This window comes from Ruegeria sp. SAZD011 (assembly GCF_059612545.1).
The window spans coordinates 108860-165170 of record NZ_JBXWQU010000031.1 but is presented as its reverse complement, the minus strand read 5'-3'; the positions used below and the strand labels follow the sequence as shown (position 1 = coordinate 165170).

The 56311-nt window shown below is 64.8% G+C and carries 51 protein-coding genes and 1 tRNA gene (2 of these 52 cut by a window edge); 23 read left to right on the top strand and 29 right to left on the bottom strand.

Going from position 1 to position 56311, the window contains the following annotated elements; translation table 11 throughout:
* On the bottom strand, window positions 1-860 hold the 5' portion of the coding sequence (rpoH, locus tag AC2FLM_RS16830; RefSeq protein ID WP_234137885.1) for an RNA polymerase sigma factor RpoH. Its footprint begins 37 nt before the window's first position; only the first 860 of its 897 coding nucleotides appear in the window; its start codon is at window positions 858-860; its stop codon lies beyond the left edge, outside the window.
* Between the two features lie 150 nt (window positions 861-1010).
* On the bottom strand, window positions 1011-2039 hold the full coding sequence (locus tag AC2FLM_RS16825) for an RluA family pseudouridine synthase (protein WP_496859220.1): 1029 nt from the start codon (window positions 2037-2039) through the stop codon (window positions 1011-1013).
* Here AC2FLM_RS16825 and AC2FLM_RS16820 point away from each other — a divergent pair.
* A complete protein-coding gene (locus AC2FLM_RS16820; protein ID WP_234137883.1) occupies window positions 2038-2340 on the top strand; it encodes a DUF6476 family protein in 303 nt (100 codons plus the stop codon). The two genes, AC2FLM_RS16825 and AC2FLM_RS16820, sit on opposite strands and share 2 nt — an antisense overlap.
* Window positions 2341-2512: 172 nt before the next feature.
* Here the strand turns inward: AC2FLM_RS16820 and AC2FLM_RS16815 are convergent, their stop codons facing one another.
* Entirely contained in the window at window positions 2513-3274 is a 762-nt protein-coding gene (locus AC2FLM_RS16815; protein WP_496859219.1) for a copper chaperone, read from the bottom strand.
* 5 nt (window positions 3275-3279) lie between these two features.
* On the bottom strand, window positions 3280-4743 hold the full coding sequence (locus AC2FLM_RS16810) for a tyrosinase family protein (RefSeq protein WP_496859218.1): 1464 nt from the start codon (window positions 4741-4743) through the stop codon (window positions 3280-3282).
* 196 nt (window positions 4744-4939) lie between these two features.
* Here AC2FLM_RS16810 and AC2FLM_RS16805 point away from each other — a divergent pair, with 196 nt between their 5' ends.
* The 3 genes from AC2FLM_RS16805 to metG all read left to right on the top strand — a co-directional run bounded on the left by AC2FLM_RS16805 (window position 4940) and on the right by metG (window position 9276).
* Complete coding sequence (locus AC2FLM_RS16805) at window positions 4940-6154, top strand: MFS transporter (RefSeq protein ID WP_496859217.1); 1215 nt, start codon at window positions 4940-4942, stop codon at window positions 6152-6154.
* Between the two features lie 95 nt (window positions 6155-6249).
* Window positions 6250-7482 carry an MFS transporter gene (locus tag AC2FLM_RS16800; RefSeq protein ID WP_234137879.1) on the top strand — a complete coding sequence of 411 codons (1233 nt, stop codon included), beginning with the start codon at window positions 6250-6252 and terminating at the stop codon, window positions 7480-7482.
* 75 nt (window positions 7483-7557) lie between these two features.
* Window positions 7558-9276, top strand: a complete 1719-nt coding sequence (metG, locus tag AC2FLM_RS16795) for a methionine--tRNA ligase (protein ID WP_496859216.1) — start codon at window positions 7558-7560, stop codon at window positions 9274-9276.
* 111 nt (window positions 9277-9387) lie between these two features.
* On the opposite strand, the gene AC2FLM_RS16790 is transcribed toward metG, so the two are convergent.
* From AC2FLM_RS16790 to AC2FLM_RS16775, 4 genes are all read right to left on the bottom strand, one after another.
* On the bottom strand, window positions 9388-9621 hold the full coding sequence (locus tag AC2FLM_RS16790; protein WP_234144887.1) for a hypothetical protein: 234 nt from the start codon (window positions 9619-9621) through the stop codon (window positions 9388-9390).
* 134 nt (window positions 9622-9755) lie between these two features.
* Window positions 9756-11078, bottom strand: a complete 1323-nt coding sequence (locus tag AC2FLM_RS16785) for an aspartate aminotransferase family protein (RefSeq protein ID WP_496859215.1) — start codon at window positions 11076-11078, stop codon at window positions 9756-9758.
* Window positions 11075-11833, bottom strand: a complete 759-nt coding sequence (locus AC2FLM_RS16780) for a beta-keto acid cleavage family enzyme (RefSeq protein WP_496859214.1) — start codon at window positions 11831-11833, stop codon at window positions 11075-11077. The genes AC2FLM_RS16785 and AC2FLM_RS16780 overlap by 4 nt, the downstream gene beginning before the upstream one ends.
* Before the next feature lie 79 nt (window positions 11834-11912).
* Window positions 11913-12875, bottom strand: a complete 963-nt coding sequence (locus AC2FLM_RS16775) for a GlxA family transcriptional regulator (protein ID WP_496859213.1) — start codon at window positions 12873-12875, stop codon at window positions 11913-11915.
* Window positions 12876-13078: 203 nt separating this feature from the next.
* Here AC2FLM_RS16775 and AC2FLM_RS16770 point away from each other — a divergent pair, with 203 nt between their 5' ends.
* The 3 genes from AC2FLM_RS16770 to AC2FLM_RS16760 are packed head-to-tail and all read left to right on the top strand — an operon-like array spanning window position 13079 to window position 18607.
* Window positions 13079-14230, top strand: coding sequence for an efflux RND transporter periplasmic adaptor subunit (locus AC2FLM_RS16770; protein ID WP_496859212.1), 1152 nt, complete (start codon window positions 13079-13081; stop codon window positions 14228-14230).
* A 3-nt stretch (window positions 14231-14233) separates the two neighbouring features.
* The gene (locus AC2FLM_RS16765) at window positions 14234-17362 is read left to right on the top strand and encodes an efflux RND transporter permease subunit (protein WP_496859211.1); all 3129 of its coding nucleotides are present in this window, start codon (window positions 14234-14236) and stop codon (window positions 17360-17362) included.
* A gap of 30 nt (window positions 17363-17392) precedes the next feature.
* Window positions 17393-18607 (top strand): MFS transporter, encoded by a 1215-nt coding sequence (locus AC2FLM_RS16760; protein WP_496859210.1) that lies wholly within the window; start codon window positions 17393-17395, stop codon window positions 18605-18607.
* A 69-nt stretch (window positions 18608-18676) separates the two neighbouring features.
* Here the strand turns inward: AC2FLM_RS16760 and AC2FLM_RS16755 are convergent, their stop codons facing one another.
* Window positions 18677-19171 (bottom strand): RrF2 family transcriptional regulator, encoded by a 495-nt coding sequence (locus tag AC2FLM_RS16755; protein ID WP_234144882.1) that lies wholly within the window; start codon window positions 19169-19171, stop codon window positions 18677-18679.
* A 105-nt stretch (window positions 19172-19276) separates the two neighbouring features.
* Here AC2FLM_RS16755 and AC2FLM_RS16750 point away from each other — a divergent pair, with 105 nt between their 5' ends.
* Window positions 19277-19543 (top strand): carboxymuconolactone decarboxylase family protein, encoded by a 267-nt coding sequence (locus AC2FLM_RS16750; RefSeq protein WP_496859209.1) that lies wholly within the window; start codon window positions 19277-19279, stop codon window positions 19541-19543.
* Between the two features lie 223 nt (window positions 19544-19766).
* Here the strand turns inward: AC2FLM_RS16750 and AC2FLM_RS16745 are convergent.
* Window positions 19767-19853 (bottom strand) — tRNA-Leu (locus AC2FLM_RS16745).
* Between the two features lie 141 nt (window positions 19854-19994).
* Here AC2FLM_RS16745 and AC2FLM_RS16740 point away from each other — a divergent pair.
* Both AC2FLM_RS16740 and lipB read left to right on the top strand, forming a co-directional pair.
* Window positions 19995-20654, top strand: coding sequence for a DsbA family oxidoreductase (locus tag AC2FLM_RS16740; protein ID WP_496859208.1), 660 nt, complete (start codon window positions 19995-19997; stop codon window positions 20652-20654).
* Window positions 20655-20711: 57 nt separating this feature from the next.
* Window positions 20712-21362 carry a lipoyl(octanoyl) transferase LipB gene (gene lipB / locus AC2FLM_RS16735; RefSeq protein ID WP_496859207.1) on the top strand — a complete coding sequence of 217 codons (651 nt, stop codon included), beginning with the start codon at window positions 20712-20714 and terminating at the stop codon, window positions 21360-21362.
* A gap of 5 nt (window positions 21363-21367) precedes the next feature.
* Here the strand turns inward: lipB and AC2FLM_RS16730 are convergent, their stop codons facing one another.
* The 4 genes from AC2FLM_RS16730 to AC2FLM_RS16715 form a co-directional block, all read right to left on the bottom strand.
* Window positions 21368-22996, bottom strand: a complete 1629-nt coding sequence (locus tag AC2FLM_RS16730; protein ID WP_496859206.1) for a bifunctional helix-turn-helix transcriptional regulator/alpha/beta hydrolase — start codon at window positions 22994-22996, stop codon at window positions 21368-21370.
* Between the two features lie 387 nt (window positions 22997-23383).
* On the bottom strand, window positions 23384-24334 hold the full coding sequence (locus tag AC2FLM_RS16725) for a cation diffusion facilitator family transporter (RefSeq protein WP_496859205.1): 951 nt from the start codon (window positions 24332-24334) through the stop codon (window positions 23384-23386).
* A gap of 79 nt (window positions 24335-24413) precedes the next feature.
* The gene (locus tag AC2FLM_RS16720; RefSeq protein WP_496859204.1) at window positions 24414-24836 is read right to left on the bottom strand and encodes an HIT family protein; all 423 of its coding nucleotides are present in this window, start codon (window positions 24834-24836) and stop codon (window positions 24414-24416) included.
* Window positions 24837-24950: 114 nt separating this feature from the next.
* Window positions 24951-25712 (bottom strand): hypothetical protein, encoded by a 762-nt coding sequence (locus tag AC2FLM_RS16715; protein ID WP_496859203.1) that lies wholly within the window; start codon window positions 25710-25712, stop codon window positions 24951-24953.
* Window positions 25713-25801: 89 nt separating this feature from the next.
* On the opposite strand from AC2FLM_RS16715, the gene AC2FLM_RS16710 reads away from it, so the two are divergent.
* The 5 genes from AC2FLM_RS16710 (at window position 25802) to AC2FLM_RS16690 (ending at window position 30775) form a co-directional block, all read left to right on the top strand.
* On the top strand, window positions 25802-26344 hold the full coding sequence (locus tag AC2FLM_RS16710; protein WP_496859202.1) for a MarR family winged helix-turn-helix transcriptional regulator: 543 nt from the start codon (window positions 25802-25804) through the stop codon (window positions 26342-26344).
* 170 nt (window positions 26345-26514) lie between these two features.
* Window positions 26515-28173: a cytochrome c oxidase subunit I gene (ctaD, locus tag AC2FLM_RS16705; RefSeq protein ID WP_234137860.1), complete on the top strand. Its 1659-nt coding sequence runs from the start codon at window positions 26515-26517 to the stop codon at window positions 28171-28173.
* 210 nt (window positions 28174-28383) lie between these two features.
* Window positions 28384-29298, top strand: coding sequence for a glycosyltransferase family protein (locus AC2FLM_RS16700; RefSeq protein WP_496859201.1), 915 nt, complete (start codon window positions 28384-28386; stop codon window positions 29296-29298).
* Window positions 29299-29357: 59 nt separating this feature from the next.
* On the top strand, window positions 29358-29834 hold the full coding sequence (locus AC2FLM_RS16695; protein ID WP_234184042.1) for a DUF2244 domain-containing protein: 477 nt from the start codon (window positions 29358-29360) through the stop codon (window positions 29832-29834).
* A 188-nt stretch (window positions 29835-30022) separates the two neighbouring features.
* Window positions 30023-30775 carry a prephenate dehydrogenase/arogenate dehydrogenase family protein gene (locus AC2FLM_RS16690; protein WP_496859200.1) on the top strand — a complete coding sequence of 251 codons (753 nt, stop codon included), beginning with the start codon at window positions 30023-30025 and terminating at the stop codon, window positions 30773-30775.
* 48 nt (window positions 30776-30823) lie between these two features.
* Here the strand turns inward: AC2FLM_RS16690 and AC2FLM_RS16685 are convergent, their stop codons facing one another.
* On the bottom strand, window positions 30824-31303 hold the full coding sequence (locus AC2FLM_RS16685) for a GatB/YqeY domain-containing protein (RefSeq protein ID WP_234137856.1): 480 nt from the start codon (window positions 31301-31303) through the stop codon (window positions 30824-30826).
* Window positions 31304-31491: 188 nt separating this feature from the next.
* Between AC2FLM_RS16685 and carA the strand changes: the two genes are divergently transcribed.
* Window positions 31492-32658 (top strand): glutamine-hydrolyzing carbamoyl-phosphate synthase small subunit, encoded by a 1167-nt coding sequence (carA, locus tag AC2FLM_RS16680; RefSeq protein WP_234166903.1) that lies wholly within the window; start codon window positions 31492-31494, stop codon window positions 32656-32658.
* 102 nt (window positions 32659-32760) lie between these two features.
* Window positions 32761-34695: a glycosyltransferase family 2 protein gene (locus AC2FLM_RS16675; RefSeq protein WP_496859199.1), complete on the top strand. Its 1935-nt coding sequence runs from the start codon at window positions 32761-32763 to the stop codon at window positions 34693-34695.
* Window positions 34696-34741: 46 nt separating this feature from the next.
* Here the strand turns inward: AC2FLM_RS16675 and AC2FLM_RS16670 are convergent, their stop codons facing one another.
* On the bottom strand, window positions 34742-35392 hold the full coding sequence (locus tag AC2FLM_RS16670; protein ID WP_234137853.1) for a GntR family transcriptional regulator: 651 nt from the start codon (window positions 35390-35392) through the stop codon (window positions 34742-34744).
* Between the two features lie 100 nt (window positions 35393-35492).
* On the opposite strand from AC2FLM_RS16670, the gene AC2FLM_RS16665 reads away from it, so the two are divergent.
* Window positions 35493-36137: a pyrimidine 5'-nucleotidase gene (locus tag AC2FLM_RS16665; protein WP_496859198.1), complete on the top strand. Its 645-nt coding sequence runs from the start codon at window positions 35493-35495 to the stop codon at window positions 36135-36137.
* Window positions 36138-36143: 6 nt separating this feature from the next.
* Here AC2FLM_RS16665 and AC2FLM_RS16660 read toward each other — a convergent pair whose 3' ends face one another.
* Window positions 36144-37712 (bottom strand): ComEC/Rec2 family competence protein, encoded by a 1569-nt coding sequence (locus AC2FLM_RS16660; protein ID WP_496859197.1) that lies wholly within the window; start codon window positions 37710-37712, stop codon window positions 36144-36146.
* Between the two features lie 199 nt (window positions 37713-37911).
* Here AC2FLM_RS16660 and AC2FLM_RS16655 point away from each other — a divergent pair, with 199 nt between their 5' ends.
* Together AC2FLM_RS16655 and AC2FLM_RS16650 are read left to right on the top strand one after the other, a co-directional pair.
* Window positions 37912-38160 (top strand): hypothetical protein, encoded by a 249-nt coding sequence (locus tag AC2FLM_RS16655; RefSeq protein WP_234137850.1) that lies wholly within the window; start codon window positions 37912-37914, stop codon window positions 38158-38160.
* 76 nt (window positions 38161-38236) lie between these two features.
* Window positions 38237-39433 (top strand): UbiH/UbiF family hydroxylase, encoded by a 1197-nt coding sequence (locus tag AC2FLM_RS16650; protein ID WP_496859196.1) that lies wholly within the window; start codon window positions 38237-38239, stop codon window positions 39431-39433.
* 55 nt (window positions 39434-39488) lie between these two features.
* Here the strand turns inward: AC2FLM_RS16650 and AC2FLM_RS16645 are convergent, their stop codons facing one another.
* Complete coding sequence (locus tag AC2FLM_RS16645; RefSeq protein ID WP_234144868.1) at window positions 39489-40616, bottom strand: aminotransferase class V-fold PLP-dependent enzyme; 1128 nt, start codon at window positions 40614-40616, stop codon at window positions 39489-39491.
* A 522-nt stretch (window positions 40617-41138) separates the two neighbouring features.
* Here AC2FLM_RS16645 and hutC point away from each other — a divergent pair.
* Window positions 41139-41840: a histidine utilization transcriptional repressor HutC gene (gene hutC, locus AC2FLM_RS16640; protein ID WP_234144867.1), complete on the top strand. Its 702-nt coding sequence runs from the start codon at window positions 41139-41141 to the stop codon at window positions 41838-41840.
* Here the strand turns inward: hutC and AC2FLM_RS16635 are convergent.
* Together AC2FLM_RS16635 and AC2FLM_RS16630 are read right to left on the bottom strand one after the other, a co-directional pair.
* On the bottom strand, window positions 41837-42295 hold the full coding sequence (locus AC2FLM_RS16635; RefSeq protein ID WP_234144866.1) for an Lrp/AsnC family transcriptional regulator: 459 nt from the start codon (window positions 42293-42295) through the stop codon (window positions 41837-41839). The genes hutC and AC2FLM_RS16635 overlap by 4 nt on opposite strands.
* On the bottom strand, window positions 42292-42747 hold the full coding sequence (locus tag AC2FLM_RS16630; RefSeq protein ID WP_234137845.1) for an Lrp/AsnC family transcriptional regulator: 456 nt from the start codon (window positions 42745-42747) through the stop codon (window positions 42292-42294). Before AC2FLM_RS16630 ends, AC2FLM_RS16635 begins: the two co-directional genes overlap by 4 nt.
* A gap of 131 nt (window positions 42748-42878) precedes the next feature.
* Between AC2FLM_RS16630 and ilvC the strand changes: the two genes are divergently transcribed.
* Together ilvC and AC2FLM_RS16620 are read left to right on the top strand one after the other, a co-directional pair.
* The gene (gene ilvC / locus AC2FLM_RS16625; RefSeq protein ID WP_234137844.1) at window positions 42879-43901 is read left to right on the top strand and encodes a ketol-acid reductoisomerase; all 1023 of its coding nucleotides are present in this window, start codon (window positions 42879-42881) and stop codon (window positions 43899-43901) included.
* Window positions 43902-44027: 126 nt separating this feature from the next.
* A complete protein-coding gene (locus tag AC2FLM_RS16620; protein ID WP_496859195.1) occupies window positions 44028-44948 on the top strand; it encodes a DMT family transporter in 921 nt (306 codons plus the stop codon).
* On the opposite strand, the gene AC2FLM_RS16615 is transcribed toward AC2FLM_RS16620, so the two are convergent.
* The 9 genes from AC2FLM_RS16615 to gltS form a co-directional block, all read right to left on the bottom strand.
* Complete coding sequence (locus AC2FLM_RS16615) at window positions 44942-45433, bottom strand: hypothetical protein (RefSeq protein ID WP_496859194.1); 492 nt, start codon at window positions 45431-45433, stop codon at window positions 44942-44944. The genes AC2FLM_RS16620 and AC2FLM_RS16615 overlap by 7 nt on opposite strands.
* 52 nt (window positions 45434-45485) lie before the next feature.
* Window positions 45486-46832 (bottom strand): phosphoglucosamine mutase, encoded by a 1347-nt coding sequence (gene glmM / locus AC2FLM_RS16610; RefSeq protein ID WP_496859193.1) that lies wholly within the window; start codon window positions 46830-46832, stop codon window positions 45486-45488.
* 38 nt (window positions 46833-46870) lie between these two features.
* On the bottom strand, window positions 46871-47869 hold the full coding sequence (folP, locus tag AC2FLM_RS16605) for a dihydropteroate synthase (RefSeq protein WP_496859192.1): 999 nt from the start codon (window positions 47867-47869) through the stop codon (window positions 46871-46873).
* The gene (locus AC2FLM_RS16600) at window positions 47866-48786 is read right to left on the bottom strand and encodes a dihydroneopterin aldolase (RefSeq protein ID WP_234218974.1); all 921 of its coding nucleotides are present in this window, start codon (window positions 48784-48786) and stop codon (window positions 47866-47868) included. Before AC2FLM_RS16600 ends, folP begins: the two co-directional genes overlap by 4 nt.
* A 99-nt stretch (window positions 48787-48885) precedes the next feature.
* A complete protein-coding gene (locus AC2FLM_RS16595) occupies window positions 48886-50262 on the bottom strand; it encodes a multicopper oxidase family protein (RefSeq protein ID WP_234169672.1) in 1377 nt (458 codons plus the stop codon).
* 77 nt (window positions 50263-50339) lie between these two features.
* Entirely contained in the window at window positions 50340-50984 is a 645-nt protein-coding gene (locus tag AC2FLM_RS16590; protein ID WP_496859191.1) for a cell wall hydrolase, read from the bottom strand.
* 158 nt (window positions 50985-51142) lie between these two features.
* A complete protein-coding gene (gene ppdK, locus AC2FLM_RS16585; protein WP_234184066.1) occupies window positions 51143-53800 on the bottom strand; it encodes a pyruvate, phosphate dikinase in 2658 nt (885 codons plus the stop codon).
* A gap of 122 nt (window positions 53801-53922) precedes the next feature.
* Entirely contained in the window at window positions 53923-56130 is a 2208-nt protein-coding gene (glyS, locus tag AC2FLM_RS16580; protein WP_496859190.1) for a glycine--tRNA ligase subunit beta, read from the bottom strand.
* Window positions 56131-56139: 9 nt separating this feature from the next.
* On the bottom strand, window positions 56140-56311 hold the 3' end of the coding sequence (gene gltS, locus AC2FLM_RS16575) for a sodium/glutamate symporter (RefSeq protein WP_496859189.1). The gene runs 1040 nt beyond the window's last position; 172 of the gene's 1212 nt are visible here — the last part of the coding sequence; the start codon falls outside the window, past its right edge; it ends in the stop codon at window positions 56140-56142.

Below are 56311 nucleotides of genomic sequence, written 5' to 3'. Positions count from 1 at the left end.
TCGCGCATGCGCTTTTGCAGCTTTTCAAAGGCGCGCACCTCGATCTGACGGATACGTTCGCGGCTGACATTGTATTGCGCGCTCAGATCCTCCAGCGTCACGGTCTGGTCCATCAGCCGACGCTGGGTCAGCACGTCCTTTTCGCGCTCGTTCAGCACATCCAGGGCCGAGGCCAGCAATTCGCGCCGCGCCTCCAGCTCGTCGCGCGCCTCGTAATCGGCGGCTTGGTCGGCATCCTCGTCCTCCAGCCAGTCCTGCCATTGCATCGTGCCCTCGCCTTCGGAGCCGACAGTGGCATTCAGCGAGGCATCGCCACCCGACATGCGCCGGTTCATGCTGATCACGTCATCCTCGCTCACACCCAGGTCATGGGCGATGCGGGCGACGTTCTCGGGGCGCAGATCGCCCTCTTCCAGCGCGCCGATACGGGCCTTGGCCTTGCGCAGGTTGAAGAACAGCTTTTTCTGGGCGCTGGTGGTGCCCAGTTTCACCAGCGACCACGAGCGCAGGATATACTCCTGGATCGCGGCGCGGATCCACCACATGGCATAGGTCGCCAGACGGAACCCCTTTTCGGGGTCGAACCGTTTCACCGCCTGCATCAGGCCTACGTTCGCCTCGGAAATCACCTCGGCCTGCGGCAGGCCATAGCCGCGATAGCCCATGGCGATCTTGGCGGCCAGACGCAGGTGACTGGTGACCATCTTGTGGGCCGACTCGGCATCCTGTTCCTCGACCCAGCGCTTGGCCAGCATGTATTCCTCTTCCGGTTCCAGCAGCGGGAACTTGCGGATTTCCTGCATATAGCGGTTCAGACCGCCTTCGGGCGTGGGGGCCGGCAGGGTGGTGTAATTCGCCATGATCAATGTCCCTCCCAAATGTTTAAGGACTTAACATAGGATATGGGTCGCCTATTTTGCCCATTCAAGGGTCAAGGGCTACGATACCGAAATTAAGCTTCGATTAAGAAAATGTGAGACCTCGCCCATCACCTTGCCGTGCGAAGTGTTTCAGGCCCGGCGCAGCACGTCGATCAGCTTTTCAAGATCCTCCGGCAAAGGCACGGAAAAGCTCAATGTTTCACCGCTTATCGGATGTTCGAACCCCAGGACAGCCGCATGCAGCGCCTGGCGCGGAAAGGCGCCGATGGCCTCGACCGCTTCGGGTGACAGGGCGCGCGGCGACAGTTTGCGCCGCCCGCCATAGTCCGGATCGCCCAGCAGCCCGTGTCCGGCATGGGCCATATGGACCCGAATCTGATGGGTCCGCCCGGTCTCCAGCCAGCAGTCGATCAGCGACACGGCAGCGGGCTGCCCAAAGCTCTCGACCACACGCGCCCGCGTCACAGCGTGCCGCCCCCCATGGAACACCACCGCCTGCCTCTGGCGGTCGGTCGGGTGGCGGGTCAGCTGCGTGGTCAGGCGCAGGATGTTGCCCGGTTCGAAGCTGGCGCCCTTGACGCCGCGCAGGCGCGGATCGCTGCCATCGGGCACCCCGTAGCACAGCGCAGTGTAATGCCGCTCGGCACTGTGGGCGGCAAATTGCGCGGCCAGTCCGTGATGGGCGGCATCGCTCTTGGCCACCACCAGAAGGCCGCTCGTGTCCTTGTCGATCCGGTGCACGATACCGGGCCGCTTGACCCCACCCACCCCCGACAGGTTGTCGCCGCAATGGGCCAGCAACGCATTGACCAGCGTGCCCGAAGGCGTGCCCGGCGCCGGGTGCACCACCATGCCGGCGGGCTTGTCGATCACGATCAGGTCGTCATCCTCGTAGACGACCACCAGCGGGATCGCCTCGGGCGCGATATGGCTTTCCTCGGCTTCGGTCAGGGTGATCGCCACCTGCGCGCCCTCGGCGACGCGCGCCTTGGGGTCGGTGACCACCTGCCCGTCGATACTGACCGCACCCTCGGCGATCAGACGCGCCAACCGGGTGCGCGACAGCGCCGCCTCCTCTGGCACATCCCGCGAAAGCGCCTTATCAAGGCGGGGCGGCGGTGCCGCCGAGATGACAAATTCCAGCCTGGCCTTATCCATGACCGCCCCTTCCGATCCCGAGATACCGCAGGAAACCCCGCAACTGAAACTGCTGCGGCGCATGGTCATGGCATTGACCGCGGTGATGATTGGCGGGGTTCTAGTGACATTCGCACTGATTGTCATCCGTCTGAGCGACCGTACCCCCACCCTGCCCGATCAGGTCGAGCTTCCCGACGGCGCCCGCGCCGTGGCGGTCACCATCGGCAGCAACTGGTTCGCCGTGGTCACCGAGGACGAGCGCATCCTGATCTTTGACAAGACTACCGGCAAGCTGCGCCAGACGGTCACGACGAACTGACGCTAGGTCACCTGAAATACCTATACTTTTGTATAAAAGCCTATACCCCTGCACGCCGACACGTGCCGCGGCCTGTGCTAGTGTAAAGCTCAGGTGACATCCACCACTCACTCACGGACGGGTTCGAGGCGGAGGGGGCATCTCTTCGAACCCGCCCGACACAAAGGCCAGGTCAAAACCGGCGCAGACCGGTGAGATGGCGCGATCGAGACGGCGCAAGACCGTACAACGCGACAATGCCGGGCGGCACCCTCCACAGGGCGGGTGCCGCTGGCATGGCCCGCTCGACCAGCAGAAAGACCGCCACCAGCACCATTGCCGCGCCATGTCCGCCCTGCACCGCAAGCGGCACCAGCATCCATGGCCAGCACGCGCCCAGGCAGGCGCCGCCATGCGCCAGCCCGTAATCCAGCGCGGCGCGGGCCGCACGGACTCGCCCCGCGGGCAGCCAACGCATCCGGTGACAACGGTTGCGTGCCGCCTGCGCTGTGGGTGAAGCGCTCCAGATCAGCGCCGCGCCCAGCAAGAGCGGCAAGGCCGCCGGGCCGCTGGCCAGCAGCAGCGCCAGCGGCAACAGCACCAGCCCCGCCAAGCTCCAGACCGCCAGATAGGCCAACGCAAAAGGCGCAACCACAGCCCAGCGCCCGGCATGTGCGGTGGTCTGACACAGATGCGCCAGCGGCGCCGAGACCAGCGGCGGCATCATCGCCAGCACCATCAGAACCCAGCCCCCGGCCAACAGCCCCGGCGCGGGCAGCAGCAACGCCCGCGCCGCGGGATCGGCGAGTTGGGCCAGCGACAGCCGACCACAGAGCTCGACCAGCCCATGCCCGGCGGGCAGCAAGAGCGACATGCCCAGCGCCGTTACGGCCAGAGCCAGCAGCCAGGGCATCGGCCCCAACCGCAGATGCGCCGCGACAGCACGCAATGGCACGGGAATCATCCCATTTCCTGCCTGTAAAGGCTGACCCGCTCGACCGTGATCTCTGTTTCGGGTGCTCCGGGCTGACTCAACTCGACCGACAGCCGCTCCAGCGCGCCGGGGGCCGCCATCTGTATCTCGCGCGCGAGGTCAGTGATGTCGATGGCCAACGACAGGCCGTTGCCCGCATGCACGCCCTCGGTGGAACTGGCCTTGCCCAGCCCGAACAGCGCCACGGTATCGGCCAGCCGCAGCCCGCCCCCCTCGCCCGGCAACCGCAGATGCACTTGCAGCACACCGGCCGCCGCCGCTCCGCGCACGCCTTCGAGGTTCAGGTAGAGCCGCGGTTCCGGGCCCAGGCCCGGAACCGCGGCAAACTCGGTCGCGGCGCTGGCGGGGATCGCGATCTCGGTTGTGGCGGGTGTTGCCGCCACACGAAGCGGCGCAGTGTTCGAGCCAAGCAGCGCCGAGCCGCCCGCCCCTCCGGACGTGATCATCGCTCCCTCCGTCACCGGGCCACCGGCCACCACCTGGGCAATGCCGGTGCCATCATGCAGACTATCATAATCGGGGGCCAGCGGGCCACCGGGCAGGGTCTGGCCGGGCAGGAACACATCGCCGCCGCCTGCCGGGTTCGGCATCAGGAACTGGCGCGGAAACGGCCCGTTCGACCAGGCGCCGCTTGCCTCTTGCTGGTTGGCCGGGTCGCTCATCCACGCCGCCCAGAACCGGTCGATATTGCAGTGATGCATCCAGAAGATCGGGTCGAGCGCGGCATAATCAGGGTCGCTCATCCAACCCGCCACCGGTTGCACCCCGCCCACCATCACGTGGACACGGTTATGCGGATCGCCCTCGACCGCGCCGGTCAAGCTGCCCTGTTGGGCAAAACCGCTAATCGCGCCGCCATAGCCCTCGGTCCCCGGAGCGGCGGTAAAGGGCAGGCTGCGGGTTTGCGCCGACAGGCTGATATCGCCCGGGAACCAGGGCTGCGGCCCCAGCACCTGCATGCCATTGCGGCGCACCTGCGACAGCGGATTGGCGCTGCCATCGGGCAGGGTCGGGTCAAGAAATTCCTGCGGAATCGCCCGGCCGTTCGGATTGCTGTCCGAAAGATAGTTCCAATAGGGCAGCGCCCAATCCTGCGGGCCGCCGGGCTGGGCCGATATCCAGGCATCCAGAATGGCCTCGAACGCGGCCAGATAGCCCCGATGCCAGGGCAGAAAGAACCAGCCCGCATGCTGGCACTGGTTGAAGATCAGGTCCTGCTCGCCCTGCGGCGGCAGCGAGCCGGCCGAAGGCACGATGCCCTGCTGCACCCAGCCGGGAATGTCGATGCCGTGAATGGCGGCCAGATACCACCAGCTGGTGCGGTCGGCGGGTGCCCGCCCCTGCAATGCGCGCACCGCGCGGGCGTACCAGAGCATTTCGTCGGACCAGGGTCCGTTCAGTTTGGCGATGTCCTTGCGCGTTCCGGCCATATCTGTGCCTCCATCTGCTGAAAAGTGAGTATTCAAAGTGCGGCGCTCCGGCGGGATTGAGCCGGGGGCGATATCAATGTCGAAATGCTACCACAGGTTGCCGAGATTCTCACCTGTTGCTTTTCGCCCGGTTGCGACCGTACCGATCCCGATTTTGTCACTGGTCTTGGCGCGCAACTGCCCCTAGCGTGCCGGTATGACTCACCCGGTTCACGACAGCGCCTATTCCTGGTTCCGCCTGCTGATCACCCTGGCCATCGCCACGGTGGCCAATGTGGGCATGTGGGCGGTGATCGTGGTGATGCCCGCGGTCGAAACCGAGTTCGGCGCCGGGCGGGCCGAGGCCTCGATGCCCTATACGCTGACGATGATCGGCTTTGCGCTGGGCAATCTGTGGCTGGGCCGGCTGGTGGACCGGCTGGGCGTGACCTCGGCGCTGATCGGGGCGGCGCTCTTGAGCGCGCTCAGCTATCTGCTGGCCACGCTGGCGCCCACGATCCTGTGGCTCTCGGCGGCGCATCTGTTGCTGGGGCTGGGCACGGCAGTCGGCTTCGGGCCGCTGATCGCCGATATTTCGCACTGGTTCCTGCGCCGGCGCGGCATCGCCGTGGCGCTGGTGGCCAGCGGCAATTACCTGTCGGGCGCGGTCTGGCCCACCCTGCTGGCCGATGTGTTGGCCGAACGGGGCTGGCAGGCGGTCTATCTGACGCTTGCCGTGGTGACGCTGGTCGCTGTGATCCCGCTGTCTCTGGTCCTGCGCCGCCGTCTGCCCGAAGAGGCGCATGGCACCGCCGCCGCCACCGCGCAGCTGAACGCGCGCAGCGCCGGGCTGAGCCCGCGCGCGCTGCAATACCTGCTGGGCATTGCCGGCATCGGCTGTTGCGTGGCGATGTCGATGCCCCAGGTCCATATCGTCGCCTATTGCGTCGGGCTGGGATACGGCCCGGCGGTGGGGGCCGAGATGCTGTCGCTGATGCTCTTGGGTGGTGTGGTCAGCCGGGTGATCTCGGGCATGGTCGCCGACCGGCTTGGCGGGGTGATGACGCTGCTGGCGGGCTCGGTCCTGCAATGCGCGGCATTGTTCCTGTTCCTGCCCTATGACGGGCTGGTGCCGCTCTACGTGGTCAGCACCCTGTTCGGGCTGGCCCAGGGGGGCATCGTACCCAGCTATGCGCTGGTGGTGCGCGAATATCTGCCCCCGCGCGAGGCGGGCGCACGCGTGGGTTTCGTGATGATGATGACCATCCTCGGCATGGCCCTGGGCGGCTGGATGTCGGGCTGGATCTATGACTTGACCAGCAGTTACACGCTGGCTTTCGTCAACGGCATCATCTGGAACGGGCTGAACATCGCGATCATCCTGTGGCTCATGCTCCGCTCGCGGCCCCGCGGTCAGGCGGTTCCGGCCTGAAACCGGAACAGAAGGGGCATTTGCACTCGTATCCGACGGCGAATCGTCGGTAAATCGACGGACCAAGGTCCCCTGCCCGGATATCACCCGATCCCATGCGTACAGTCATTTCCTTTGCCGCCCTGTTTCTCTCGGTCATCCTTTTGCAGCTGTCGACCGGTGGCGTTGGCCCACTGGATGCGATTTCGGGCATCACGCTGGAGTTTTCCAAGGCCCAGATCGGTATGCTGGGCTCGGCGCATTTCTTTGGCTTCTTCATCGGCTGTTGGTGGGCGCCCCGCCTGATGGGGTCGGTCGGGCATTCGCGCGCCTTTGCCGCCTGCACCGCGCTGGGGGCGATGGGCCTGATCGGCCATACCCTGACCGAGGATCCCTATGCCTGGGCGGTGATGCGGATCGCGTCAGGTATCTGTGTCGCGGGCTGCTATACGGTGATCGAGGCCTGGCTGAACGCCAAGCTGACCAACGAGATCCGCGGCCGCGCCATGGGCACCTACCGGATCGCGGATTCCGGCGCCTCGCTCTGTGCGCAGCTGATCATCGCGGTGCTGCCACCGGCCCATTATGTCTCGTACAACCTGCTGGCGGTGCTGTGTTGCGCCGCGCTGTTGCCGCTGACCCTGACCAAGGCCAGCCAGCCCGAGACCCCCGATGCCCCGCGCCTGCGCCCCGGTCTGGCCTGGTTCTGTTCGCCGCTGGCGGTGGCCGGGGTGATCGTGTCGGCGGTCAGCTCGGCCTCGTTCCGCATGGTGGGGCCGCTTTATGGGCAAGAAGTGGGTCTGGCGGTCAACCAGATCGCGTTTTTCCTGGCCGCCTTTGTGCTGGGCGGGGTTGCGGCGCAATATCCAGTCGGCTGGCTGGCCGACAAATACGACCGCCGATGGGTGCTGATCTGGATCTCTGTCGCGGCGATGGGGTCCTGTGCCGTGATTGCGGCGGCGGGCGGTACCGGCACCTTGGGCGTTATGCTGGCGGCGGGACTGTTCGGCTTTACCTCGTTCCCGATCTTCTCGATCTCGGCGGCGCATGCCAACGACTTCGCCACCTCGGAACAACGGGTCGAACTGTCGGCGGCGCTGATGTTCTGGTACGCGCTGGGGGCCATCGCGGCACCCTATCTTGCCTCGACCCTGATCGAAGGCTTCGGCCCGCCCGCCCTGTTCGCCCTGATCGCCATCGCCCATCTTTTCCTGATCGGCTTTGGCCTGACCCGGATGCGGGCCCGCCCGACGCCCGAGGCGCGCACCAATTACGTGTTTGCGCCGCGCACCTCGTTCACGATCGGTCGGCTCCAGAAACGTTCGCGTGAAGAGCGCGAGGAACGGTAAGGGCGAAAAGGGGGATTTCTCCCCCTGCGCGGCTGGGTTAAAGGAACCGCAGACGATTTTCGCGGAAGTGGGACAATGGCACGTATTCTGATCACCTCGGCGATCCCTTATATCAACGGGATCAAGCACCTCGGCAATCTGGTAGGCTCGCAGCTGCCCGCCGATCTCTATGCGCGCTATCAGCGTGGCCGGGGCAACGAGGTGATGTTCCTCTGCGCAACCGACGAGCACGGCACCCCCGCCGAACTGGCCGCCGCCAAGGCGGGCAAGCCGGTGGCCGAATATTGCGCCGAGATGCACGAGGTGCAGGCCGATATCGCCCGGCGCTTTGGCCTGAGCTTCGATCATTTCGGGCGTTCGTCCAGCCCGCAGAACCACAGGCTGACCCAGCATTTCGCGGGCAAACTGGCCGAGAACGACCTGATCCGCGAAGTGAGCGAGCGGCAGGTCTATTCCAATGCCGATGGCCGGTTCCTGCCCGACCGCTATATCGAGGGCACCTGCCCCAATTGCGGTTACGACAAGGCGCGCGGCGACCAGTGCGAGAACTGCACCAAGCAGCTGGACCCCACCGACCTGATCGAGCCTCGCTCGGCCATTTCCGGGTCCACCGATCTGGAGGTGCGCGAGACCAAGCATCTCTACCTGCGGCAATCGGCGCTCAAGGATCAGCTCGACGCCTGGATCGACTCGAAAACCGACTGGCCGGTGCTGACCACCTCGATCGCCAAGAAATGGCTGCATGACGGTGACGGCTTGCAGGATCGCGGCATCACCCGCGATCTGGACTGGGGCATCCCGGTCAAGAAGGGCGAGCAGGACTGGCCGGGGATGGAGGGCAAGGTCTTCTATGTCTGGTTCGACGCGCCCATCGAATACATCGCTTGCGCTGGCGAATGGGCCGAGGCGCATGGCAAGAGCGACGCGGAATGGGAACGCTGGTGGCGCACCGACAAGGGCGCGGATGACGTGCGCTATGTGCAGTTCATGGGCAAGGACAACGTGCCCTTTCACACGCTGAGCTTTCCGGCCACCCTGATCGGCTCGGGCGAGCCGTGGAAGATGGTCGACCACCTGAAATCCTTCAACTACCTGAATTACGATGGCGGCCAGTTCTCGACCTCGCAGGGCCGTGGCGTGTTCATGGATCAGGCGCTGGAGATCCTGCCTGCCGACTATTGGCGCTGGTGGCTCCTGTCCCATGCGCCGGAAAACAGCGACAGCGAATTCACCTGGGAAAACTTCCAGGCCAGCGTGAACAAGGACCTGGCCGATGTGCTGGGCAATTTCGTCAGCCGCATCACCAAGTTCTGCCGCTCGAAATTCAGCGAGGAGGTGCCCGAGGGTGGCGCATACGGCCCGCAGGAAGAGGCGCTGATCGCGGAACTGACAACGCGGGTGCGCGCCTATGAGGGGCATATGGAGGCGATGGAGGTCCGCAAGTCGGCGCAGGAGCTGCGCGCGATCTGGGCCGCAGGTAACGAATACCTGCAAAGTGCGGCGCCCTGGACCCTGTTCAAGACCGATCCGGTGCAGGCGGCCGCGCAAGTGCGGCTGGGTCTCAACCTGATCCGCCTCTATGCGGTGCTCAGCGCGCCCTTTATCCCCGCCGCCTCGGCGCGGATGCTGGAGGCGATGCAGATTGGCGATGACAGCTGGCCCGAGGATATCACAGCCGCGCTGAACGCGCTGGCACCTGGTCACGCTTTCACTGTGCCCGAAGTGCTGTTCGCCAAGATCAGCGATGAGGATCGCGAGAGCTGGCAGACGCGTTTCGCCGGCGTGCGAAGCTGACCACGGGACAAGGTTTCACTGAAACCTTGTCTCCACGATTTGTCCCAAATCGTGGTTCAGCGCCTTTTCAAGGCGCTGAATGCAGGAATTTGCTTAAATTCCTGCGCCCGCTCAATCGATTATAGGCTGCGAGATCACATAGGTTTTGGGCGGCTGGGCGATCGGGTAGGCTTCGGACCCACCGCTCTGATCCCGCACCGCATGGCCGATGTCCGAGCAAGTTGAATAGTCGCCCGAAGCGCAAGCCGGTTTCCGGTCCGCCAACTCTGCCGGTAGCGGTCGGATCGGGTTGTTGCAGGCAGTCAGAAGCCCAAGGACAACAAGGCTGGCAACGGTTTTGATCATCACGAATTCCCCACAGCTTTTGTCCAGTCTTGCGCAATTTGCGACAAAAGCCAAAGCTTCCTTGCCACTGGCTGTCATTCCTCACCGAGATTGTCGCCGAAGCGGCGACAATGTTTTGTTACCTTTGGCATTGGCTACGGCAACACCTGTTCGATCGCCGCCGCCAACCGGTCGGCAATCAGTTCGGCATCCGTCGCATCCATGACGAACGGCGGTGCCAGCAGAACGTGGTCGCCATGGCGCCCGTCGCGGGTACCCGGCATCGGATAGCAGATGAGGCCATTGGCAACTGCGGTCTTCTTGATTTTACCAGCCAGACCCAGGGCCGGATCGAATGGAGTCTTTTCGCCCCGGTCCGACACCAGTTCCACCCCCCAAAACAAGCCCCGTCCACGAATATCCCCCACATGCGGATGCTGGTCGAACCGCGCGCGCAACGCCGCCTCCATCACCCCGCCCAGCGACTGCACCCGCGCGGGCAGGTCGTGTTCCAGCATCTCCCGCACCACCGCCAGACCCGCAGCGGTGGCGACCGGGTGGCCGATATAGGTATGCCCGTGCTGGAAGAAGCCCGAACCGTTCGCAATAGCCTCGTAAATTGCACCTGAGCACAGCATCGCGCCCACCGGCTGATAGCCCGCCCCCAGCCCTTTGGCGATGGTGACGATGTCGGGCCGCACCCCCTCGCCCGTGCAGGCAAAGAGGTGACCGGTGCGCCCCATACCACACATCACCTCGTCCAGGATCAGAAGCACACCATACTTGTCGCAAATCTCGCGGATGCGGGCGAAATAGCCCTCGACCGCTGGCACCGCGCCCAATGTGGCCCCCACCACCGGCTCGGCGATAAACGCCATCACCGTTTCCGGGCCAAGCCGCAGGATCTCGGCCTCCAGCTCATCCGCCGCGCGGCGGCCATAGTCGGCGAGGCTCTCGCCCTCGGCACGTTCGGCATATTCATAGCAGGGCGCGATATGGCTGACCCCGATCAACAGCGGATCGAATTGCGCCCGCCGCCACGCATTGCCTCCCGCCGCCAGCGCCCCCAGCGTGTTGCCGTGATAGCTCTGCCGCCGCGCGATCAGGTGACGCCGTTCGGGCTGACCCACTTCCAGATAGTACTGCCGCGCCAGCTTGATCGCGGCCTCGACTGCCTCGGACCCGCCCGAGACGAAATAGACCCTCTCGATCCCCTCGGGCGCATTGGCGATCAGGAGATCGGCCAGATCCTCGGCCGGGTCCGAGGTGAAGAACCCGGTATGGGCAAAGGCCAGCCGGTCCACCTGATCCTTGATCGCCTGTTTCACGCGGTCGTTGGAATGGCCAAGGCAGGACACCGCCGCGCCGCCCGAGGCGTCGAAATAGCACTTGCCGGTGCTGTCTATGAGGTAACAACCATCGCCGCCCACGGCGGTGGGCAGTTGCGCGTGACAGTGACGGGGGAAGACATGGCTCATGCCGCTTTCCTTTCCAGATGTTGCCGGAGCGATGCCACCGCGGCGGCATTGTCGGGCCAGGGGGTGCCATCGGGCGACTGCAGGTTGTTTTCAAAGCCGACGCGCAGGATCTCGGCACCCGCACGGGCGCCTTCCAGCAGACAGGCCTGTTCCTGCGCGCCAAAGGCGCAGAGGCCCAGCCGCAGGCCGACAAGTGCCGGGGCCAGCGAGGCCAGTTCCTCGGGATGACCCGCGCGCGGTGGCGCATAGGCACCCAGCACACAGATCACCTCGTCCTGCTCGGGGCGGATGATGCCCGCCGCCCGGCTCTGCGCTAACAGGTCCAGATCGGCGCGGTCATAGGCGATGTGTTGCACGCGGATGCCCTGATCGGCTGCCAGTGCATAGAGGCGCGGCGCCAGATCGGCGTCGCGGGCGATCTCGCGCAGCGAGACGCTGGCCCAGGCCGGACGCAGCGCATCAAGGCAGGTATATTGCTCGGTCGGGCTGTAGATACCCGCAGCCTCGGTTGTGATCTGCACCTGCATATCGGGCAGCACGCGCGCCAGTTCGTCCAACGCCTCTCGGTACCGGCCCGCATCCAGCGAATGGGTCCCGTCGGCGTCGCGCACATGCAGGTGCAGCGCATCGGCACCGGCGGCGCGGCAGGCGCGCGCCTCGGTCAGCATCTCGTCCAGCGTGATCGGCAGGCGGGCATGATCAGCCTTGCCGCGCCGGGCGCCATTGGGCGCAACCATGATCAGGGGGGCAGTCATCGGAACTCCTTGGCTCATGAGTGTCAGGATAGAGCGGTTTGCCTGTCTCAAGATGACCTGATCCGACACATCAAGTGACCTAATCCGACATGGCGTTCTGCCGGTCCTCAGAGGGCAACAGGCCAAACAGCCGCCGGTAGCTGCGCGCAAACCCCGCCGGGCTATAGCCGTGATCCAGCGCGATCTCGGTCAGGCTGCGGCGACTGTCGCGCACCTCGGCGCGGGCATCCTGAAACCGTAATTCCAGGTAGAGCGCGCTGGGAGTCTTGCCGAATTCGCGGGCAAAGACGCGCTCCAGCTGACGCGCGGATACGCCCTGCGCGCGGGCGATGGCGGCGATCGGCAAGGGCGGCAGCAGGTTGGCACGCATCAGGCGCAGCGCGGCAAAGGCGACCCGGTTGCGGGTCTCGAACCGCATGTCCAATGCCCGACGCTGACGGGTGCCGCCACCGCGTACCGCGTCGATCACCAACCGGGCGGCGATCTCGTCGGCTATCTCGCCACCCAGGTCGCGGCGCAGAACGCTCAGCATCATGTCGCTCGCCGCCCCGCCACCCGCACAGGTCATCACGTCACCATCACTTACGAAAAGCGAGGCGGTGACCTGAATCCGGGGGTGGCTGTCGCGCAGATAGGCGACGTCCTCCCAATGCGCGGCCACCCGGCGACCGTCGAGCAGCCCCGCCTGTGCCAACCGCACCACGCCCGAGGAGATGCCCCAGACCGGATGCCCCCGCCGCGCCCAGCCGCGCAGCCGCGCGGCCAGCGCCGGTTCTGCGCTGTGCCCGGCCCGGACCCCGGCAACGACCACGATTACCGCGCGGGGTGGAATCGCCTCAACCCCCAGATCGGGGATCAGCCGAAACCCGTTCGAGGCCGCAACCGGCCCGCCCGAGAGGCTGACGGCATTGTAACGATAGCCGGTGCCGGGTCGCACCCGGTCAAGCAGGCGCAACACCTCGACCGCCGACGAGAACGCCTGCATCGTGAACCCCTCGTCGAGGAAAAAGACGAAATGCCGCCCCGCCGTGTACTGACCCATGTAAACCGCTGTTCCCGTGTTGCCCCGTCAGCATAGAAACGCGCGCCGAAGGGGCAAGCGCTACACCGTGACACTTACCGGAAGTTGAGGGATTGCTTGAGAAAAATGGACGAAGCCTGCATTGTCGAGGGTATATCATTCCGACTCGGCCCTGGCCGTTCCGATTATCGAGAGCGCACCGTACCAGACGAAAGAGGTTTTCCATGCAGACCCGCTCCCCTTCACTCCTGATGCGTATGCGCTGGGTGCCCGCCACCCTGACCGGCCTTGCGGTCGGACTGACCGCCCTGCCGATGGACGCGCAAGAAGCGCCCAAGGTGTCAGTTGCTGCTGCCTACACCCAGGAGATTACCGAAGAGGCGGTGTTCATCGGTCGGGGCGATGCCATCGACAAGGTCGACATCGTGGCCCGCGTCAGCGGGTTCCTGGACGAACAACTGGTCGAGGATGGCAGCACGGTGGCCGAGGGCGATCTGCTGTTCCGGATCGAACCCGATCTCTATCAGGCGGTGCTCGAGGCGCGGCGCGCCGATCTGGACAAGGCCGAGGCCAATCTGGAACTGGCGGGCGTGGAACTCGCCCGCAAGGAAGAGCTGTTGCGCCGCGAGGCCACTCCGGCCTCGGAAGTGGACATTGCCCGCGCCAACGAACTGGTGGCCGAAGCGGCGGTGAAATCGGCACAGGCGGCGATCCGTCAGGCCGAGCTTGATTTGAGCTATACCCAGATCGAAGCACCGTTTGCCGGGCGGCTGGGTCGGGTCGCAACCTCGGTCGGCGATGTGGTGGGTCCGACCAACCCGCCACTCGTCACGCTGGTGCGCGAGACGCCGATCCATGTCACCTTTGCGCTCAACGAAAAGCGGATGATCGACGTGCTGCAACAGCTTGGTGAAACAGCCGAGACGCTGGCCGAGAACCAGCGCAGCCCCGACGTTCACGTCACCCTGCCCAATGGCAAACCGCTGGACGAGGTCGGGCGACTGGTCTTTGTCGACAACCAGGTCGATCCGTTGACCGGCGCAATCGTGATGCGGGCCGAGTTCGCAAATACCCAGAGGCTGATCGTGGATGGCGCCTTTGTCCATGTGCGCATCTCGGCGCTGGAGCCGACGTTGCGGGTGCTGATTCCGCAGGCGGCGCTGCAACGCGATCAGCGCGGCGATTTCGTGCTGGTGGTCAATGACAAGCAGATGGTCGAACAGCGCTATGTGACGCTGGGCGACACCGAAGGCACTGCGGCCATCGTGCTCGATGGCCTGCGCGAGGGCGAAAGCGTGATCGTGGAGGGCCTGCAACGGGTGCGCCCCGGCGTTGCCGTCGATGCGGTCGTCGCCGCAGAACAGCCGGGAGAGTAACCCATGTTCTCGGCCCTCTTCATCAGCCGGCCAAAGCTGGCCTTTGTCATTTCGCTGGTCCTGACCATTCTGGGCGGGATCGGCTATCTGGTCCTGCCGGTTGCGCAGTTCCCCGATATCACGCCGCCGGTGGTCAGCGTTTCGGCCAACTATACCGGCGCCAATGCCGAAACGGTGGAAAACGCCGTCGCCGCCCCGATCGAGGCGCAGGTGAACGGCGTCGACGACATGCTCTACATGACGTCGACCTCGGCCGATAACGGGTCCTATTCGCTGAGCGTTACCTTCGAGGTGGGCACCGATCCCGACATTGCCTCGGTCAACGTGCAGAACCGGGTGGCGCAGGCGCTGTCCTCGTTGCCGACCGAGGTGACCAATTCCGGCGTGGTGACACAGAAATCCTCGACCAACATGCTGATGGTGGTCACGCTCACCTCGCCCAACGACACCTATGACAGCGTGTTCCTGTCCAACTATGCCTCGATCAACCTCAAGGACGCGCTGGCGCGGGTACAGGGTGTCGGCAAGGCCGACGTGCTGACCGACCTGCAATATGCCATGCGGATGTGGATGGACCCCGACAAGATGGCGGCCCTGTCGATCACGCCCGGTGACCTGATCGCGGCGGTGCGCGAGCAGAACCTTGAGGTTTCGGCGGGCCAGATCGGTGCGCCCCCCGCGCCCGAGGGACAGACATTCCAGTACACGATCAAGTCCAAGGGCCGGCTGAGCACGGTTGACGAGTTCGAGAATATCGTGATCCGCACCGGCGAGGCCGGCGCCGTCGTGCGGGTGCGCGATATCGCCCGGGTCGAGCTGGGGGCGCAGTTTTACAGCGCTTCGGGCTATTTCCAGGGCAAGCCGGCCACCGTGCTGGGCATCTACCAGGCGCCGGGCGCCAATGCGCTGGCGGTCTCCGAACGGGTCACCGCCGAGTTGGAACGGCTGTCGCGCGGCTTTCCCGAGGATGTGGAATACGAGATTCCCTTCAACACCACCGATTTTGTGGAACAGTCACTGAATGACGTGGTGACGACCCTGATGCTGACCTTTGTGCTGGTGGTCTCGGTGGTCTTTGTGTTCCTGGGAAACTGGCGGGCCACGCTGATCCCGGCGGTGGCAATCCCGGTTTCGCTGATCGGCACCTTCGCCTTTCTGCTGGCATTCGGCATGTCGCTAAACACGATCTCGCTGTTTGCGCTGGTGCTGGCCATCGGCATCGTGGTGGATGATGCCATCGTGGTGGTTGAGAACGTCGAACGCATCATCGCCGAAGAGGGGCTGAGCCCGCCCGAGGCCACCCGCAAGGCGATGGGCCAGATCACCGGGCCGGTGATCGCGACCACGCTGGTGCTGCTGGCGGTGTTCGTGCCGGTCACCTTCATGCCCGGCATCACCGGGCGACTCTATTCGCAATTTGCCGTCACCATCTCGGTCGCGGTCGCGATTTCCTCGATCAACGCGCTGACCCTGTCGCCGGCGCTCTGCGGTCTGGTGCTGCGGGCGCGCTCGGGTCCGCCCAAGGGGGCCCTTGCCCTGTTCGAGCGCGGCATCGGCGGGGTGCGCGACGGTTATGTGGCGCTGGTGCGCAAGCTGTTGATCCTGCCGGTGATCTCGCTGGCTATCGTGGCGGCGATTGGCGCCGGGGCTGGCGGAATCTTCTCCAACACCTCCAAAGGGTTCCTGCCGCTGGAGGATAACGGATACCTGTTTGTCGACGTGCAACTGCCCGACGCGGCCACGCTGGGCCGGACCGAGACGGTCACCGCGCGGCTGAACGACAAGCTGCAGCAGCTTGACGGCGTGGCCAACACGGTTCTGGTGAACGGGTTCTCGATGCTGAACGGGCTGACGCCCAACGGCGCGATGATCATCGTCAACCTGACCAACTGGGAGGAACGGCAAGAGCCGGAGCTGAGCGCCGATGCCATCCTGAAAAAGATCCTGAACATCGCCTATGGTGAAAGCGCGGCCTCGATCGTGGCCTTCAACCCGCCCCCGATCCAGGGTCTGGGCATGTCGGCGGGCGTCGAGATGGAGGTGCAGCAGACCGGCGGCGGCTCGGCCCAGGATCTGGCCGCGGCGGTGGGCTCGCTGGTCTATGCCGCCAACCAGCGGCCCGAGATCGCGCAGAGCTATACCACCTTCCGGGCCAACGTGCCGCAGCTGTTCGTCGATCTGGACCGGGAAAAGGCCAAGACGCTGCAAGTGTCGGTGGCCGAGGTGTTCCAGACCATGCAGGCGCATCTGGGGTCGTATTACATCAACGACTTCAACCTGTTTGGCCGCGTCTACCGGGTGATGATCCAGGCCGAGGGCAGCTATCGCGACAAGGTCGAGGATATCGGCAACCTCTATGTGCGCTCGCAACAGGGCCAGATGGTGCCACTGGGCACGCTGATCGACGTGGAAAACGTGCTGGGGCCCGTGCTGCTGAAACGGCACAATCTGTTCCGCTCGGCCACGGTAACGGCGGTGCCCGCACCGGGCCTGTCCACCGGCGACGCGATTTCGGTGATGACCGAGGAGACCGCGAGTGCGCTACCGCCCGGCTATGCCTTCGAATGGACCGGCAGTGCCCAGCAACAGCTGAGCTCGGGCGGGCTGGTCGCGGTGATCCTGGGGCTGGCGGTGCTGTTCGCCTATCTGTTCCTGGTGGGCCAGTATGAAAGCTGGTCGATGCCGGTCTCGATCCTGCTCTCGGTGATCGTGGCGCTGTTCGGGGCGGTGGCGGCGGTTGCCGTGGTCGGTTCGGACATCAACCTCTATACCCAGATCGGCATGATCATGCTGGTGGGCATGGCGTCCAAGAACGGGATCCTGATCGTGGAATTCGCGATGGAGCAGCGCGCCAAGGGATTGAGCATCCGTGAGGCCGCTGCCGAGGCCGCGCATCAGCGGTTCCGCGCAGTCATGATGACGGCACTGTCCTTCCTCTTGGGCGTGGTGCCGCTGCTGGCCGCCAATGGCGCCGGCGCCGCCAGTCAGAAGGCGATCGGCGTTGCCGTGTTCGGCGGCATGCTGGCGGCCACGGTGATCGGCGTGGTGCTGGTGCCGGTGCTCTATGCGGTGATGCAGGGCGCGCGCGAGCGGATCAAGGGCAGCCCCGACGTCCCGACCCCCGCTGAGTGACCCCGACCGGCTGAGAGAGGAGCGCAGTCCATGTTCAACGTGCTGCGCCACCGCGCCTATCGGCACTTCTTTGCTGCGCAGGTGGTGGCGCTGACCGGGACCGGCCTGGCCACCGTCGCGCTGGGGCTCTTGGCCTATGATCTGGCCGGACCGCGCGCGGGTATGGTGCTGGGCATCGCGCTCACCATAAAGATGCTGGCCTATGTCTTTCTGTCGCCGCTCGCCGCCGCGCTGACCGAAGCCATGGACCGGCGCCGGGTGCTGGTGGCGCTCGACTTGGTGCGCGCGGTAGCGGCGGCCTGTCTGCCGCTGGTCACCGAAATCTGGCAGGTTTACGTGCTGATCTTCGTGCTACAGGCGGCCTCGGCCGGGTTTACCCCGGCCTTTCAGGCCACCATCCCAACCCTGCTGCCTGACGAAGAGGACTATACCAAGGCGCTGTCGCTGAGCCGCCTGACCTATGATCTGGAGAGCCTGGTCAGCCCCGCCTTGGCGGCGCTGTTGCTGGGGCTGGTCAGTTTCAACGCGCTGTTTCTGGGCACCGCGCTGGGTTTTGTCGGTTCGGCACTGCTGGTGGTATCGGTTGCCCTGCCCCGGCCCGGCGCCAGCCGCACCGGCGGGCTGGCAACGCGCAGCCTGCGGGGTCTGCGTCTCTACCTCGCCACCCCACGGCTGCGCGGGCTGCTGGCGCTGAACCTTGCCGTGGCGATGCCCGGTGCGATGGTGCTGGTCAACACGGTGGTTCTGGTCAAGAGCGAGTTGGACGGGTCGGACCGGATGGTGGCGCTGGCGCTGGGGGCCTTTGGCGCCGGCTCTATGCTGGCGGCGCTGGCCCTGCCCCGGCTGCTGGACCGTTTCAGCGACCGGCTCGTCATGCTTGCCGGAGGCGTCGCGATGGCAGTGACCGGGCTGGGTCTGGCGCTCTGGGTGGCGCTTCTCGGTCTGACATCGGGCCCGCTGCTGCTGGCCTGGTTCCTCAACGGCATCGGCTTTGCCTCGGCGCTGACACCGTCGGGCCGCCTGTTGCGCCGCTCGGCGGGACCCGAGGACCTGCCCGCGCTGTTTGCGGCGCAGTTCTCGCTGTCCCATGCCTGCTGGCTGCTGGCCTATCCGCTGGCGGGCTGGCTGGCCACGGTCACGACACCTCAGACCGCCCTGACCGTGCTTGCGCTGATCGGTGCCGCGGGATGCCTGGCTGCGGCCCGTCTCTGGTCCCCTGCTGTCCCTCCCCAACCGCAGGCATGACAGTCAGACTTGCGGGGTCCGGGAGAATGCGCGCCCGGATCACGTCCGAAACCCGATTGGCCCGTCGCCTCAGCGCTGTTTTTCCTCGATAAACCCGCCGACCGCGCGCATGTTCTCGGGCCCGATCTCGGCGCGGGCATCCGCCATCAGATCCGCCAGCGACTGGCCCCGCAACGAGGCACGCCACGCCTGTTCAGCGACCAACATCCGCCGCTTTATGAAACAATCCTTGCGATAGGCGCAGGGGTCATTGCTGGTCACCTCGCCCTTGCGCCGAATCTCGCGACAGACAAAAGCCGGACCGGGACCATCCACCGCCTCGACCACATCGAGCAGCGAGACCTGCTCCGGCGCGCGGGCAAGGCGGAACCCGCCACGCGGTCCCGGCACCGCCTCGGCCACACCGGCGGCTGTCAGCGCGCGCATATGCTTGAGCAGATAGCTTTCCGACAGGCCGTGCAGGGTGGCGAGATCACGCCCGGACAGAACCTTGCCCTCTGGAAGCTCTGCCAGAACCGCAGCACAGTGCAGCGCCGCCTCGACCCCATCCCCCAATCGCCGCATGCCTTCCCCCCGCGCTGGTTTCGCCGATCCCGCTTGCATCGGCTATTCATGGATATAAACTATCTATGATTCGACTGCAACACCCGCATGAAAGGACACGTAACAATGCGCTTCAACTTCACCAGACAAACACCTCAGGTCTTTGACGCGATGCTGGCGCTCAACGACACGATCTCTCAGGCCAATTCCGACAGCCGCCTGGTCCATCTGACCAAGATCAGGGTGTCGCAGATCAATGGCTGCGCCTATTGCGTCAACATGCATGTGAAAGAAGCGCAGCAGGACGGACTGCCCGACACCCTGCTGCATCTGATCGCGGTCTGGCCCGAAACAAGTGTCTTTACCGCCCGAGACCGCGCCGCGCTGGCCTAGGCCGAAACGCTGACCCGGCTTGAAGGCTCCGAGGTTTCGGATTATGCCGCTGTGCGCGCAGAACTGTCTGAACAGGAAGTCGCCGCACTCACCGCCTCGATCGGGATGATCAACCTGTGGAATCGCATGGGCGTCGGCGCCCGCCTGCCGGTCTGAAACGCGACAGGCGGCGTTCGCACGGGTTGGGCGCCGCCACAAAAGACACAGATACCGGATTTGAGATTGGTGCGGTCGAGAAGACTCGAACTTCCACGGGTGTTACCCCACAGCGACCTCAACGCTGCGCGTCTACCAATTCCGCCACGACCGCACTGCCAGTGACTTGGTAGAGCGGCGTATAGACGAGGGTTGTCGGGATGTGAAGAGACAAAAACACATGACTTTGATTTCTTGAACGACGCCCTATGTGCTAGCGGATGGCACGATACGCCTCAGACTCAGGAGCCCGCAGATGACCGGTCAGTCCCCTCGCCCCGAACTTCAGATCGACATCGTCTCGGACGTGGTCTGCCCCTGGTGCATCGTCGGGTTTCGGCAGCTGGATCAGGCGCTTGCGACAACCGGTGTACTGGCGCGGCTGCGCTGGCATCCGTTCGAACTGAACCCGCAGATGGGGCCCGAGGGCCAGAACCTGCGCGAACATATCATGGAGAAATACGGCTCGACGCCAGAGCAGAGCGCCGAGGCGCGCGCCCGGCTGACCGCGATCGGGGCCGAGTTGGGGTTCACGTTCAACTTCACCGATGAAAGCCGCATCGTGAACACCTTTGCGGCGCATCAACTGCTGGACTGGGCCGAGGGTCAGGGCCGCCAGCATCCGCTGAAACTGGTGCTGTTCGCGTCCTATTTCACCCAAGGCCGGGACGTGTCGGACCCTGATGTCCTGCTTGACGCGGTAGAGGCGGCTGGGCTGGACAGGGAGGCCGCGCAAACGGCGCTGACTTCGGGCGCACATCAGGCACCGGTGCGCGAAAAGCAGAGCTTCTGGGCGCAGCATGGCATTTCCGGCGTCCCCTCGATGGTGTTCGGCGGCAAATACCTGCTGACCGGCGCCCAGGGCGCCGAAACCTATGCGCAGGTGATAGAGCGGTGCCTGGCCGAGGCGGCCTGACGGCGCCCCTTCCCCTGCCCCCTTCCCCTGCCCGGGTCCGCGCGATATGACAGCGCCATGGAATGGAAGATCACCGACGGGCTGACCGATTACGACGAGGCCGTGGCCTTTATGGAGGCGCGCGCCGCCGCGATTGCGGCGGGCGAGGCCGAAGAATGCGTCTGGCTGTTGGAACACCCACCGCTTTACACCGCTGGTACCTCGGCCCGGCGCGAAGACCTGACCGATCCGGACCGGTTCCCGGTCTATGACAGCAAGCGGGGCGGGCAATATACCTATCACGGACCCGGACAAAGGGTGGTCTATGTCATGCTCGATGTGGGCAAGCGCGGCCATGACGTGCGCCGCTTTGTCCAGCAACTCGAGGAATGGGTGATCGCCGCATTGGCCGAGTTCAACATTCGCGGTGAAATCCGCGAGGGCCGCGTCGGCGTCTGGGTCAAGCGCGAGGACAAGCCGCTGACGCTCAGTGGTCAGCCCGCCGAGGACAAGATCGCCGCCATCGGCATCCGCCTGCGCAAATGGGTCAGCTTTCACGGTATCTCGATCAACGTGGAACCTGATCTGAGCCATTTTTCGGGCATCGTGCCCTGTGGCATCACCGAATATGGCGTGACTTCGCTGGTCGATCTGGGCTTGCCGGTGACCATGGGCGACGTGGACGTGGCCCTGCGTCAAAGCTTCGAACAGGTGTTCGGTACCGATTGAGCGGTTCAGCGCGGGGGCAGTATCGCCTCGATCGCATCCAGTACCGCATCGGGGCGTTCATAAATCAGGAACTGCCCCACCTCCTCGAACCGGTGGAAACTGGCGCCCGGAATGCTGGCGGCGAAACGGGCCGTCTCGTCCACCGGCACCACGGGATCAAGCGCCCCGTGCAGATGCATCACCGGGCAGGTGCCGCCGTCGCTCAGGCGCTGCCAGGGGGATACCATCGTCAGCGCGTCGGCCTCGAACCCGGCGGTGCCTGACTGCGCCGCGAACCGGTATCCCGCATGCATCAGCGCCGCAAGGTCGAGCCGGTCGACAACCTGGCGTTCGTGACTGCCAGGGGGATAGAGCGCGTCCATGAACCGCTGCACCTCTTCGCTGTCGATCAGGGCAATCCCGGCGCGCACGAAAAACGGCAACAGGGCGGGGGTCCATCTTGCGGTCATCGCCATCATCCGCTGCCGGCGCGCCATGCCGCTGAGCTGTGCCCTCCGCAACAGCGGGCCGCTGGCGGCAACCGCGACCATGCCCGCCAGGCGCGGATCGCCGCCCGCGCGCAGAACATATCCCGTCACAGCCCCGGCCATGTGTCCCAGGATCGCCACCCGCCCCAGCGCAAGACGGTCGATCAACTCCAGTGCATGGTCGGACATGGCGCGCAGCCCGGCCTCGACCCCCTTGACCGGATCGGACAGGCCATAGCCCGGTCGCACCGGCGCCAGCACCCGCAATCCGCGCCGGGCAAAGTCGTGCTTGAGGTATTCCAGCGGCGCCATCCCATCGAGCATGCCGTGCAGGTAGAGGACCGGCCGCCCGCCCGGATCGCCGCATTGATAGAGTTGCATCCTGTAACCGGTGCCCATGTCGAGCACATCGTCGTTCAGATCGACTGCGCCGGGATGCCCACCCAGCCGCAACTGGTTGCCGCGATCAATCAGGAAGGCGACCAGCCGGATCAGATCCACCTGTCCCGGCGCGCCCGTCTTGGCCAGAACCGATTTCGCCTGATTGCGGACCGTATGTTCAGACCGCCCGGATATCTGCGCAATCTCGCGCAGGCTGCGCCCTTCCATCAGGTTGCGCACGATCTCGATCTCGGCGGGTGAAAGTCCGAACGAAACCACCAGCACCCGTTCGGCAGCCGGCGTCCATTGATAATCGAGCCCCTCGATCATCACCTGGCCGTTCCCCTCGGGGCTGCTGATCACCCGCGCGATCAGGTGTCGCGGGCGCAGATCCGTGGTCAGCACCACCGGCGGGATCCTGATATCGCCCGACCGTGCGGCCAGGACCATACGATCCAGCATCTGTTCGCCGCTCGAGGCAAGATGCGCCGCAAGCTGCGTCAGATCCGAAGCCCCGCCCAGCAACACGCGCGCCTGGACACTGGCCGCGCGAATCTTGCGATCGGGGCCGGCCAAAATGATATGGCCCGGCGCCCCCTCGACCCGACGCTCCATCTCGGATTGCGGCGCCTTTCTGCCCAATTGCTCCAGAATGACATGTGCGCGCTGGAAATGCTGTTGCAGCTCGGCATCTACCGCGACCCCGGTCGCCCCAGCTGTGAAACTATCGGCGGCCAGCTCGGCATCGCGGGTCATCCCGCTTATATGCGATTCCCAGATCTCCATGACGTCTTCGTAGAGGTCGGGCCGCAGCACCGTCTCGTAAATCGCCGTTATGACCTGCTCGCGGCTTGGCGGCGTGTGGTATGTGGACTCGTCCCGGATCGCGCTTCTCCCCTGACCTACTATACAGCTAGTACAACCTTGACTGCTGACAATCACCCGAACGGGTCAGGGAGAAAAAACGAAATTCTTCTGCAACCGCGAAAAATAACCCAAATGGGTCATGTGACGAAAAAATCTTCGTGGCAGACAGGTCTTACCGTTCAGTGAGTGAGTGGTGTTTTGATCAAGTCCGGCGTCGTCGCCTGTCCCCATGACGGTATCTGCGCCCATTGTACCGCTTCTGCCGTTCCGCCCCAAGCGGGACGGCAATTTCTTTTCCGGGGCGCGTCAGGCGCTGCCGATCCGCTGCGGGTGCGAACAGGCATGAGCGGCGCATTCCATCTCGAGCGTGACATGGGCGATGTCGTGCCGTTCCTCCAGCAAGGCCTTGACACGCGTCTTGATTGCATCGGCCTGGTCCCAGGCGCCGGGTGCAATCACCAGATGCGCGCTGAGCGCGGCGGTATTCTCTTGCAGGCTCCACAGATGCAGGTGATGCAGCGATTGCACGCCCTCAACGGTCTCGATCTCGCGCGCCACCGCCTCAGGGTCGTGGCCCGGAGGCGTACCCAGCATCAACACCCCGATCGCGGCGCCGATCTCGGCCCGGACATGCCACATGATGTAGGCCGCGATCATCAGCGTCACCAGCGGGTCGACCCAGGTCCAGCCGAACCAGATCACCGCGCTGCCTGCCACGATCACCGCAACCGAGCCCAGCGCATCGGCCAGATTGTGCAGAAAGGCCGCGCGGATATTCATCGAGGACTTGGCCATCGACCAGGTCAGCGCCGCCGTCACCAGATCGATGACCAGCGCCAGCACGGCAATCCAGACCACCAGCCAGCCGTCTATGGGCTGCGGGTCGAGAAAGCGCATGATCCCCTCGTAGACAAGGTAAAGCGCCAGCACGATCAGGGTGGTATAGTTGATCAGTGCCGCGATCACCTCGGCCCGACCATAGCCATAGCTCATCCGCGCATCTGCGGGGCGACGGGCGATGCGGCGGGCGCCAAAGGCGATGATCAGCGCCACCGCGTCCGAGAAATTGTGCAGCGCATCGGCGATCAGCGCCAGCGAGCCCGACAGGATCCCACCCACCACCTGCGCAAGGGTGAGCAGCATGTTGACCGCGATGGCCCAGGTGATGCGCGCATCACCGGCGGATGGGTCGATATGATGGTGGTGGTGCCCGTGGCTGTGGGAATGGGCCGATGCGGCCTCATGGTCATGTGGCATGAGAAAGCGTTCCTGATTCCGGTTCGCTTTCCCACCTAATTGCTACAGCGACTGTAGGTTCAAGAGGCGATCCGTCTTTTCAGCCCAAGGCGGCGCGAATCTTTTCGGCCTGTTCGGCAATTGCCGCCATGTCGCCCATCTGGCCCGGCGGGCGCAGGCGCACCCCTTCGTGACGCGGCAGGACATGGAAATGCAGGTGGAACACCTCTTGCCCGCCCGCCGCTTCGTTGAACTGCTGGATGGTCACACCCTCGGCGCCAAAGGCCGCCATCACCGCATGGCCCAGCTTTTGCACCGTCGCCATCACCGCGGCCAGTTGCGCGGGGCTGGCATCCAGCAGGTTGCGGCAGGGTGTCTTGGGGATCACCAGCAGATGCCCGTCGGCACGCGGCATGATATCCATGAAGGCAAGCGTGTCGTCATCCTCATAGACCCGGGTCGAGGGGATCTCGCCCCTGAGGATCTTGGCAAAGATATTGTCGGGATCATAGGCCATGGTCATCCGTCCTGTTCTGTACGTCGCAAGAGTTGTGAGCGAGCCGCAGGGCGGGGTCAAGGCGCGGTACAGTCTTCTGTCCGGGGATGCGGAGCCACGGCGACGTGGCCCCGCGCCGTGTCACTCGATCCGGCCCGGCAGGCTCAGATCGCCCGAGGCGATGTCGAACACATCGGTCACGCATAGCAGCGGCGCATGGATGTTTGCGTTCACCCGCAAAGCGGCGGTCACCCCGTCATAGGCCGCGCCCGCAACCGCATCGGCATCGGCATCGGCATCGGCAAAGGGCACGGTCAGCGTGACCTCGGACCCGTCAAAGCGCGGCGTATATCCGGGACTGTCGATATATATCGGCAGGCCGGGCCAGGTCAGCGGCATCGCCGGTGTCGCACCCTCGGGGATGTCGCGCACACCAAGCGCCCCGGCTCCGCAGGCCTCCGTCGGGGTCAGCACCACCCAGTGGCTGTGCCAAAGCGTTCCGTCATTGGCCGGGTCGCCGTCGCCATCCTCGTCAAACAGCGGCGTGTCGTCAAAATCCGGGTGGCTGGTGGCGGCCAGCGCCAGAATGCCGGTGCCGCCCTCGAACCCGACCGTCGCGGGGTCCAGCGAGGTGGGCCAGACATAGGACAGCACCGGCGCCGCGCCCAGCGTTCCGACGGGTTCGGGCAGCTCGGCACCGGCGGTGCCGTTGGTGGTCATGTGAAAGGTCACCAGACGGCCCTCGCGATGGGCATGGGCCGCAAGGATGTCAAAGGCGGCCACCCGCGATGCATCGGCGGCAGACAGCACCGCCCCCTCCTTCTCGACGGCATGAGTGCCCCCGGCCAGGCCGGCACCCGCGACGAATGGCAAGACAACGAAAAGAAGCAAGCGTCTGAGCATGTCGGTCTCCTGAATGATATTTAATAGCGATTCGCTATCATATGGCCCACATCATTGCAATACTCATAGCGAGTCGCTACAAACACCTCATGACCGAGACCGAGCAGATCCGCGCGCTTGTCACCCGTCTCGCCCGTCTTGATGCGGCCGAGACCTGGGAGGACGACCTCAACCCCGTGCAACTGGCCGCGCTGGACTATCTGTCGCGCGCCAACCGTTTCTCGCGCGCGCCCTCCCATGTGGCCGCCTATCTGGGCACCACGCGGGGTACCATGTCGCAAACGCTCAAGGTCTTGCTGCGCAAGGGGTATCTGGAGGAGAGCCGGTCCGAGGCCGACAAGCGTTCGATCAGCTACACCCCGACCCCCAAGGGGCAAGAGGCAGCGGGCCGGGACACTGCGCTGACCCGTGCCATCGAAAGGCTCGACAAGGATGACACGTCGGTGTTGCGACACCGGTTGAGCGCCGTCTTGTCGGCCATGCTGGTGGCCAACCAGGGGCGGTCCTTTGGGGTTTGCCAGAGCTGCACCCATTACCGAGCCACCGGTTCCAGCGGCTTCTGCAACCTTCTGAAGGCGCCGCTTCTGCCTGACGAAGCGCAGCAAATCTGCCACGAGCAGGTGCCTGCCTGAGCCGCATCCTCGGTTTTTGCCGCCCCGGTTCAAGAGGGGTGCGGCCATTTATCTTGATCCAGATCAAACTCCGCCATTGATGCGGCCTGCCTCACATTCTAAAACCGCAAGGAATCCGCGCGGCCCGGAGCGTTTCGGCTGTGCGTAGAAATCTGCAAGGAGGCACCTAAATGGCAGACGCAGCCATTCATGGTCACGGGCATGAGGACAATCGCGGCTTCTTTACCCGCTGGTTCATGTCGACCAACCACAAGGATATCGGGATCCTGTACCTGATCTTTTCGGCGCTGGCCGGTCTGATCTCGGTGCTGATGACCGTCTACATGCGGCTCGAACTGATGGAGCCGGGCGTTCAGTACATGTGTCTGGAAGGCTTCATGGCCGATCCCTGCACGCCGAACGGCCATCTGTGGAACGTGATGATCACCTATCACGGCGTCCTGATGATGTTCTTTGTCGTCATTCCGGCCCTGTTCGGCGGTTTCGGCAACTTCTTCATGCCGCTGCAGATCGGTGCGCCGGACATGGCGTTCCCGCGTATGAACAACCTCAGCTTCTGGCTCTATGTCGCCGGTACCTCGCTGGGTGTGGCCTCGATGCTGACGCCGGGTGGCAACGACCAGCTGGGCTCGGGCGTGGGCTGGGTTCTGTACCCGCCGCTGTCGACCACCGAAGGCGGCATGTCGATGGATCTGGCGATTTTCGCCGTGCACCTGTCGGGCGCCTCCTCGATCCTGGGTGCGATCAACATGATCACCACCTTCCTGAACATGCGCGCCCCGGGCATGACGCTCTTCAAGGTGCCGCTGTTCTCGTGGTCGATCTTCGTGACCTCGTGGCTGATCCTGCTGTCGCTGCCGGTTCTGGCCGGCGCCATCACCATGCTGCTGATGGACCGCAACTTCGGCTTCACCTTCTTTGATCCGGCAGGTGGCGGCGACCCGATCCTGTACCAGCACATCCTGTGGTTCTTCGGCCACCCGGAAGTGTACATCGTGATCCTGCCCGGCTTCGGCATCATCAGCCACGTGATCGCCACCTTCGCGCGCAAGCCCGTCTTCGGCTATCTGCCGATGGTCTGGGCGATCATCGCGATCGGTGTTCTGGGTTTTGTCGTCTGGGCGCACCACATGTACACCGTCGGCATGAGCCTCAACCAGCAGGCCTATTTCATGCTGGCCACCATGGTCATCGCGGTGCCCACCGGTGTGAAGGTGTTCAGCTGGATCGCCACCATGTGGGGCGGCTCGATCGAGTTCAAGACGCCGATGCTGTTCGCCTTCGGCTTCCTGTTCCTGTTCACCGTCGGCGGTGTGACCGGCGTGGTGCTCAGCCAGGCCTCGGTCGACCGGGCCTATCACGACACCTATTACGTGGTTGCCCACTTCCACTATGTGATGAGCCTGGGGGCCGTGTTCGCCATCTTTGCCGGCATGTATTTCTACTTTGCCAAGATGACGGGCCGCCAATATTCCGAGTTCTGGGGCAAGATCCACTTCTGGATGTTCTTCATCGGCGCCAACCTGACCTTCTTCCCCCAGCACTTCCTGGGCCGTCAGGGCATGCCGCGTCGCTACATCGACTATCCGGAAGCCTTTGCCTATTGGAACAAGATCTCGTCCTATGGCGCGTTCATCTCGTTCGCCTCGTTCCTGCTGTTCTTCGGCATCGTGTTCTATGCGCTGTTCCGCGGCGCCCGCGAAAGCCGCAACAACTACTGGAACGAATATGCCGATACGCTGGAGTGGACCCTGCCCACCCCGCCGCCGGAACATACGTTCGAGACCCTGCCCAAGCAGGAAGACTGGGACAAGGGCCACGCGCACTAAGCGCCTGAGCCAGAGACTCCAGAAAGGCCCCCGGCGCATCCGCCCGGGGGCCTTTTCATTTTCTCTCCCCCTCCCATCGCCCTTGCCGGCAGGCGTTGCAAAATCTCAACGCCGAGCACGGCACCGACGCCGGTCTAAAACCGCAAGCTGTACATGCAGCAGGATTTGTGGAGACTTTGTCGAAAAATAGAACAAGTTTTGAGGCAGAACATGAAAGCGACCTGGAGCGTCTTCTCCATGGTCAGGGAACCCGTTCACATCCTGCGCCGGTTTGTCGATCACAATCTGGGCGCGGGCGCCAGTTATGTGCATCTCTTCTTTGACGATCCCGACGATCCCGCCTTTGATACCTTCGCCAACCAGCCCGGAGTAATTGCCCAGCGCTGCGGCCCCGACTATTGGAAGGGCTTGAACCGCCGGCGCCCGCCCTATGTCGAGCGGCGGCAATTGCTCAACGGTCGCGTCGCCTATGACCGCTGCCTCACCGACTGGCAGGCCCATTTCGATGCCGACGAGTTGATGGTGACGCGGGGGGGGCCGCTTGGCACGCTACTGGCTGCGGTCCCGCCCTGCCACCAGACTGCACATCTGGGCACGCTGGAACCGATGACCCCGCCCGAGGAACATGACGGGCCGATGCCCTTTCGCCGCTCGGTCCGTCATCTGAAATTCCGCGCCCGGCTGCATGTCTATGGCGAAGACCTCCAGGTTTTTCGCAACGGGTTGTTCGGACATTACCAGGGCAAGTCGATCCTGCGCGCGGGGCTGGAGGGCTGGGGCCATGGCATCCACTTTCCCCGCCCCCCGTCGCCCGAGATCGAAAACGCGATCTTCGAGATGGACAACGCCTGGATCGCGCATATGCATTGCGAGAACCGCGAGCTTTGGGTGAACCGGACCCTGAACAAGATGCGCGACAGCTCTTACAACCTGCGCACCGGCAATTACGACATCCTGCCCTATGTGGCACCCGAGGCGGCGGCGCTGGAGAATCCCAGCGAACAGGACCTGCTGGAACTGCTATCGGGCTTCTACGACCGGGTCAGCGTGCTGTCCGAGGACCTGCGTGCGCGTATGGAGGCATTGGACCTGCTGCAATATCATCAGGTCGAACTCCTCGATTGAACCGTAGCTGCGGCAACGCGGGCTATGGACGGCGGCGGCGGTCGTGATACCTAAGCGCCATGCCCTATGACTGGAAACGCACCGATACCCTGCAAGAGCTGCATCTGTGGCCGCACAACTCGTTGCCGCCGCGCGGGGCGGCCGCCTTGGTGCTGTCGATCTTTGCGCTTGGGGCGCTTCCGCTGATCGCGGTACTGGGGTCGCCACTGTTGTGGGGGTTGTTGCCGTTTCTTTTGCTGGCGGTTGCCGGGCTGTGGCTGGCCATCGAGATGAACTATCGCCAGCGCCGCATCCTCGAGATACTGACGCTCGACCCCGAACGCGCGCATCTGGTTCGCCACAACCCGCGCGGGGCGGTGCAGGAATGGGACTGCAACCGCTATTGGGCCCGCGCCACCATGCATGCTCATGGCGGACCGGTGCCCCATTACGTGACCCTTCAGGGTGGCGGGCGCGAGGTCGAGATCGGGGCGTTTCTGTCCGAGGATGAACGCATCGCGCTTTACGACGATCTGCGGGACATGCTGGCGCGGTGATTGACAGGTCCGCCGCAGCAAGCTAGGCAAACGACATGCAACGGACACGCGCCTTTATCAGCACCGTCTATTATCCGCCGTTCACATAACGGCGGCTGCATTTCCTGTTCAACCGCCGCGATCCGGCGGTCCGAACATCCTCTTCCATGACCTTACGACCCGGCATCGCGGCCCCTTCGGAGCCTGTCATGTCCTGTCACCTTACCTTCACCTCGGTCGGCCTCTTCGGCTTCGGCGCCTTTGGGCGGCTGATCGTTCAGCACCTGACACCGCATCTGCCCTGCCTGATCCACGATCCCGCCCTGCCCCATGGCGTCAACCTGCCCAACGGTTCGCAGGCCGCATCATTGATCGAGACGGCAGGGTGCGACTTGGTGATCCTGGCGATGCCCGTCGCGGGCATGGCCGAGGCCTGCCGCGCCATCACCCCGCATCTGCGTCCCGGCGCGGTGGTGGCCGATGTGGGCTCGGTCAAGATGACCCCGGCGGAGATCATGCAGGCGCATTTGCCCGGCCATGTTGCGCTGATCGGCACCCATCCCCTGTTCGGCCCGCAAAGCGCGCGGCACGGCATCGCCGGGCACAAGATCGCGCTTTGTCCCTTGCGGGGGCAGGCGCATCTGCCGGTGGCTGCCTTTCTGCGGGCACGGCTGGGGCTGCGGGTGATCCTGACCACGCCCGAGGCACATGACCGCGAGGCCGCCACTGTACAGGGGTTGACCCATCTGATTGCCCAGACACTGAACCGGATGGGACCCTTGCCCGACCGCATGACCACCGCCAGCTTCGACCTGCTGAAACAGGCGGTCGAGATGGTGCGCCACGACCCGCCCGGCGTTCTGGACGCCATCGAAAGCGCCAATCCCTTTGCCTCCGGCGTGCGCCAGGAGTTTCTGAACCTTATCGCAGGGCTGGACCGCGCCTATGCCGGTCGAAACTAGAAAAGGCCCGCACATGCGGCCCTTTCAATCGGTCGTCTCAGGGTCGGATCAGCAATTGCCGGCGGCGCAGAGCTGATCCTTGACCATCGGGCCGACCTTGCCGAAATCCATCTGGCCGGTATAGCGCGCCTTCAACTCGCCCATCACCTTGCCCATGTCACGGATCGACCCGGCACCGGTGGCCGTGATCGCCGCGCGCACGGCGTTCTCGACCTCGTCCTCGTCCAGCTGCTTGGGCAGGAACTCCTCGATCACCGCGATTTCCTGACGCTCGCGCTCGGCCAGGTCCAGTCGCCCGCCCTCTTCATAGGCGCGCGCGCTTTCCTGGCGCTGCTTGGTCATCTTGCCCAGAATGGCCAGAACCTCGGCATCGCCGCAACAGGCGGCCTCTTCATCGCCGCTGCCACGCACCGCGATATCACGATCCTTGATCGCCGCATTGATCAGGCGCAGGGTCGACAGCCGTTCGGCGGCCTTGTCCTTCATCGCCTGTTTCAGCGCGGTATTCACACGTGCCCGCATATCCATCAGAACTGCCCATCCCCTGACATTGTTCAAGTTCCCGAACATAGCGAAAGAAAAAGCACGGCACAACCGGGGTGATATAAAGCTAACCCATTGAAAAACAACAAAAGCGTAAAAATTGATCAGGGTTGACCCAGGGCCACAAGACCCTTAGGTATGCGCCGATTTACCCAGAGATAGAGAGTCGCGCCATGGCCCAGAACCCCCTGTCCAAGCCCACCGCATGCCTGGTTCTGGCCGATGGAACAGTGTTTTACGGCACAGGCTTCGGCGCCACCGGCCAGACCGTGGCCGAGTTGTGTTTTAACACCGCGATGACCGGCTATCAGGAAATCATGACCGACCCGTCCTATGCGGGTCAGATCGTGACCTTCACCTTTCCCCATATCGGCAATGTGGGTGTCACCCCCGAGGATGACGAGACCGCCGACCCGGTGGCCGCCGGCATGGTGGTGAAATGGGACCCGACGCAACCGTCCAACTGGCGCGCTGCCGAAGAGCTCAAGGGCTGGCTGGCCCGGCGCGGCCGGATCGCCATCGGCGGTGTCGATACCCGTCGCCTGACCCGCGCCATTCGCCAGCAGGGCGCACCGCATGTGGCCTTGGCCCATGACCCCGATGGCAAGTTCGACCTTGCGGCGCTGGTCGCCGCCGCGCGCGGCTTTGCCGGACTCGAAGGCATGGACCTGGCCAAGGACGTGACCTGCGCGCAATCCTATCGCTGGGACGAGATGCGCTGGGCCTGGCCCGAGGGTTATGTCCGGCAGGAGGCGCCCAAGCACAAGGTGGTTGCCATTGACTATGGTGCCAAGCGCAACATCCTGCGCTGCCTCGCCTCGGCAGGCTGTGACGTGACCGTGCTGCCCGCCACCGCCACCGCGGCCGAGGTGCTGGCGCATGCGCCCGACGGCGTGTTCCTGTCGAACGGCCCCGGCGACCCGGCGGCGACCGGTGAATATGCGGTGCCGATGATCCGCGAGATTCTCGACACCACCGCCCTGCCCGTCTTTGGCATCTGCCTGGGCCACCAGATGCTGGCGCTGGCGCTTGGCGGCCGCACCGTCAAGATGAACCACGGCCATCACGGCGCCAACCACCCGGTCAAGGACCTGGAAACCGGCAAGGTCGAGATCACCTCGATGAACCACGGCTTTGCCGTCGATGCGCAGAGCCTGCCCGAGGGCGTGGTGGAAACCCATCGCTCGCTGTTCGATGGTTCCAACTGCGGCATCCGCATGACCGAGCGGCCCGTCTTCTCGGTGCAGTATCACCCCGAGGCCAGCCCCGGCCCGCAGGACAGTTTCTATCTGTTCGAACGCTTTGCCGAAGCGATGGACGCACAAAAGGCCGATGCCTGACAAAAAAACCTGCAATCTCAGCCGGTTTTGTCTGCCATTAACGCTCTATTAACCTGAATTGCGCAACCCTGACTCCCGGAACGGTTGTCGGGGCTGCGCATTATGAGCGACCTACATCTCAGGCTAAGCTCTGCCAGCCTTGCGCATCCCGCGCCAGAACCGCACCTGCCGCTTGGGCGATACCTGGTGCGCAGCGGGGTGATCAGCCAGGCCCAGCTGGTGCAGGCCCTGCAAATGCAACTCTGGCTTGATGCGCCGATCGGTGAGATCCTGATCGCCGAGGGCTGGGCCGAACCCAATGACATCCTGCGCGCGCTGGCGCTTCAGAACGGGGTGCAATGGGCCGATCTGGCCGCTGATCCGCCGAGGGACGAGTTATGCGGGCTGATGCCTCACGATTTCTGGCTGCGGCATGGTGCGATACCCTGGATGCGCCTGGGGCCCATGGTCATCGTCGCCACCGCACGCCCCGACCTGTTCGACCGGCTGCGCGCCGAGATGGCGCAAACCGGTGTCCTGCTGATGCCGGCGCTGGCCAGCCGTGACCAGATCGACACCGCATTGGCGCGGCGCTATGCCGCCACACTTGCGCAGCTGGCCGAAACCCGCGTCGCGCCGCGCTATAGCTGCCGGACCTGGAACTGGCGCAGCCGGATACCGGGCAGCCTGGCGCTGCTGGCCCTGCTGGGATTGCTTGTACTGGCGCCGGTACAGGGATTGACGCTGCTGTTCCTGACCGCCGTTCTGACCCTGGCGCTGTTCGCGGGGCTCAAGGCGGTTGCCCTGTTGGCCCATCTCATGAGCCAGTCGCATCTGACCGCGCCGCATCCGCCCGCGCCTGGCACCGATATAACGGGAGTGCGCCTGCCCAAGATCTCGATGCTGGTACCGCTCTACAAAGAGCGCGAGATCGCCACCGCACTGGTGACCCGTCTCGGTCGCCTGACCTATCCAAAGGCGCTGTTGGACGTCATCCTGGTGTTGGAGGAGAAAGACGAAGTCACCCGCGAGACCCTTGCTCAATGCACCCTGCCCGCCTGGATGCGGGTGATCGAGGTGCCCGGCCACAAGGGGCTGACAACCAAGCCGCGCGCGATGAACTATGCGCTCGATTTCTGCCGGGGTGAGATCATTGGCGTCTGGGATGCCGAGGATGCGCCGGTGGCTGACCAGCTTGAACAGGTCGCGACCCGGTTCGCCCAGGCGCCCGAAGAGGTGGTCTGCCTGCAAGGCATCCTAGATTACTACAACCCGCGCAGCAGCTGGCGGGCACGGTGTTTCACCATCGAGTATGCCAGCTGGTTCCGCATCGTGCTGCCGGGTATCGCCCGGTTGGGCCTGGTGGTGCCGCTGGGAGGCACGACGCTGTTCTTTCGCCGCCGCGTGCTGGAGGAACTGGGCGGGTGGGACGCGCATAACGTGACCGAGGATGCCGATCTGGGCGTGCGCCTCTGCCGGGCCGGGTACCGGACCGAGCTGATCGACACGGTGACCTATGAAGAGGCGAATTACCGCTCCTGGCCCTGGGTCAAGCAGCGCTCGCGCTGGCTCAAGGGCTTCATGGTGACATATCTTGTGCATATGCGGGCACCGCTGCGGTTGTGGGCCGAACTGGGCACGCGGCGCTTTCTGGGCGTACAGGCCTTCTTTCTGGGGACATTGGGCCAGTTCCTGCTGGCGCCCGTGCTGTGGTCTTTCTGGCTGATCCTGTTCGGCCTGCCCCACCCGCTGGACGATGTTCTGTCAGCCCCGGTTCTGATCCTGTGCAGCGCCATCTTCGGGGCGACCGAACTGCTGGGACTGGCGATCGGATTGGTCGCGGTCTCTGCATCCGAGCGCCGGTTTCTGACCCCCTGGGTGCTGACCATGCCGCTCTACTTCCCGCTTGGCGTTCTGGCCGCCTACAAGGCGCTCTATGAACTGGTGGTCAATCCCTATTTCTGGGACAAGACCGAACACGGTCAGGCCAGCGAGGAAAAACCGGCCCCACTACCCGGCACGACCGATGAACAGGCGCGGGAACAGGGTTTTCATTAAAACCCTGTTCACAGGATTTCTGCGAAATCCTGCCGTGGCCTCGTTCTCAGCGCCGTTCGCGGCTGTCGGCGTCCAGCTTCAACCGGGTCATGAATGCGATCGAGATGTGATCCTTTAGCGCCTTTTCGGCCGCTTCCTCGTTCCGGCCCGCGATGGCCTCGACAATCCCCTTGTGCTCGCTCTGGGCAATTTCGCCGCGCCCTTCGGCGGCCAGCGAGGTGGTCGCCATCAACGCCATGGTCCGGTGCACCAGGTCAAGCTGCTGCACCAGATAGCGATTGTGCGAGGCCAGGTGGATCTGTTCGTGAAACCGCCGGTTGGCCCGGCTCAACGCCTTGGGATTGCCCACCAGCTTGTCATCGGCCACCACCATCTCGCGCAATACCGCGATCTCTTCGGCTGTGGCATGGCGCGCGGCCAGCCGCGCCGCCAGCCCCTCCAGCTCGCGCCGCACCTGATACAGCTCGGCCATCTGGTTGTGATCCAGCGAGGCCACGATCATCGAGCGCCCGTCGCGTTCCAGCAGCGACTGCGTCTCAAGCCGTTGCAGTGCCTCGCGGATCGGGGTGCGCGACACTCCGAACCGTTCGGCCAACTCGCTTTCCACCAGGCGATCACCGGGTTTGTAGATGCCGCTGTCGATGGCTTCGAGGATCAGGTGATAGGCGTCTTTCTGCGCCGGGCGGCCTTGGGTCATTGCTGTTCTCTTCTCCCTGTTCGGACTTGTGTATCCGCCGGGACCCGCCCGGATCAACCCTGCCATTGCGCACGCGCGCTATCTGCCCTAGATCCGGGCCATGGTGCGCGAAGCCTTCTCTCATGTGACGACCTGGGTGTTCGATCTGGACAACACCCTTTATCCGCCCGCGATGCGGCTCTTCGACCAGATCGAAGTGCGGATGACCGCCTATGTGATGGAGGCGCTTGGTGTCACCCGGGCCGAGGCCGACCGCCTGCGCGCGCAGTATTGGCGGCAATACGGCACCACGCTCGCCGGGCTGATGCGCGAACACGGGCTCGACCCCGATCCCTATCTGGTGGCCGTGCATGAGGTGGACATGAGCCACATGACCCCCGACGCCGCGCTGGCCAGCCATATCCGCGCCCTGCCCGGGCGCCGCATCGTCTATACCAACGGCTCGGCCCCTTATGCCGAGAGGGTGCTGGCCGCGCGCGGGTTGAGCGGGTTATTCGATGCCATCTATGGTGTGGAACACGCGGGCTACAGGCCCAAGCCCGAGCGCGCCGCGTTTGAAGAGGTGTTCACCCGCGACGGGGTGATCCCCGAACGCGCCGCCATGTTCGAGGACGACCCCCGCAACCTGACCGCCCCGCACGAGATGGGGATGCGCACGGTACATGTGGCCCCCGAACCACACCCGGCCGAGCATATCCACCACCATACCAACGATCTGACCGCGTTTCTGTCCCGGCTGACCTGAGGGTGCTCAGTGCCCGTCGCCCAGCACGGGCAGAAAGCCGCCGCTGTCGGGATCGCGCCGCATCTCGTAATAGAACCAGCGCCGGTGCGCGGGTGCCTTTTCCTTGCGAAAGGCGATCACCGCGTCGCGCCCGTCGGTACGCAGGTTGATGGCCCCATAGACGCCCACGTTGCGGCGGAACACCTCGTCCAGCAGCTTGCGCTTGGCCGCGCGCATCTCGGCCAGCGCCGCCGCATCCGCCCCTGCGCCCTTGGCCAGTTCCGCCTCGATCCGCCCGTTCAGCCGGTCGAGCGCCGGGCGCAGGTCGTCCCGCTCGCGCTCTCGGGTGGAGCGCAGGAGTTCGGTGGACAGGATCAACGGCCGCGCCCCGGCGCCCGTCTTGCCCAACAGGCCCAACAGGTCGGGGCGCGGATGAACGTGCCCCTCTTCATCGCCCGAGGACACCACATAGGCGGCCGGATGGGCGGCCTGCAAAAACTCCTCGGTCACGTCCGAGGACCCGTGATGGCAGGTTTTCATCAGATCGACTCCAAACCGCTCGGCAGCAGCAGCAATGATTTCGGATCGGGCAATGGCCTCAAGCTCGGCCTCGGTCGCTGCCAGCGGCGTCGAGACCGGCACCCCACCATAGTGCTGCATCAGAAAGCACTCGGCCGAGGTGTTGAGATCGCCTCCGAACAACACCCGGAACCCGTTGAAATCCAGCCGCAACAAGACCGAATGGCCGTTCTTGGTCTTGCCGTCATCCATTGACCGCGAGGTGGGTTTGTCACCAAAGGCGCGCAGGCGCGGCTGGCCTGTTGCATCGGGCTCGACGACCGGACCCAGCACCTCGATCGTTATCAGCCCGCCGTCACCGGGGGCAAAGCCCGGCAGCCAGGCACGCCCGTCCTCCTGCACCGCTTGGGCGGTGGTGAGCGCGGTGACGGGGCCGATCCGGTCCGCCTCCAGCGCGGTCTGCATCAGCTTGGGATAGAGCTTGCGCCCGCGCCGGGCCGGATCGGAGAGCAGCGCGCGTATCTGTGCGTCGGTCTCAACGATATCGGTCAGGTATCCGCCCTGTTCCGGCCCCAGCAGATCGTCGCCCACCCGTTCGACCAAACCACTGTGATAGACATGCTCGATCCGCAGGCGGCGGTTTTCAAAGATTGGCTGGAAACCGCGATAGTGGTCGGCATCCGGATGGGTGACGATGGCGGCATGGATCTGGCCCGAATTGTCGAAATCGCGGAACCGCCAGTTCAGGAACCCGTTGGTGTTGCGCCCGATCCCGGCGTCGATCACCATCACGCGCGGCGGATGATGGTGGCCCGGCTCGGTCAGGATACAGGCATCGCCCTGCCCGATGTCGAGAAAGATCAGCTCCAGCACCCGCTCGTCCTGCAACTCGGCGCGTTTCATCAGATAGGGTTTCTTGCCATAGCGGACATGGGTCCAGGTGGCATCGACCGGATCGCGGACATCCACCCAGTCGCCCCACAGCACCTGTTTCACCTTGCGGCGGCCGGTTTTATCGTTCTTTTCAACGTCACGGTAAAGGTAGCTGACCGGACCGCGCGCATATTTCAGCGTCATGGGAAATCTCCGCCCTCAATACAATTCCCGGATGATAGCACAAAAGCAGAGTCGCCGCGCATCTCTGCTCCGCTCGGCACGATCAGCGGCACCGCGCCGCAGGGGATGCGGCATCGCGCTGCACTGCGGCAAAAGGTGACCTTTGGACTCAGGTTCCAAAACCTATCTGCCCCCTGACAGATAGTTGAAAGGACCTGACATGAGCGCCATCGACCTGCCCCGCAACCTGCCCTTGGGCCAGCGCCTGCTGTTTTCCGTGCCTCTGCTGGGCCGCATCGCCAAGGAAGTGGCCTATGGCGACAGCGACAACATCTATTACGCCATCGCCGCCGCGCTCAGCCTTTGGGGCATCGCCATCCTGTTGTTCGGCATTCCGGGCCTCTACATTCCGGCACTGGCGCTGGTCCCGGTGATCTGGGCGGTGCTGATCCTGATCACCCGCGGCTGAATGCGCCGGACAGGATGTCGCTTGGCACCCCGGCGCGTTCCGGCATAGGGTGCCGCGGAAAAGACGGAGCCTGCCCATGCATGAGAGCTGCGACATCCTGATTTCCGGCGGCGGCATCGCCGGACTGACCGCGGCGGCGGCCTTTGGCAGCGCCGGGTTCCGGGTGATCTGCGTCGACCCGGCCCCGCCGGTGACCGAACGTGACGTGGACGGATCGGACATGCGCACCACCGCATTCCTGCAACCGGCGCAAGTGCTTCTGGAAAAATGCGGCCTCTGGGCACGGCTGGCCGATCACGCCGCCCCCTTGCAGATCATGCGCATCGTCGATGCGGGCGGCGCGGTGCCCGAACCGCGCGTGGTGCGCGATTTCAACGCCGCCGATCTGAGCGACAAGCCCTTTGGCTGGAACCTGCCCAACTGGCTGCTCCGGCGCGAGATGGTGGCCCGGCTGGCCGAACCGCCCAATGTGGATTTCCGCCCCGGCACCGCCACCACCAGCCTGTTCACCCGCACAGCCGAGGCCCGCGTGGGGCTGAGCGACGGCAGCCGCGTGACCTGCAAGCTGGTGCTGGCCGCCGACGGGCGTAGCTCGCCCATGCGCGAGGCGGCGGGGATCGGGGTCAAGACCACCCGCTATGGGCAAAAGGCGCTGGCCTTTGCCGTCACCCACCCGATTGCGCATCAGAATGTCTCGACCGAGATCCACCGATCCGGCGGGCCCTTTACGCTGGTGCCCTTGCCCGACTGGGAAGGGCAACCATCCTCGGCGGTGGTGTGGATGGAGCGGGGGCCGCGCGCAGTAGAGCTCCTCGAAATGCAACCCGAGGCATTTGAGGCGGCCATGACCGAACGCTCCTGCGGCCTCTTCGGGCCGTTGAAACTGGCCTCGCGACGTACCATCTGGCCGATCATCAGCCAATCGGCAGAGCGGCTGACCGGCGAGCGCATCGCGCTGATGGCCGAGGCCGCGCATGTGGTGCCGCCCATCGGCGCGCAGGGGCTGAACATGTCGCTGGGCGACTTGCGCACATTGCTGGAACTGGCGCAGGCCCGGCCCGAGGACTTGGGCGATGCGCAGATGCTGGCCGCCTATCACAAGGCGCGTCATGCCGAGATCGAGCTACGCGTGAAGGGCATCGACCTGCTCAATCGCGCCTCGATGGTCGAGGCGCGCCCCTTGCGGGACGCGCGCGCAATGGGGTTGAACGCGCTTTATTCACTGGCACCGGTCCGCCGGACCCTGATGCAGATGGGTCTGGGCGTACGGTGAGCCCCGGGGCGCTGCCCCGGACCCCGGAGTATTTCCGACCAGAAAGAAACCAGGCTCAGAGCACCTGGTCGAGCACGCGTTTCAACCGGTCAATCGTACCATCGACATCATAGAGCTTGTCGAGGCCGAAGAGGCCCAGTCGGAAAGTCCGGAAATCGGCCGGTTCATCGCATTGCAGCGGCACGCCAGCAGCGATCTGCATGCCCAGGGCGGCGAATTTCTTGCCGTTCTGGATCTCGGGATCGCTGGTATAGCTCACCACCACGCCGGGTGCGCCGAACCCTTCGGCGGCGACAGAGACGATGCCCTTGCCCTTGAGCAGCGCGCGCACCCCGTTACCCAGCGCCCATTGCGCCTCGCGCAGTTTGTCGAAGCCGTAGTCGCGGGTCTCGGCCATGGTGTCGCGGAAGGCGCGCAGCGCGTCGGTGGGCATGGTGGCGTGATAGGCATGGCCGCCGCCCTCATAGGCCTTCATGATGTCGCGCCATTTCTTCAGGTCGATGGCGAAACTGTCCGACTGCGTCTCTGCCAGACGCGCCTCTCCGCGTTCGGACAGCATCACCAGACCAGCGCAGGGCGAAGCGCTCCAGCCCTTTTGCGGCGCCGAGATCAGCACGTCTACGCCGGTCGCCTTCATATCGACCCAGACGCAGCCGCTGGCGATACAGTCGAGTACCATCAGCGCGCCCACCTCATGCGCGGCAGAGGCCATGGCAGTGATATAATCATCGGGCAGGATCACCCCGGCGGCGGTTTCCACATGCGGGGCAAAGACCACATCGGGTTTCTGCTCGCGGATGGCCGCCACCACATCTTCGATGGGCGCCGGGGCGAAGGGCGCGGTGCTTTCATTGCCGCTGCGGCGGGCCTTCATCACCGTTGTCTCGGCAGTCAGACCGCCGGTCTCGATGATCTGGCTCCAACGATACGAGAACCAGCCGTTGCGCACCACCAGCACACGGGCACCCCGGGCGAACTGGCGCGCGACCGCCTCCATCGCATAGGTGCCACCACCGGGAACGACCGCCACGGCATCGGCATTGTAGACCGCGCGCAGCATGTCGGAAATGTCCCGCATCACCTGTTGAAAGGCCGTGGACATATGGTTGAGCGAACGGTCGGTAAAAACGACCGAGAATTCCTCGAGCCCATCGGGATCGACAGTATCCAGTAGTGCGGCCATCGCGGGCTCCTCTCCTTGTTCCGGGCTCTTTCATGGCCGCTATGCGCCGCCGGGTAAAGAGGGGAGCGCGGCCGGGCGTCTTGGCCACGCGGATGGAACCGGGGCTTTGCCCCGGACCCCAAGGTATTTTTGAACAGAAGAAAGCGGAAGATGCGCTGACTGTGCCCCGGGCCGCCATGCTTGGATGCTTGCCGGCGCGCACGGCGCCGTGACCTCTCAAGCGAATCGCTGCGGGCAGGGAATGGCGCGCAGGACGGACGCATTGAGGGCGCTCGAACGACCGGGTAGCGCGGCTGCAAGGAGATCTAACCGCAGTCGTGAAGCTGGGGCGTGCCCACGCGGGGCATCTCCGCCTCGTTAACCTCAACACGTTAACCTTAATACAGACGATGTTCTTTCCCTGTATCGAATATGCGTGATGTTGACGGAGATATGACGCTACTTAGGGTCAACTCCCCTTTACTCTTTCCGAAAAATACGGGCACAAACACGCACGGAATACAGGTAAAGGACCAGTTACCCTTGAAACAAAAGAAGCGAACCAGCTTTCATGCCGTCCGCGACGAGGTGAAACGCCGGATCGAAAGCCGGATTTGGCCGCAAGGGACATTGCTTCCAACCGAGTCGGAACTTGCAGAAGAGTTCGGCTGTGCACGTGCCACGGTCAACAGGGCCTTGCGCGAATTGGCCGAGCAGGGATTTGTCGAGCGCAAACGCAAGAGCGGCACCCGGGTCAAGACGGCGCCGGTCCGGCAGGCCCGTTTCGAAATCTCGCTGGCCCGCCGCGTGGTCGAAGAACAGAATGCCGATTACCGCTATGCGCTGGTCGAGCGGGCGGTGATCACCGCGCCCGCCTGGCTGGCTTCGCAACTGGGGCTGCACCCCGGCACGCGGGTGCTGCACCTGCTGTGCATGCATTATGCCAACAACCAGCCCTTTCAGCTTGAAGAGCGCTGGGTCAGCCTGTCCGCCGTCCCGGCGATGGAAGAGGCCGATCTGAGCCGGATCGGCCCGACCGAGTGGTTGCTGACCGCGATCCCTTTTACCGATGCCGAAATCGCCTTTGGCGCCATCGGCGCCGACGGGCGGCTGGCCGAGTTCCTGTCGACCTCCGTCGGCATGCCGGTGATGCAGATGGAGCGCACCACCTGGCTCAAGGGCGAGCCCGTGACCTTTGCCCGGCTGACCCATCACCCCGGTTATCGCATCCGGACCGAGTATTAACCGATCGGGCCTGGCAGGCGTTCTTCGCTGAGCAGCACATTGGCCTCGACCTCGCCCGCACCGGGCAGGGTCATGATCCGGCGGCGCAGGACGCGTTCGAAATCGCTGAGGTCGCGCGCCACCACGCGCAGGCGATAGTCGTAGAGACCCAGCACATGTTCGACCGTCTGCACCTCGGGGATGGCACTGACGGCGCGTTCGAAATCCTCGAGGCTGACGCGCCCCTTGCGCGCCAGCTTGACCCCCAGAAACACGGTGACGCCAAATCCCAGCGCCTCGGCGTTCAGACGCAGGCGGCGGCCCTTGATCACCCCCGCCTCCTCCAGCCTGCGGATGCGCCGCCAGGTAGCAGGCTGCGACAGACCGAACCGGCGCCCCAGCGCGCCCGCGCTTTGGGTTGCGTCCTGCGCCAGCGCGCGCAGCAACTTGCGGTCGATCTCGTCCAGGTCCGTCATACCGGCAATACCTCGTCGCGCTTGAGCCGCGCGATATGCATCAGCGCCTCGATATCGGCAATATGCGGCAGGGTCAGGATGCGGTCGCGATAAAGCTGCTGGTAATGGGCCATGTCGCGGGCAATCACCGACAGGCGCACATCGACCCGGCCCAGAAAGGTCTGGATCTCGATCACCTCGGGCACCTTGCGCGCGGCCTCGATGAAATCGTCAAAGGCGCGCGGCTGGGTCTTGTCGAGCGTGACGCGCAAACTGACCTCGACCGCAAAGCCCAGCGCCGCCCAGTCGATCACCGCCTCTTGCCCCTGGATGATGCCGGCGGCCTGCATCTTCTCGACCCGCCGCCAGCAGACGCCCGAACTGATCCGGCACCGCTCGGCCAGTTCGGCGGCGCTGAGGCTGGGGTCGGCCTGGTAATGGCGCAGGATGCGGCGGTCGATATCGTCGAGCATGAATTTTCCGAATTTTTGACACCTGACGAATTATCTTTCACCAAATGGAAGAAATCTCAACCACGATCCTCTCGCACCTCAACGTTTGAGCAGATAGAAACGCGGCAATCGAAACAGAAAGGACCGGCATCATGCGCGTCTATTACGATCGTGACTGCGACATCAACCTGATCAAGGACAAGAAAGTGGCCATCCTGGGCTATGGCTCGCAAGGCCACGCCCACGCGCTGAACCTGCGCGACTCGGGCGCCAAGAACCTGGTTGTCGCCCTGCGCGAAGGCTCGGCCTCGGCCAAGAAGGCCGAAGGCGAAGGGCTCAAGGTCATGGGCATCGCCGAAGCCGCTGCCTGGTGCGACGTGATCATGTTCACCATGCCCGACGAACTGCAGGCCGAGACCTACAAGAAATACGTGCATGACAACATCCGCCCCGGCGCCGCAATTGCCTTTGCCCACGGCCTGAACGTGCATTTCGGCCTTATCGAACCGAAAGAAGGCGTCGACGTCATCATGATGGCGCCCAAGGGCCCCGGCCACACCGTGCGCGGCGAATACACCAAGGGCGGCGGCGTGCCCTGCCTGGTGGCCGTTCACACTGACGCCACCGGCAAGGCGCTGGAAACCGGCCTGTCCTATTGCTCGGCCATCGGCGGCGGCCGCTCGGGCATCATCGAGACCAACTTCCGCGAGGAATGTGAAACCGACCTGTTCGGCGAGCAGGCCGTGCTGTGCGGTGGTCTGGTCGAGCTGATCCGCTGCGGGTTCGAAACCCTGGTCGAGGCGGGCTATGCCCCCGAGATGGCCTATTTCGAATGTCTGCACGAGGTGAAGCTGATCGTCGACCTGATCTATGAAGGCGGTATTGCCAACATGGATTACTCGATCTCGAACACCGCCGAATACGGCCAGTATGTCACCGGCCCGCGCATCCTGCCCTATGAGCAGACCAAGGCCTCGATGAAGGCGGTTCTGACCGACATCCAGCAGGGTAAGTTCGTCCGCGACTTCATGCTGGAAAACGCGGTTGGCCAGCCGACCATCAAGGCCTCGCGTCGCGCCAATGACGAGCACCAGATCGAGCAGGTCGGCCAGAAGCTGCGCGACATGATGCCCTGGATCTCGGCCGGCAAGATGGTCGACAAGTCGAAGAACTGATCCGGGTTCAGACCCATCCAGACGGGCGCCCCTGCGGCGCCCGTTTTCGTTCCCGGACGAAGCGTTCCGGATTGACCCCGGCATCGGAGCGGGGTCAAGTGAGCGCACCCCAGCGAAAGGCTTCCCGTGACCCAATCCCCTGACATAACGGCGAAAAGCTGGGCCATGGTGGCGACGCTGGGCTTTGTCTGGGGCGGGACCTTTCTGATCAATGAACTCGCGCTTGAGGGGATCACGCCGTTCTGGCTGGCCGCCGGGCGGGTCTGTTTCGGGGCGCTGCTCAGCACGCTGGTCTGGCGCCTCATGGGCGGGCGGCTGTTTTCGGCGCCGCTGAGCCGGTCAGAGCGCCTCTCGCTGGTGACAATCGCGCTGCTCAGTTCGGCGGTGCCCTTCTCGCTGATCGCCTGGGGTCAGCAATATGTGACGGCGGGGTTTACCGGCGTTTCGATGGCCTCCATCGCGCTGATGGTGCTGCCGCTGGCGCATTTCCTTGTGCCCGGCGAGCGGATGACCTGGCGCCGCGCGCTGGGGTTTGTCATCGGCTTTGCCGGGGTTGCGCTGCTGATGGGGGCGCAGGCGTTCGAGAGCACCGGCGCGACGCTGGAACTGCCCGGTCGGCTGGCCTGTCTGGCGGCGACCGCCTGTTACGCGGTGGCCTCGATCCTGATGCGACGGCTGCCGGCGGTCGATCCGGTCGGACTTTCAACCGTGCTGTTGCTGATCGGGGTGGTCGCGGTGCTGCCGATGGCCTGGATCGCCGAAGGCCCGCCGCCCTCCACCGATCTGCGCACGCTGGGCCTGATCGTGTTCCTGGGCATGGTGCCCACGGCCGCGGCCAATCTGCTGCGCGTCACCCTGATCCGCAGCGCCGGGCCGGTATTCATGAGCCTGACCAACTATCAGGTGCCGGTCTGGTCGGTGCTGCTGGGCGCGGCCCTGTTGGGAGAGCCGCTGCCGCCAGTCCTGCTGTGGTCGCTGCTGCTGATCCTGACCGGGGTCGGACTCAGCCAGTATGGCGCGCTCAGGCGCCTGTTCGCCCGTCAGTAACGGCCGATCTTGAGTTTCACCTTATCCAGCACCTTGCCATCGGCGCCCACCGCCTGCACCACCGCCTCATAGGTGTTGCCACGCCCGCCCGAGCAGGGCGGCAGATAACCCTTGGAGGCGTATTCGCCGGTGCTGCGCGCCGGGGCCACAACCCGTACCCCGCCCGGCAGTTTTGCGGTCATGCCCGGCACCGCGGGCAGCGAGGCGCTGGCGCCCTTGACCGGATAGCCGATGGTGCCATGCCCGCCCTTGCTGGACAGCGGCTTGTAACTTTTGTCGTTGTACTGAACCACCAGCATGACCGTGCCTACGGGAATGCCCGCCACCTGCATCGGCGGCGTCGCACCCTTGCCGCCCTGCAACTGGCAATGCTGGCCCTTGGGGATCTTCTTGCCGTCCCAGGGTGGCAGCAGATCGACCGTCATTCCGGCATGGGCCATTCCGGCAGTCAGCAGAAAGGTCAAAGTCAAAAAGGAACGAAGCATCCGGAAATCTCCCTGATTAATGCAGAGAGGATGCGCGAGGCCTTTTGCGGTTTCAAGCCTGAACCGCGTCGACCACCGCCTCGACCACGCTGTCGACGGTCCGTTCAAGCAGCGCCTCATCCTCGCATTCCGCCATCACCCGGATCAACGGCTCGGTGCCCGATTTACGGATCAGCAGACGGCCCGTGCCATTCAGCACCCCTTCGGCCTCGGCAATGGCCGACTGGACCGAGGCTGTATCAAGCGGGGTCTGTCCCTTGGCAAAGCGCACATTCTTGAGCAGTTGCGGCACCGGCACGAATTGCCGCACCAGTTCCGAAGAGGGCTGACCCGAACGCATCATCTCGCCCAGGAAATGCAACCCGGCCATCAACCCGTCGCCCGTGGTCGAAAAATCGCTCATCACGATATGGCCGGATTGTTCGCCACCCAGATTGAAGCCACCCTCACGCATACGCTCGACCACATAGCGGTCGCCAACCGCGGTGCGTTCCAGCCCGATGCCACGATCGCCCAGAAAGCGTTCCAGACCCAGGTTCGACATTACGGTCGCCACCAGGGCGCCGCCCTGCAACTGGCCCTCGGCGGCCCAGCGCGCCGCCAGCAACGCCATGATCTGGTCGCCGTCGGCGACGGTACCATGCTCGTCGATCACGATGACCCGGTCCGCGTCGCCATCGAGGCAGATGCCCACATCCGCACCATGTGCCACCACCGCCTCGGCGGCGGTACGCGGGCAGGTCGAGCCGCAGCCGCGATTGATGTTGAGCCCGTCAGGCGAGGTGCCGATCGGCACCACATCGGCGCCGAGTTCCCACAAGATCTCGGGCGCGGTGCGGTGGGCTGCACCATTGGCGCAGTCCACGACCACCTTGAGCCCGTCAAGCCGCAGCCCGCGCGTGAGCGAGGATTTGACCCGTTCACCATAGCGGAACCGTGCATCGTCCACCCGGCGCACACGACCGATATTGTGCGCCTGTGCCAGCCGCACACCGGTTGCGACCATCTCCTCGATCTCCATCTCGGCCTGATCCGAGAGCTTGAACCCGTCGGGACCAAAGAACTTGATGCCGTTATCCTCGGCCGAATTGTGGCTTGCCGAGATCATCACCCCCAGATCGGCCCGCATCGAACGGGTCATCAGACCCACGGCGGGGGTGGGCACCGGCCCCAAAAGCAGCACGTTCATACCGGTCGAGGCCAGTCCGGCGGTCAGCGCGTTTTCGAACATGTAGCCCGAAAGGCGGGTGTCCTTGCCGATGACGACACGGTGCACGCCGCCAGCCTCGCGGCGGAAATAACGCCCGACGGCCGCCCCGATTCTGAGCGCCATTTCGGCGGTCATCGGATGAGTGTTGGCAGTGCCCCGCACCCCGTCGGTTCCGAACAGCTTACGCATGCCGCCTCACTTTCTTTTTACCACGAGCGGAGCAAGCTTTACCGGACCGCTGCCCACAGGCGCAAGGCCTGCGCGGTCTCAGCCACGTCGTGTACCCGCAAAATCTGGGCACCCTGCGCGAATCCGGCCAGACCAACGGCAATCGAGCCCGGCCCCCGCGCCTCGGCGCGCGGCTCCTTGCCGATCGTTCCGATGAAACGCTTGCGCGAAACGCCCAGCAGGATCGGGCAGCCGATGCCGTGGAACAGCGACAGGTTGCGTAGCAGGGTCAGGTTGTGCTCCTGCGTCTTGCCGAACCCGATGCCCGGGTCGATCATGATCTGCCCCCGGTCCAGCCCGGCGGAGACCAGCCGCGCCACCTGCGCGGCCAGAAAGTCATACACATCCAGCAGCACATCATCGTATTGCGGATCCTGCTGCATGGTTGCCGGGTCACCCTGGGCATGCATGATGCAAACGGGGGTTCTGGTCTCGGCGCAGAGCGGGGCCAGTTCGTCATCGAAGGTAAAGCCCGAGACGTCGTTCACGACGCTCGCACCGGCAGCCAGTGCCGCCTCGGCCACCGCCGCCTTGCGCGTGTCGATGGAAATCGCGGTCCCGGTTTCGGCGCGGATCGCCTCGATCACCGGCGCGGTGCGCTGTATCTCGTCCTCGGCGGGCACCTCGACCGCGCCGGGTCGGGTGGATTCTCCGCCAACATCCAGCAGGCTCACGCCTTGCGCCACCATCTCCAGCGCCGCGCGCCGGGCCGCCTCGACCCCGTAATGGCGACCGCCGTCCGAGAAACTGTCAGGCGTGACATTCAGGATACCCATCAGGTGTGGGCGCCCCATGTCGAGCCCCGCCAGCGTCGGGCGGAGGCCCGTCAGACGCTCCAGATAAGGGGCCGGGATCTCGGTCGCGGGGACGATCCTTCCCGACTGCCCCCGGTGCAGATGTTCGGCATGGGTGAACCACAGGGCGCCGCCGGCCAGCAGCATCGCGCCCAGCGGGCGGGTTGCGCCCTGTTGTACCAGGGGGCGGTAATAGTCGGTCACAGGTCAGGCTGCTCCACCGGTACCGCACGCAACGGCACATCGGCCCCCTCGGGCAGCGACGCGCCGATCACCAGCATCTCGCCCGCCTCGAAAGTGGCGGCAAACCACGCGGCCAGCGCCACCGCGTTCGACGGTTTGGCCGAGGGGCCGTCGACCGCGTCGAGCACGATCTTGGAGGGTGCCCAGACGCAGATCTGGCCGTTCTTCATCGCCCAGTCCAGTTCGGTCCGGGTCGAGACCACCTTGCAGCGCAGATCGCGCGCGGCCAGCTGCCAGGCGTTCTGCTCGATCGCCAACAGGTCAATCCGGCGCTGGGTCATCGCGTGACCGGTCTGCGGCACCGCCAGGTCCGACGCCCCGACACAGATGATCAGGGGACGGTCGCGTTGTTCCAGCTGGTCGATCCAGCCTTTGAGATTGTCCGACGCAATGGCCGCATTCGACAGGTAGACAAGGCGCGGATGCGGCCGCAGATCCTCGGTCTGGTCCACATGCAGCTTGTCGCGGCCGCGCACGATCTCGACCCCCAGCGCACCGGGACCGCGATCCAGCTTCTCGATGCGGACAAAGGCGCGCACCGCCTGCGGCTCGTGCAGGATCAGTTCGGCCACGCGTTCGGCCAGCGTTTCGAGCAGGTTCAGCCGCTCTTCGGCCAGGGCGCGGGCAATCGCCTCGGTGACCCGGTCGTAGGACAGGATGCGGTCCACATCGTCGTCGATGGGGCCGGTGAGCGGCATCACCTCGACCACCACGTTGAAACAGATGCGCTGGGTGGTGCCGCGTTCGGCCTGGAATGCGCCGATCTCGACCTCGACCACGTGGTCGCGCAACGAGATACGGTCCAGCGGACCGCGCGATGCCGTCGCTTCGGAACGCTCCGAGGGATGGGCAAAGGCGAGGCGGATTTCGGAACTCATCTGGCGGGCCTTTCCGGGGTCGTGTCAGTCTGCCCTCAATAGGCGCAGATCCAGCCTATAGCAGGACGACATGCGCCGCACCAGTTATCGAATGCGTCATCAGGTGACGCGAAACCAGCTTGTCATACCCGAAGACGCGTGGCCCAGCATGTGGCAATGCAACAGCCAATCGCCCGGATTGTCGGCGACCAGCGCAATCTGGCGGGTTTCACCACGCGCCACCAACACCGTATCGCGCCAGGGGCCAAGCTCTCCGTTCGGGGCAATCACCCGGAAATGGTGGCCGTGCAGGTGCATACCATGGTCAAAGGCAGTTTCGTTGACGAATGCGATCCGGTGCAGGCTGCCGCGCGCGGCGTCCAGGAACGGGGTTTCGGGCCGGTCGGCCTGACCGTTCAGGGCCCAGAACCGGCCCAGCTGCGCCAGTTCGCGCCCGCTCAACTCGGTCTCGCCCAGCCGCGCGCTGTCGAGCCAGCGCATCGCGCCGCCCTCCAGCCGCATCTGGTGCAGCGGGCTGTCGGCCAACCCCTCGATCACCGGCAGCGGGTTGGGCGGCAATGGCACAGGCGCCTCGCGGGTGGCACGCGCGCCCTGCCCCGCGACGTCGAACCGGCAAAGGCCATAACCACCGTCGCGCTCGATACTGAGAAGGCTGGCGGCGGTGCCGCTTTCGGCGGTGATGTCCACGATCAGGTCGGCCCGCTGCGCCGGTGCCAGGGGAAAGGCACCACTGACCGGCAGCGGTTCCTCCAGCGGCATCCCGTCCAGCGCCACGATCCAGCCCTGCATGCCGTCGAGTCCCAGTTCGAATACCCGCGCATTGGCCGCGTTGATCAGCCGCAGCCGCAGCCGCGCGCCCTGCCTCGCAGGATAGGCAGGGTCGAAACCGCCATTCACCGTCAGCAGGTTGCCCAGCCGACCGGCATGGCTGAGGTCATGGCCATTGTCGAAATCGCCCGCCAGCGCGCCGGTTTCGGGGTCGAGCCGCCAGTCGTCCAGTACCAGCACCCATTCGCCGTCGATATCGGGCGCGCTGGGTTCGTCGACGATCAGGGGTCCATAAAGACCGCGCGCGACCTGCTCCATCGACCGGTTATGCGAATGGTACCAATAGGTGCCCGCGTCAGGCAGGGTGAAGTCATAATCGAAACTGCCACCCTGTGGCACCGCCTGTTGCGTCAGGCCGGGCACGCCGTCCATCGCATTGTCGATGCGGATGCCGTGCCAATGCACGGCGGTCGGTTGCGGAAGCTCGTTCATCAGGCGGCGGCTGAGACGCGCGCCCTGTGCGACCCGGATTTCAGGCCCGGGCGCGCCGCCCTCATAGCCCCAGATCGCGGTGTCGGGATAGCCCTCTGGCGCGATCTGCTGGCGTGCCTCGCGCGCGGTCAAAGTGACCGGCCCGGCTGCGGCCAGACGCGGCAGCAGCGCGCTGGCAGCCGCGGCTTTCAGAACATGTCGGCGAGTCAACAGCATTGCGGGCCTCCTTCATCGCCCGCAATATAGTCTTGCGCCAAGCCCCTGCCAGCAGGGTTCCAGCGCGGGTGCGTCAATCAGTTGCTCGCTGTGCGCTGACCATGCCGATAAAACAGGTGCACCCCGATCTTGGCCGTCTGGGTGAACCGGCGCGCCCAGCTCGGGCGCACGGCGGTGGTGTGGTAATAGGTGGCCCCGTCCGTCAGGCTTTCGGCGGCCCCGTCCATGGCCAGGCGCGCAACCTTGGCGACCCGCTCATAGGCCTGTTTCTCGGCGATGACTTCCTTGCGCCCGTCGCAGGTATAGGTGAACTGGCACTGATACTTGCGCCCGGTTCCCTGCCGGATCACACCGCAGGGCGTGTTCGGAAAGCGCTCGCTCTCGACCCTGTTCAGGATCACTTCGGCCACCGCGAACTGGCCCTTCACGGTTTCGCCGCGGGCCTCGAAATACAGGGCCTCTGCCAGGCACTGCCATTGCTCGCCACCCTTGGCGCGCGGTTGCTGGTCGATCCACGAGCGCGAGAAGGTCACCTCGGTCACCGGGGCGTCTTCCTCTGGCTTGGGCATCAGCGTCTTGAGATAGTCGCGAAAGCTTTTTCCCTTGTGGGGTGCTTCGGTCTGCTGCACGACTCCGACGGCCTCTGGCCCGCGATCCGCGAGGGCAAAATCCGGCAGCGTCACGGCGGCCGACAGTAAAACTGTCAGAACAAATCTATTCATCTTCTACCCCACATCAAGCGTCGCGCGCCAGTTCCTCCCCACTCGGCGCAGAAAGCCCATACTCCAGTCGGGCGCAAAGATCCAGTTTTTGCAAATTTGCAAGGGATTTCTGGGGTCGCTTCGCAAAAACGCAAGCCACGAGAGCGCCCCCAAAACCGCTATATTTTGACGTTCAAGTCGTTTGAAACACCAAGTTTATCCGAAATCGCCAGTTGCGCGGCGGCCAGTCGCGCCACCGGCACCCGGAAGGGCGAACAGGACACATAGTCGAAACCGGCGGCCCGGCAAAAGGCGATTGATTCGGGGTTTCCGCCATGTTCGCCGCAGACCGAAACGGTGACTCCGGGCTGTGCCCGGCGACCACGCTCGACGCCCAGTTTCAGCAATTCCCCCACCCCGTCGCGATCGAGCACGTGGAACGGATCTTCCGAGAATACGCCCTGGCGGACATAGGCAGACATGAAGCGTCCGGCATCGTCGCGCGACAGGCCATAGGTCATCTGGGTCAGGTCATTGGTGCCGAAGCTGAGGAACGAGGCGCAGGCGGCGATCTCGTCGGCGCGCAAACACGCGCGCGGGGTTTCCACCATGACGCCCAGGCGATAGTCGAACTCCTGCCCGCGCTCGGAGGCGACGGCGGCGGCAACCGCGTCGATGCGGGCCTTGACCAGCTCCACCTCGCGCTTGGCAGAGACAAGCGGGATCATCACCTCGGGCACGACAGGTTCGCCCTTGCGGCTGGCCTCGAGCGTCGCCTCGAAGATGGCGCGGGCCTGCATGTCATAGATCTCGGGCACGGTGACGCCCAGCCGCACACCTCGCAGGCCCAGCATGGGGTTGTATTCGCTCATCGCCTCGACCCGGCGGGTCACGTCGCTGACCGGCAGGTCCAGCGCCTCGGCCAGTTCGCGCTGGCCGCTGCGGGTGGTGGGCAGGAATTCATGCAGTGGCGGGTCGAACAGGCGGATGCAGACCGGCTTGCCCTCCATGATGCGGAAAAGCTGCACGAAATCCTCGCGCTGCATCGGCAGCAGCCGTTCCAGCACCGCCTTGCGCCCCGACGGGGTGGCGGCAAAGATCATCTCGCGCATCACTGTCAGGCGGCCGGGTTCAAAGAACATGTGCTCGGTCCGGCAGAGCCCGATTCCCTGCGCGTCGAAATTGCGCGCCGCCTGGGCATCGGCGGGTGTGTCGGCATTGGCGCGGATTCCGATATCGCGTTCGGCATCGGCCCAGGCCATCAGGGTCTGGAAACTGTCATCCAGCGCCGCCTCCATCATCTCGGGTTCGCCCGCCAGCACCTGGCCGGAACTGCCATCGATGGTCAGGATGTCACCGGTGCGGAACACCCGCCCGTCGGGCGCCTTGATCATGCGCGCCTTGGTCTGGAACTCCATCTCGGACGCACCCACGATACAGGGCAGGCCGAGGCCCCTCCCGATCACCGCCGCATGGCTCGTCATGCCACCCCGTTCGGTCAGCACCGCCACGGCCGCATGCATGCCACGTACATCCTCGGGCGAGGTCTCGCGGCGCACCAGCACGCAAGGCTCGCCCCGCGCCGCGCTGGCCTGCGCCTCGGCGGCGGTGAACACGATCTTGCCGGTGGCCGCCCCCGGGCTGGCGGCGATACCGGTGGTCAGCACGTCGCGCCGGGCCTGCGGGTGCACCTGCCGGTGCAACAATTCGTTCACTGAATGCGGGTCGATCCGCATCACCGCCTCTTGCTGCGGGATGATGCCATCCTCGGCCAGCCGTACCGCGATGCGCAGCGCCGCCCGGGCGCTACGTGGCACCCGGACGCCGTCGAGAATATGCACGCGCCCCGCCTCGATCACGAATTCGACCTGCATCTCCTCGCGCAGCTTCTCGCGCATCAGCGCCGCGTGCTGCTTGAGCGCGGCAAAGGCCTCGGGCGCCACATCCTCGAGCGAGACGCCGCGCGGGTCCTTTTCGAGATAGAGCGCCTCGGCCCCCGCCCCCAGCGCGTCGCGGCCCTGGCTCTGGCTCAGGTAGCGGCCGGTGATCTGTGGCAGGCCGGTCGCCGGTTCCACCAGTTGCAGCACGCCCGAGCCGCATTCACCCTGGCCGAGGCCAGGGATCATTTCCTGCACCACAAGGCCCAGCCCCGCATCGGCGGGCGCACCCTTGGCCTGACGCAACAGCCGGGCCGAGGTGCCCTCCCACGCGCGTGCCATCGAGCGCAGCACGGCGGCCAGTTGCTCGCCCGGATCCTGGGGAAAGTTCTCGTCGGTCTCGTCCTCATAGGCGCGCAGAGACTGGCGCAGCCCCTCGCGCCCGTCGGCCTCGATCTCGTCGAACACGTCCGGGTCCAGACGGGCCACGTGAATGGCAAAGGTCTGCACGAAGCGCAGGTAGAGCGCCGCCGCCGCCTCGGCCCCCATCCTGTCGCTCAGTTCAACGAAACGGGCATCGTTCATGCCGATATTCAGCACCGCGCCGGGCCCACCCCAATCAGGGTCCTCGGAGCTGGGCCGCACACAGAGCAAAGCGGTCGGTTCGAACTGACCGACAATGGCCGCGATATCGGGCAGTTGGCCTTGCGCGATGTCATGCACCGCCGAAAAGGACAGCGCCACCGTCCGCGGCACCGGCAGGTCGAGGCGTACCAGACGTTGCAGACATTTGGCGCGGCCGCCATGAGTGCCTGTTGCCACCGGTGCGGTGGCGGTGATCAGCGTGGTGTTCGGATTATTCTGCACTGCGGCACCTTTTGGTTTGCGTGCAGAATAAGGGCGTTTGAAGGCGGCGCAAGCGCCATGTGCGCGCAGCCGGTGCCAGCGGCTACGGGGCATATGAATATTTAGAACCAGAAAGAAGCCGGGCTAGCGGAACCCGGTACAGGCCCTGCCCGCTGCGTGTTCTTACCATGCAAAACAGGAGCGACCGAGGCCCGACCGCCCCCCGTTGCGATGCCTCAACCGTCGATCCGTGTCAGATCGGCGACACTGGAACAGACCTTGCGGATATGGCTGAGCAGGTTCAGGCGGTTGCGGCGCACCACCTGATTGTCGGAATTGATCTGCACCTCTTCGAAGAAGGCATCGACCGGCGTACGCAGGGCGGCCATGGCCGTCATCGCTGCGGCGAAATCCTCGATCTTGAGCGCGGCGCCGATGGTTGCCTCAGCCTGATCCAGCGCGGCAAACAGCGCCTTTTCGCTGTCGGCTTCGGCGAATTTGATATCGGCGCCAAAGGAGTATTCGACCCCGTCCTTTTCTTCGGCCTGGGTCAGGATGTTGTTGGCGCGCTTGAAGCCCTGCACCAGGTTCTCGCCATCCTCGGTGGCGATCACCGTGTTGAGCGCGCGGGCGCGTTTGACCAGCAGGTTGAGGTCGTCGTTGCCCTCCATCGCGATACAGGCGTCGATCACGTCGTGGCGGATGCCCTCGTCGCGCAGAAAGACCTTGAGCCGGTCATGGATGAAGGAAAGCAGGTCGGCGGAAAGATCGGGAACGTCCCCGGCCAGTGCCTCGAGCGCGTCCGCATCACCCAACTTTTCCTTGATGGTCTCGAAGGCCGCGCCGAACACGCCGTGATCTGCGATCTCGTCCAGCAGGTCGGACAGCGTGGCCTCGCCATTGCTGGCATGGTACTTGTGCCGCACAAGCTGTGCATCGATGGGCCGATCGAGCGGCAGACGCAGGTCGTTGGCCAGCACCAACCGGATCACACCCAGCGCGGCGCGGCGAAGCGCAAACGGATCCTTGGAGCCGGTGGGTTTCTCGTCGATGGCCCAAAAGCCGGTGAGCGTATCAAGCTTGTCGGCCAGCGCCACGGTCACAGAAAGAGGCGCGGTCGGCACGTCATCCGAGGGGCCAAGCGGCGAATAGTGGTCTTGGGCCACGGCGGCAATGGCCGCGTCCTGACCAGAGGTCGCGATGTAATAGCGCCCCATAAGTCCCTGAAGTTCGGGAAACTCATAGACCATCTCGGAACTCAGATCGACCTTGGCCAGCGTTGCGGCCTGTTCCGCCTGCGTGGCATCGGCGCCCACCACCGGGGCCAGTTCGCGCGCCAGCGCGGCAATGCGGCGGATGCGGTCGCCCTGGCTGCCGAGCTTGTTGTGGAAGGTCACGTTTTCAAGCGCGTCCGTCCAGTCGGACATGCCCGCATGCGCCACGCGCAGATCGTTGTCCCAGAAGAACTTGGCATCGGCCAGACGCGCCGACAGCACCTTCTGGTTGCCCGCCAGGATGGTGGCGCCATTGTCGGCGGTCTCGCGGTTGGCGACGGTCACAAACCGTTCGATCCGGCCTGTCTTGGGGTTCCGGACCGAGAAGAATTTCTGATGCTCGCGCATCGAGGTTTGCAGCACCTCCGCCGGCAGGTCGAGGAACTCGGCCCCGATCTCTCCCATCAGCACCACGGGCCATTCGACCAGTCCCGCGACCTCGGCCAACAGCCCCTTGTCCTCGACCAGTTCCAGCCCGGCGGCAAAGGCCAGGTTCTGGGCGTCGTTCCAGATGTGGTCCGCCCGCTCGGCGGGGTCCAACACCACGTGCGCACGCTTGAGCTTTGTCTGGTAGTCCTCGAACGAGGTGACGGAAAACCGGGCCGGTGCCATGAAGCGGTGGCCCGCGGTGCTGTCGCCCGCCCGGATCCCGTCGATGTCGAGCGGCACCACCTCGGCCCCGGCCTCGGTGGTGAGGATGCACAGGATCGACTGCAACGGCCGCACCCAGCGCAAGGAGCCCGCACCCCAGCGCATCGACTTGGGCCAGGGGAAATTGCGAATGGTGTTTTCCAGCACCTCGGCCACGATCGCCGCCGCCGGGCGGCCCGGCTTCTCGATGGTGGCAAACCAGATCGCACCCTTGGGCGTGTCCCGCTCTTCCAATTGGTCACGGGTGATCCCGGCCCCGCGCAGAAATCCCTCGACCGCCTGTTCCGGGGCCCCGACCTTGGGGCCCTTGCGCTCTTCGCGGATGGTGGGACTTTCGCCCAACAGCCCCTCGATGGCCAGCGTCAGGCGGCGCGGGGTGGTCAGCGCGGCTGCATGGCCATAGGTCAGGCCCGCCTCGACCAGACCGTCGGTGATCCGCTTTTTCAGGTCCTCACCGGCACGCGCCTGCATGCGGGCGGGGATTTCCTCGGAAAACAGTTCGATCAGCAGGTCGGGCATGGTCGGTCCTTAGAAATTGACGATCATCTGGATGACGACCGCATTGGCGATATCCACAAAGAAGGCGGATACAAGGGGGAGCACGATAAAGGCAAGAGGCGACGGGCCATAGCGCTTGGTCACGGCCGTCATATTTGCAATCGCGGTGGGTGTGGCGCCGAGGGCAAAGCCGCCGAACCCC

What these genes read in the sequence shown, in the direction of transcription:
- AC2FLM_RS16820 (WP_234137883.1), top strand. Translation starts at nt 2,038, where the DNA reads ATGACCGCCCCTTCCGATCCCGAGATACCGCAGGAAACCCCGCAACTG.
- AC2FLM_RS16825 (WP_496859220.1), bottom strand. Translation starts at nt 2,039, where the DNA reads ATGGATAAGGCCAGGCTGGAATTTGTCATCTCGGCGGCACCGCCGCCC.
- AC2FLM_RS16810 (WP_496859218.1), bottom strand. Translation starts at nt 4,743, where the DNA reads ATGGCCGGAACGCGCAAGGACATCGCCAAACTGAACGGACCCTGGTCC.
- AC2FLM_RS16805 (WP_496859217.1), top strand. Translation starts at nt 4,940, where the DNA reads ATGACTCACCCGGTTCACGACAGCGCCTATTCCTGGTTCCGCCTGCTG.
- AC2FLM_RS16800 (WP_234137879.1), top strand. Translation starts at nt 6,250, where the DNA reads ATGCGTACAGTCATTTCCTTTGCCGCCCTGTTTCTCTCGGTCATCCTT.
- metG (WP_496859216.1), top strand. Translation starts at nt 7,558, where the DNA reads ATGGCACGTATTCTGATCACCTCGGCGATCCCTTATATCAACGGGATC.
- AC2FLM_RS16790 (WP_234144887.1), bottom strand. Translation starts at nt 9,621, where the DNA reads ATGATCAAAACCGTTGCCAGCCTTGTTGTCCTTGGGCTTCTGACTGCC.
- AC2FLM_RS16785 (WP_496859215.1), bottom strand. Translation starts at nt 11,078, where the DNA reads ATGAGCCATGTCTTCCCCCGTCACTGTCACGCGCAACTGCCCACCGCC.
- AC2FLM_RS16780 (WP_496859214.1), bottom strand. Translation starts at nt 11,833, where the DNA reads ATGACTGCCCCCCTGATCATGGTTGCGCCCAATGGCGCCCGGCGCGGC.
- AC2FLM_RS16775 (WP_496859213.1), bottom strand. Translation starts at nt 12,875, where the DNA reads ATGGGTCAGTACACGGCGGGGCGGCATTTCGTCTTTTTCCTCGACGAG.
- AC2FLM_RS16770 (WP_496859212.1), top strand. Translation starts at nt 13,079, where the DNA reads ATGCAGACCCGCTCCCCTTCACTCCTGATGCGTATGCGCTGGGTGCCC.
- AC2FLM_RS16765 (WP_496859211.1), top strand. Translation starts at nt 14,234, where the DNA reads ATGTTCTCGGCCCTCTTCATCAGCCGGCCAAAGCTGGCCTTTGTCATT.
- AC2FLM_RS16760 (WP_496859210.1), top strand. Translation starts at nt 17,393, where the DNA reads ATGTTCAACGTGCTGCGCCACCGCGCCTATCGGCACTTCTTTGCTGCG.
- AC2FLM_RS16755 (WP_234144882.1), bottom strand. Translation starts at nt 19,171, where the DNA reads ATGCGGCGATTGGGGGATGGGGTCGAGGCGGCGCTGCACTGTGCTGCG.
- AC2FLM_RS16750 (WP_496859209.1), top strand. Translation starts at nt 19,277, where the DNA reads ATGCGCTTCAACTTCACCAGACAAACACCTCAGGTCTTTGACGCGATG.
- AC2FLM_RS16740 (WP_496859208.1), top strand. Translation starts at nt 19,995, where the DNA reads ATGACCGGTCAGTCCCCTCGCCCCGAACTTCAGATCGACATCGTCTCG.
- lipB (WP_496859207.1), top strand. Translation starts at nt 20,712, where the DNA reads ATGGAATGGAAGATCACCGACGGGCTGACCGATTACGACGAGGCCGTG.
- AC2FLM_RS16730 (WP_496859206.1), bottom strand. Translation starts at nt 22,996, where the DNA reads ATGGAGATCTGGGAATCGCATATAAGCGGGATGACCCGCGATGCCGAG.
- AC2FLM_RS16725 (WP_496859205.1), bottom strand. Translation starts at nt 24,334, where the DNA reads ATGCCACATGACCATGAGGCCGCATCGGCCCATTCCCACAGCCACGGG.
- AC2FLM_RS16720 (WP_496859204.1), bottom strand. Translation starts at nt 24,836, where the DNA reads ATGACCATGGCCTATGATCCCGACAATATCTTTGCCAAGATCCTCAGG.
- AC2FLM_RS16715 (WP_496859203.1), bottom strand. Translation starts at nt 25,712, where the DNA reads ATGCTCAGACGCTTGCTTCTTTTCGTTGTCTTGCCATTCGTCGCGGGT.
- AC2FLM_RS16710 (WP_496859202.1), top strand. Translation starts at nt 25,802, where the DNA reads ATGACCGAGACCGAGCAGATCCGCGCGCTTGTCACCCGTCTCGCCCGT.
- ctaD (WP_234137860.1), top strand. Translation starts at nt 26,515, where the DNA reads ATGGCAGACGCAGCCATTCATGGTCACGGGCATGAGGACAATCGCGGC.
- AC2FLM_RS16700 (WP_496859201.1), top strand. Translation starts at nt 28,384, where the DNA reads ATGAAAGCGACCTGGAGCGTCTTCTCCATGGTCAGGGAACCCGTTCAC.
- AC2FLM_RS16695 (WP_234184042.1), top strand. Translation starts at nt 29,358, where the DNA reads ATGCCCTATGACTGGAAACGCACCGATACCCTGCAAGAGCTGCATCTG.
- AC2FLM_RS16690 (WP_496859200.1), top strand. Translation starts at nt 30,023, where the DNA reads ATGTCCTGTCACCTTACCTTCACCTCGGTCGGCCTCTTCGGCTTCGGC.
- AC2FLM_RS16685 (WP_234137856.1), bottom strand. Translation starts at nt 31,303, where the DNA reads ATGGATATGCGGGCACGTGTGAATACCGCGCTGAAACAGGCGATGAAG.
- carA (WP_234166903.1), top strand. Translation starts at nt 31,492, where the DNA reads ATGGCCCAGAACCCCCTGTCCAAGCCCACCGCATGCCTGGTTCTGGCC.
- AC2FLM_RS16675 (WP_496859199.1), top strand. Translation starts at nt 32,761, where the DNA reads ATGAGCGACCTACATCTCAGGCTAAGCTCTGCCAGCCTTGCGCATCCC.
- AC2FLM_RS16670 (WP_234137853.1), bottom strand. Translation starts at nt 35,392, where the DNA reads ATGACCCAAGGCCGCCCGGCGCAGAAAGACGCCTATCACCTGATCCTC.
- AC2FLM_RS16665 (WP_496859198.1), top strand. Translation starts at nt 35,493, where the DNA reads ATGGTGCGCGAAGCCTTCTCTCATGTGACGACCTGGGTGTTCGATCTG.
- AC2FLM_RS16660 (WP_496859197.1), bottom strand. Translation starts at nt 37,712, where the DNA reads ATGACGCTGAAATATGCGCGCGGTCCGGTCAGCTACCTTTACCGTGAC.
- AC2FLM_RS16655 (WP_234137850.1), top strand. Translation starts at nt 37,912, where the DNA reads ATGAGCGCCATCGACCTGCCCCGCAACCTGCCCTTGGGCCAGCGCCTG.
- AC2FLM_RS16650 (WP_496859196.1), top strand. Translation starts at nt 38,237, where the DNA reads ATGCATGAGAGCTGCGACATCCTGATTTCCGGCGGCGGCATCGCCGGA.
- AC2FLM_RS16645 (WP_234144868.1), bottom strand. Translation starts at nt 40,616, where the DNA reads ATGGCCGCACTACTGGATACTGTCGATCCCGATGGGCTCGAGGAATTC.
- AC2FLM_RS16635 (WP_234144866.1), bottom strand. Translation starts at nt 42,295, where the DNA reads ATGACGGACCTGGACGAGATCGACCGCAAGTTGCTGCGCGCGCTGGCG.
- AC2FLM_RS16630 (WP_234137845.1), bottom strand. Translation starts at nt 42,747, where the DNA reads ATGCTCGACGATATCGACCGCCGCATCCTGCGCCATTACCAGGCCGAC.
- ilvC (WP_234137844.1), top strand. Translation starts at nt 42,879, where the DNA reads ATGCGCGTCTATTACGATCGTGACTGCGACATCAACCTGATCAAGGAC.
- AC2FLM_RS16615 (WP_496859194.1), bottom strand. Translation starts at nt 45,433, where the DNA reads ATGCTTCGTTCCTTTTTGACTTTGACCTTTCTGCTGACTGCCGGAATG.
- glmM (WP_496859193.1), bottom strand. Translation starts at nt 46,832, where the DNA reads ATGCGTAAGCTGTTCGGAACCGACGGGGTGCGGGGCACTGCCAACACT.
- AC2FLM_RS16600 (WP_234218974.1), bottom strand. Translation starts at nt 48,786, where the DNA reads ATGAGTTCCGAAATCCGCCTCGCCTTTGCCCATCCCTCGGAGCGTTCC.
- AC2FLM_RS16595 (WP_234169672.1), bottom strand. Translation starts at nt 50,262, where the DNA reads ATGCTGTTGACTCGCCGACATGTTCTGAAAGCCGCGGCTGCCAGCGCG.
- AC2FLM_RS16590 (WP_496859191.1), bottom strand. Translation starts at nt 50,984, where the DNA reads ATGAATAGATTTGTTCTGACAGTTTTACTGTCGGCCGCCGTGACGCTG.
- ppdK (WP_234184066.1), bottom strand. Translation starts at nt 53,800, where the DNA reads ATGCCCCGTAGCCGCTGGCACCGGCTGCGCGCACATGGCGCTTGCGCC.
- glyS (WP_496859190.1), bottom strand. Translation starts at nt 56,130, where the DNA reads ATGCCCGACCTGCTGATCGAACTGTTTTCCGAGGAAATCCCCGCCCGC.